Origin of the sequence: Acinetobacter legionensis (assembly GCF_048552295.1) — a bacterium.
GTDB lineage: Bacteria > Pseudomonadota > Gammaproteobacteria > Pseudomonadales > Moraxellaceae > Acinetobacter.
This window is the reverse complement of the sequence record NZ_JBIMCW010000021.1, coordinates 1-57,671: the sequence shown is the minus strand read 5'-3', so window position 1 is coordinate 57,671 and position 57,671 is coordinate 1. Positions and strand designations below refer to the sequence as shown.

Genomic DNA, 57,671 nt, shown 5'->3' with positions numbered 1-57,671 from the left:
TTGCGGATATATTGCAGAAAGTAGGTTAGATTTTTACCGTATGTGTTTGCCGATTTATCTGAAATTTTTTCATGCTTGGCGAAATAAGATAAATATTGAGAAATAAGAGGTAGAATTCTACCGTTATCATCAAAGACACCAACTCCGTTAACTCTTACTATTGTATTTAATTTTGAGTTTTGAAATTGCTCATTTAGATATGATTTAGATAAGTCTAAACTTATATTTGAACAAACTTTGATTTCCATACTATTCGCCAAATCAATTCAATGATTAAGTTTTATAGCATACTGTACATAATTTAAAATTTACGATAAACATAAGTGAAGTAGGTGGTTTTAAGCAGCCAACACTTCATACTGTGAATTATTCATATGGGGGAATAAAAAGAAAACATCTGCACTACGTTGATAAAGTTGGCAAGACAACTTTCCATCTTGAACAAAAAATTGGAATAAAGTGTGGCATGGCGGTAAAGCAACTTTACCTGCTTCATTTGGATTCCAGCCAGACACAATCAAACGACGTGAGTTTGGATTGGTCTTGATTTCATTGACCAACCAACTGATTTGGTCAAAACCATCATTTTCAAACAAACCATTATCTTTTTGCGTAGCGCCAAAGTTACGCCATTGATGACCATAGACTGGGCCCAACTCCCCTTCAGGGCGTCCAAAACGGGCAGTCTGCTCAGCGGTAGACCATTCATCCCAAATCGAAACTTTATTGTCTTTAAGATATTGAACGTTGGTGTCGCCTTTTAGGAACCACAGCAATTCAATCACAATTGAGCGGAAATGAACCTTTTTAGTGGTTAGTAGCGGAAACCCTTTTGACAAGTCAAAACGCATTTGATGACCAAATACAGAACGAGTACCAGTACCAGTACGATCACCTTTGTCACCGCCATCGTCTAGGATATGTTGTAGAAGGTCTAAATACGCTTTCATATAGTGTCCAATTTGGGGCGTCCATACGACATAAATGACAGATTATGTCGCATGATTACCCATTCGTAATGTTTCTGAATAGCTTCAGAGTTTATACTAATCTGAGTTTCTTTTTAAGCTAGATTATTTTCTGTTTTGCATCCATCTAACAGCTAAAACTAAGAGTATTTGAAAATGAGTATAAATTTGAATGAGCTCCCAGCATGTTTACAGCCATATAAAACGCAAATTATTGCGACAAAAAAAGACAGTATAGAAATATCATTAGTGCCGACTGAAGATTTACAGATTTGGCAAAGCAAAGTGGGTGGAAATCCCTATTTACCTGTAGAGACGCAATATCCGCAGAGCGCGGAGGGGGATGACCTACAATTATTGGCGCAGATCAATTTTGCAGAAGTGCCAGAAAATCAACATTATCCAAAGTCTGGAATTTTACAGTTTTTTATCAATCCGCATGATGATTTATATGGTCTCAATTTTGATGATCAAAAAAAGCAAGATGGCTTTCGGGTGGTTTTTTATGACAAGATTGAGCAAGATCTTGCACTTTTACAAAGCGATTTTCCAAGTTTTGTTGAGGACGATATTTATAGTCCTATCGCAGGACAGTCTGCGATTCAGTTTGAGAAGGCTGAAAGCTATATTGATATGAATAATTTTGATTTTGCTCAAAAAGTCACAGACCCTTATGAAAAAGATAATGAAGAAGAGTTTTGTGATGAGTACAGTGAAGTTTTTTCCGCAAGCGGTCATCGTTTAGGTGGATATCCATTTTTTACTCAATCTGATCCGCGTGAATACAATGAATCTATTCAAGATTATATTTTACTGTTGCAGATCGATACAGGTGAAGCTGAAGGTATTGAGATCATGTGGGGCGACTCAGGTGTAGGGAACTTCTTTATTCATCCGGATGATCTTGAAAAAAGAGATTTCTCTAAAGTGGTGTATAACTGGGATTGTTATTAAGCACCGACGGCATAATTTCTAAAAAGCTGATGTTGATAACATCAGCTTTTTATTGAAAAAATCTTTATTTGGCATACGATTTTGCTGAATTCATAAAACAAAAGTGTGACTGAATTGACAGTTTAATGTGTTGATTAGATTAAGAAAATATTTTAATGATACGGCCCAGTAAACCTCTATTGATTAATTTTTAAACAAACAAACCCAAGTGATGAATTGTGTAATGTCAGCAGTTTCAGTAGCTTGAGGCGTTACAAATGAGATTTATTAACACTTACATATTTTTTTACATGTTTTAAGTCTACATTTTAAGAATTGCTGATTACTATTCATGGCTTGTGAAAAGTTGTTATTGATTTAAACAAGGTAGTTTGAATCAATTCAAAAGGGCAGTTTGAGGACAATGCATGATTTACGACCACAATGTTAATATGAATGAATACGTGAATCCCACGGTTCATATTCAGATTCGATCGGAAAATCAAAATAATAATTTTCGACCAGATGAATACTTAAAAAATAAAGCATTTGAAACTTTTAAAAATCAAACTGAAGCATTTAAGAAAGAAAGCTTAATCGATATTAGTAAATTTACTGAAAAACTTGTCAGTATGTCACGTAGTACTACTGCACATCGTTGTGCAAGATATGTGCGTATAGCGCTTGAATCAGCTGGTGCACGTTTTTCTGATCATCCAGTTGCGGCTTCAGATTGGGGTTCGACTTTAACTGAGATTGGTTATAAGCAAATCCGTCCTGACTTTGATAATCCTCAAGAAGGTGATATTTATATCATCAACAGTACCAGTCGCCATCGTTATGGCCATATTGCTGGATTTACAGGTTCTCAATGGGTTTCTGACTTTAGACAGCGTAGTTACGATGTGTATAAAGACCCAAATGTAACCTATGAGTATTATCGTTTAGCTGCTTAGTTTCACAGTCAAAATCATTTAATCTATTACGGATTAAAAGATAAAAAAGGAAGCTTTTGGAATGAAAGGCTTCCTTTTTTATTGCAATGCTTTTTTTTACAACATCTTTAGTCAAAACGTTTTGCGCGATTTTGATAAATTGACATGATAAATAGACCTAAAGCAGCAAAGCCAAGGGCTTGAATTGATGTCAATATTTTATGTTGTGCAGGTAAAAAAGCCATTAAAAGCATAAGTGCAAGAAAAGGGTAGATGGAAAATAAAATTTTGAAACCTTGAGTATAGACATTATTTTTAGAGATTTTTAGCCCGAGCATTCTTAATAAATGTGTAGAGATTCCAATCGCTAAACACATCACGGTAAACGTTGGACTTAACTTCTCAATCGTGGTGCAATAATAAATTATTGCGCAGGTTAAGATTGAAATGACGACTTTAATTTCACGACTACAGCGCGCTGAATACCAAAAATCTAACATTATTTAGAGACTTGTTCAGACGAATTTTGATTGAGTAGGGATAGTGGTGAAAAAATACAAACTGCTAGAGCCATAAAACCAATACCTTGAGCGCCTGGGATCAAAATTTCACCATTGTTCATATTTTTAAAAACCAATGCCAAAACTAAAGCCAGTGGAATCCAGGTCAATAAACGATAAAGAAATCCTGTGGGGTTTTGGGCTGCAAAATGAACTTTACAGTAACGACAAATCAGAAAAATAATACCTGTACCTGCAAAAAGTAAAATATTATCAAGGGTTAAAGGCTGGTACCAATAGAGTCCAATAGTGACCAGTACCAATAAAATAAGAAAAATGAGCTTCTTTGCAACCGAGACTTTAGGATCAAACCAAAATTCAAGCATAGTGATTTCGTTTAAATTGGATAATGATAATTTAGCATAAAAAAGGTGAAGCTTAGCTTCACCTTTTTCAACTTAGCTCATAAGGCTTAATTATTTTTTTGTGGACCCCAGTCAAAAATTTTCTTTTGGTAAGCATACCAAATTAACCATAATCCAATCAGAATCATTGGGAATGAGAGGATTTGACCTTTGGTCATCCAACCAAACAAAATATAACCTTGATCCGCATCAGGTTCACGGAAGAATTCCATAAAGAATCGAGCACAGCCATAACCCATTAGAAAGATTGCAGATACGGCATAACGTGGGCGTGGTTTAGCACTATAGAACCATAGAATAAGGAACAGCAGCAGTCCTTCACACAGCGCTTGATAGAGCTGAGATGGATGACGAACCAAATGTAGTGGATCTGTCGGGAAGATCATACCTAGCGCAAAGTTAGGGTCAGAAACTTGACGACCATATAATTCACCACCTATGAAGTTACCAATTCGACCGAACATCAAGCCCGTCGGTACACAGGGTGCAATGAAATCTAGTGTTTCAAACCAAGTTTTCTTGTATTTATGGCACCACAAAAGCATGGCGATCATTACACCAAGGAAGCCTCCGTGGAAACTCATACCACCAGTCCAAACTTTAAATAGCCAGATAGGATCTGCTAAAAATTTGCTAAACTCGTAAAATAAAACATAGCCTACACGACCACCGAGCACAACTCCAAGTGCACCAAAGAACACCAGATCTGAAACCATTTCAGAGTTCCAGTCAGCACGTTGTTTAGCACGATAAGTAGCAAGTCCCCAAGCACATAAAAATGCCAAGAGATACATCAGCCCATACCAATGGACGTTGAGTGGACCCAGTGATATCGCAATTGGGTCAATATTCGGGTAGGTGAGCATTCCTAATCCTTGATTTTCTATTTTGCACAGATTTTAGCTGAAACATATTAAAAATGTTGTACATTCAATGTGTAAACTTCATGGAATGTATTTTATGTGTATTGTGGCATTGGCTTGGCAAGTTTTGGATGATTTACCTGTTTGTTTAATTTCAAATCGTGACGAATTCTACCATCGTCCAAGCACTCAATTACAGTCATGGGCGAACAGTCCGATTATTGCAGGGCAAGATTTGCAATCAGGCGGAACATGGATGGGGGTTACACCACAGGGACGTTGGGCAGTGATTACCAATTATCGTGATGGTGCTGATAAACAAACTTATCCCACTACGCGTGGCTATTTGATTCAAGCCTTTTTAGCGTCAGATCAAACACCAATTCGTTTTGCACAAGCATTGGAAAAGCAGCAAAGAGATTATGCGGGTTTTAACTTATTTGTGGGTGATCGACAGCAAGCTGTTTATATGAGTAATCGCGGTGAAGCCCCACAAGTGTTATCCCAAGGTGTATTTGTCGTTTCAAATGGCTTGATGTCAGATGATTGGGAAAAAACCAAGCATTTACGTAAACGCTTTACCCAAGAATTTTTACCCATGTTGCAAGTCCCTTCTATCTCTGAGCAAGATCTACAATTCGCTGTTTGGGATATTTTAGAAGATGAACGAAAAATTATTCCTGATTTACTGCCCAATACTGGAATTAATCCTGAAATGGAAGCGTTGTTGTCTTCAACATTTATTCAAAGTCCAATTTATGGCACACGCTGTTCCAACTTTTTAAGAATAAGCAGTACGCAGATTGATTGGATCGAAAAAACACAACAAGGTGAACATATGGGGGAGTTAGTCGAGATTAAGCGCACTATTGAAAAATAAAAAGCCATAGCAACTTTCGTCACTATGGCTTTAAAAAAATAAATTTAGTTGATTAGCCAGCAATTACACCGCCATCTTTACGAGTAATGACGACCGTTGCAGAACGTGGGCGAGCAGTCTTGTTGCTTGGATCTTTTTGTGATGCAGGCCAGTTACTTGAAGGCTTATCAAAGCTAGGTGAGCCTTCACCTGGATGTTGAACATTGATAAAAATGGCTTTGTAGTCGGGTGTCATGGTGACACCCGTGATTTCACATTGTTTTGGACCTGTTAGGAAGCGACGCAGGTTTTCATCAGTGACTTGTTTACCCACGATCGTTTCTTGCCCAGCAGATGTTATTGCTTTTGCGCCATCACCGACTTTACCAGGGAGTGCAGCAAGCATCATACAGTTGGTGGTATCTGTATAAGCACCATCATCCGTTTGAATCCAAAGTACACCACGTGGGTCGAACCACATACCATCTGGTGAAGATAAATCATTATTATCATTTAACCCAGACAAGTTGATGTTACTGGCCATTTTTGCTTCAGCACCAAAGAGGTAGATGTCCCAAGTAAAGCTTTCAGCTGTAGTTTTATTATCTTTTTCATGGAAACGGATAATGTGACCATTTACATTGCCTTTACCACCTTCTGGGTCGCTATAGTTTCGTGGATTTGCGGCATCTAATGCATGTGCTGTACCACGGTTCGAGTTATTGGTTAGTGTGACATAGACTTCACCATTCTCTGGGTTCACCGCAACCCATTCTGGACGATCCATTTTAGTGGCTTTGACTGAATCACCGGCTAAACGTGCAAAAGTAGTGACATCGGCTTGAGACTTGAAAGGATAGACGGTATTGCTATCATTTAAACCGTTTTTACCATACGCCAATTCAATCCATTTACCTGTACCATCATTATTGAACTGCGCAACATATAGCTTGCCACTGTTCATATATTTATCGCCAGCGCGATAGCCACCATTTACATCTTTTGCATCCCACTTCGCATCAGATACAAATTTGTAGATATATTCGCCACGTGAGTCATCGCCCATATAGAAGGCTAGATTTTCCCCTTCGATTAAACGGCTTGAGCGACAGTCTTCATGCGCAAAGCGACCTAAAGATGTTCGTTTAACGGGGTTTGAACGACTATCGAACGGATCGATTTCAACAATCCAACCAAAGGTATTTGCGCCGTTTCGATAATCTTTGTCTGCGGAGTCAGCAGTAATTGAAGAGTTCCAGCGGTCATATAAATCTTGGCTTTCGATTGCCCCAATCGCGGTTTCCCAGCCATAACGTGAGCTGGCACCATCTTTTAAACCATAGCGATTCAGTGCGATGATCTCAGCCGCACTACGTTTTGCATCATCACCTTTATTACGCACAAAGTATCCAATAAAGTTTTCTTCTGTGGTGAGGTAAGTTCCCCAAGGGGTATAACCATTACCACAGTTATTATGTGTGCCGCGTGTTTGCTTTGCTGAGCTTGAGTATTTGGTTTTCACCAAGTCTGAACCTGCAACTGTGCCTGCAAAGTCCATGACCGTTGACGCTGTAATACGGCGATTAAATGGAGAACTTTTAACAATCTCTACTTTTTGTGTAGTTGCATCTTTCTTTAATTCAATGACGGAAACACCATGCGCATTGACTTCACGAATCACTTCATCTTCTGGGCGACGACCATTTACTTTTGTTGCACCTTTAGGATGTAAGAAGGTTTGATTAATGTATTCATGATTCATGACCAGTAAGCCACGGTTTGACGCTTTAGCATCATATTTAGAGCTATTGGAATTTAAGCCAAAATAGCTCATACCATCATGACAGTCACCTGAACGTGCTGTAAAGCTGACCCCTGAAGGAACATTGTTATCATCCCAGTCAGGGATCGTCTGCATTAATGGATCACCTAAAGCATAAAGCACATTTGCTTCATAACCCGCAGGAACAGTGACGATGTCATTGAGGTTTTTTGCAACAGGGTTAAAGGTGAATTTTTCAGGTTTTTTAATTGTCGTGGTGGGTGTTGAATTATTGTCATCGTCATCATTACAACCAACTAGGCTCGATGCTAAAGCGAGAGCAGCTGCACCGCTTGCTGTTTTTGTAATTAAACTACGACGAGAAATCCGTTGTTCTAAAATGTCACGGAAATGCGTGTTATTCGAAGTATTGTTATCTAACTCTTGATTTTCATGATATGGCGTGAGGTCTGTCATACGATTCCCTTTGGCTTTAAGTCTTGATTAAATGTGATTTTGATTCAGCTTAAAAACATACAGAACAAATGTGTAAGATCTCTTACTCTTATATTTAATATTGGTTAAATTTAATCTTATTTTAAGAAAGTAATAGGATTGTCATATTTATATTTAGATAATTACTGTGCTGTTCAATTTCTATAAGAATGTAGGTTATGACTGATTAAGCATGATATCTGCTTAGTGAATTGAATAAACTGGATTAACTTTCAATTGTTTTAAAAAATAGAGATTTTTAACAAAGAGCTCTTAATAATAGGCTTCTTTTATAAACGCTTATCAAAAGCATAGATCAGCATAAAATCGCTCTCATCCTATCCGTCTCACGAGGGGAGAAGGAACTTTCGATCGCAATATAATTCACTCAACATGATCATTTTTCGACTTGTGAAATAGATCTAATGTATTTGAATAAAAGGGCAGAAGATTAAGCAATAGACTTGTTTTAATAATTGTTTCTAAAAAAGAATTTAACAATCTTAAAATAAAAATGACCTCAAAAGAAGTCATTTAAATATTAAAAAGTTTTTTATTTTGATAGTTAAGCATCTACAGTTTTACGTTTTTCAATCACTTTACCCAGCAATAAACCCAGCTCAAATAGCATCCACATTGGAATTGCGAGCATGATCATTGAAATTGCATCTGGTGGGGTAATAAACATAGACACGAAGAAACATCCCACCACGATAAAGCGACGCTTTTCAGCCAATGTTTTAGTGGTGACGAAGCCAACTAAAATTAAAACTAAAGTAATAATTGGGATTTCAAAGGTCACACCAAAGACCAAAAATAATTTTAGACAGAAGCTTAAATAACTATTGATGTCAGTCATTGGCGCGACGGTTTCTGGTGAAACACTGATAAAGAAATGCAGGATGGATGGCAATGCAATAAAGTAAGCAAAAGCGATCCCTGAATAAAACAGCACAATACTGCCAAACAACAATGGAAATGCTAGATTTTTTTCTTTTTCGTATAATGCAGGTTTAATAAACGCCCAAAGTTGATAGATGATAAAGGGCATCGCCAACATCAGCGCAATAAAGAAGTTTAACTTAAACGGCGCCATGAAGGTTGCTGTAACATCAGTTGCAATCATGGTTGAGGTTGCAGGTAATTGTTTTCTGAGTGGTTCTGATAACGCAATATAGGTCTTATTGGCAAATGGCAATAAACAAAAAAATATAGCGATGAGCGCGCCAACAATTTTAAATAAATGCTTACGTAACACCATCAGGTGTTGAGTAATCGGCATCGCATCTAAAGGCGGCGTCTCGGTAGATGAGGCATCATGTACTTGTGGTGCTAATGAGTCGCTCATACAGCCACCTTCAATTGCGGTACTTCTTTAACAAGAACAATTTGTGGTCGAGTTACAGTACAGTTTTGTTTATCTAACCAAGTCTTTGACATATAAATAGCGGGAACCGTAATATCAAGTTTATGATAAGTCGTGTGAATTTTATTATTGTCTGTTATTGCGAGATGACTTTCTTGTTCTACAGCAATTTTTTGTTGCTGTAACTCCTGCATCTGAGCCTGCATTTTTTGTTCAAGTTCTTGAATTTTTTGCATCTCTTGTTGCATTTGTTCTCTAAATTCAGAAAGACGTAATTCACGGTCGATGTCATTTTGGACACTACTAATTGCACGTTTAAATTTGCTATACCATTTGGCAGCAAAACGCGCAGCTTCAGGAAGTTTATCTGGTCCCAATACCAACAGAGCAATGATCCCAAACACTAACAGTTCTGAAAATCCAACATCTAACATGATCTACGCCTCACCGATTAGTGTTTTACTGTAGAGTTCACATCAGTATTGCTTGTTTGATGTTCTAGGGTACGCGTTTCAGTCAGTGAAGCAGTTGTTGCCTCTTCTTCTTTAATTGATTTCTTAAAATCTTTGACGGCACCACCAACATCTTTACCTAAGTTTTTCAGCTTTGATGTACCAAATAGTAGAATCACAACAATTGCAAAAATAAGTACATGCCAAATCGATAATCCAGCCATAGTTTTAACTCCTATTTAATAACAGCTATAACAACAGTTATCCATGACAAAAAAGTGACACTAATATTTCAATTTAAAGACAGACAATATTTATAAATTATTTTGATATGTTAAACATCATCTGTATTTGGAAAATGCTAGTATGTTCATGATTTGAGAATAAGGTGTTGTATTGTGGCTTTGTTATTTCCAGTTTTATCATTTATCTGTGGGCTGATACTGGCAAATAGCAAATTTTCAGTAAACTTAAAATCATTCATGTCTTTGCTACTGGCTCGCTTATTTATCCCGATTGTGATTATTTACAATATGGTATTTTATAAATCGGGTAGTATTGCTTTAATCTTATTTGCTTTTTTCTCATGTTTTACGCTTTTCTTTATTTATCTCACGCTGTCTAAAGATCGTTTAGCTTCATTGTGTTTTAGCTATACCAATATGGCATGGCTCGGCTTTCCGATTGCTTTGGCTATATTTGGCCCAGACAATAGTATGCTGATGATACCGCTCTATATCGGGGTTTCAATTTTTGGAAACTCTTGGGCGGTGACTTCGGTAAGTTCAGCCCCGCAATCCAAACAATTGCTTATCAAAAAAGTACTGCAATCGCCACCTGTGATTGCCTTGATCATTGCCGGGCTTTTACGTTGTTTTGATGTGCAACAGTTTCAGGCAAATGATTGGATTAATTGGATTTATACTCTGGCTAAATGGAGTATGAGTTTTACCGGGATGTGTGTATTGGGGATGTGGTTAAGAAAAACTAAAGTCCATATCGAGGATTTACTGTCCAGTACTAAGCTTGCAATATTAAAGTTAGTTTGTGGTGTTGTATTGTGCAGTCTGGCTTATTTCTTTTTACCAGTTCCACAGATCCATCAATATATTGGGGTGATGTTTTTACTGTTTTGTTTACCGCCAGCTGCCAATATTGTCGCATTGGAAACCCACTATCAAGGCACTGGGGTTTCAGCAAAATATATTGCTTCGGGAACGATAGTCAGTTGTGTGGTATGCATCCTATATGGTGTGTTGATTCATTTTTTATAGTTTTATCGGTTGATTGGTTTATTTTGCTTCGTTTTAGATAAGTTTTAGCGATATGCATCATATTCCTCCTTTGCTCAAAGGCGAGGAGGAATCTAACAAAATCGTATGATTTTAAACGGCTGGTTTTAACTGCTTATTTCAAGCTTGCTTTAAACAATTGCATCGCCTGACCACGATGGCTAATTTTGTTCTTTTCTGCTTTACTCATTTCTGCGCTTGAAATATTTAGCTCGGGTAACCAGAACAGTGGGTCATAACCGAAGCCATTTTCACCTCGAGCTTGCTCTAGTACTTCACCTTGCCAGATCCCTTGGAAAATTTGTGGTAAAGGGTCATCTGCATGTTCAACCAATGCCAATACACACACGAACATTGCTTCAATCGCTTGATCGTCTTGGCGTAAAGGCTTAAGGTTTTCCAGCAATTTTGTATTATTGGCTACATCATCGCCATGTTCACCTGCATAACGTGCAGAGTAAATTCCAGGTGCTCCACCTAATACGGGAACGCAAATCCCAGAATCATCAGCAATCGCAGGTTTACCTGAAATACGGCTCGCATGACGTGCTTTGATAATTGCATTTTCAATAAAGCTTAAGCCATCTTCAATCGCGTCTTCGATATTCAGTTGACCTTGAGGAATCACTTCAACGGGTAAAGCCAATTCAGCAAACAATTTTTCAAATTCAGCAATTTTGCCTTTGTTATTGCTTGCGAGTACCAGTGTTCCTTGTGATAACCAATCTTTTGATGACATGATGCAGACTCAAAATTTAAAATTGAGTTATTTTAACTTAATCTGTGTCATAAAATGCGGCTAAATTCTCTCGTCCTTTACGCTTTACTGGATATGTTTTGCTTTTGCGCTAATGCGTTTGTCTAACTGTTGTTTTAAATCGAGAACATCCTCATTTTTCATAAAACCTAGTCCAACATTGAGTTTCTGTTTGCTGTTATCTTTCATGATAAAAAGTAAATAGTATTGTCGATCAAGTAAGGTTTTTTTGAGCTCAACTTCATAGATCTCTGGTATTTTAATGTATTTTTTAATGATCACTCTACCTTTAAAATCAATGCTTCTAATCATGTCTTGGGAGAGGGTTAAAATAGGACGTTGATTGCTAAATATCTGAATAGCTTTATTACTGAAAAAATAAGCAATGAGACCCAATGGCGTAACAAGAAATAGCGAAAAGAGACTTTTTAAGCCATTCTTCCATTCAAATATTTCCAAGATTAAAAGCACGGTCGCAGCCCAAAAGGGGCAGGCCAAAATTCCAGCAAAAATCGCCAAAGGAATTATTTGTTTGCGTGAAGCATAATATTTTTTCTTTTGCATATTTTTCCATACATAGAAGAACTCGATTTACTTCTCAAATGCACAAGTGGTGCCTTGGTGGAAAATCATTTGCCATATACCGTGATCATTCATAACCCAAATTGAACTGCGTAAAGCCACATTGTATTGAGCTTGAGTTGCCACATTGATTTGATGGCTTTGATAGGTCAGTAAAACGCTATGATCAGATAACGACTGAACTTGAAAATCCTGTGCTTGAATGATGTCGGTATCTGTATCGTTTAAAAGTGCTTCAATCATTTGGGCTTTATGCACAACCCACCCTGATTTGGTAATTTCTTTAAAATCTGGATGTAACCGTTGATCAAGTATTTGAAAGTTTTGACGATCACGATGATGCAACCCGCATTCATATTGAATTAATTGTTTGAATAGGTCTTGCATTGTCAACAATCCCAGTTGAAATACTTAAATGGATAGCAGTAAAAAAAGCACCCGAAGGTGCTTTTATGATCGATGAAAATCAAATTATTGAGCTTGAATCCATTGATCTGCACGTTGTGTTGCAGTACGAATTTGGTCTTGAGTTAAGTTAGCAGCCAAAGCAGTTTTTTTGGTTTGCGACATGTTAATCACTTTATTGTCTAACATACCATCACGTGTAGAAAGCTCATACCACTGATAAGCGCCCATGTAGTTTTTCTTTTGCTCTTCCATCACCGCAAGATTAAAGCTTGCACGGTTATCGCCGTGGCTTGCTGCTTTTTCAAAGTATTGACGCGCAGATGTTTCGCTTTTAGAAACGCCTAAACCATCAGCATACATACGACCAACATTCAACTGAGCCGCAGAAATACCTTGGTCAGCCGCAGCTTTAAACCATGTAAATGCTTGTTTAAGGTCTTTAGATACACCGCCAGTACCAGTCTGGAAATGTGTTGCTAAATAAAATTGTGCAGCAGGTTGACCAGCTTTGGCTGCTTTTTGCAAATCTGTCACATTCATATGTGCATATTGTGCTGCCATTGCTGATACAGATTGTTGTTGCTGCGGTACATAGTCCGCATGGGCTTGAATACTCACTAGCCCAAAAAATAACGTACTGCCTAATAATAATTTCTTCATAGAGCGCTCACTCGATAAATAGCGACTTCGCCGAACAAATTCGGTATGGCTTTACTTAAAAAGCTACCTTGTTGGTTCCCATTTACAGCGAGTCGATCAATAATTTGAATCTGATTTTCAGCACATAATGCTTCAAAATCACGAAAGGTGCATAAGTGGATATTAGGTGTATTGTACCACATATACGGTAAGGCATCAGAAACAGGCATCTTGCCTTTCAGTGCAAGGAAAGACCGTGTTTTCCAATACGCAAAGTTAGGAAACGTAATAATTGCTTGTTTCCCCACACGCACCATATCGCGCAGAAGCACATCAGGTGCATCTACAGCTTGCAAAGCTTGTGCCATAACCACATAGTCAAAAGACTGGTCGGCAAAGCGTCCCAAACCGAGGTTTAAGTCTTGTTGTATAATATTTAACCCTTTGCTGACGGCAATTGCAATCTTTTCTTGATCGATTTCTAGCCCATAAGCGTGAATTTGCTGTTTTTTGCTCATTTGTGACAATAATTCGCCATCACCACAACCTAAATCGAGCACACTCGCACCAGCATTGATCCATTTTTCTGCAAGCTGTTGGTCAATACGCATTACAAAGCCTCCTTAGGTGTTGAATTAAGGTGTTCAATACCACCTAAAAATGCACGTAAGGATTTGACGTACAAGGGGATAGGGAATAGGAATGAGTCATGGCCCTGCTCAGCATCGATATCCAAATAACTCACAGGTTTTTGATTGGTAATCAAGGCGTTGACAATCTCTTGCGAGCGTTCTGGGCTAAAACGCCAGTCTGTTGTAAATGACACTACTAAAAAGCGACATTTGGTATTTGATAGGGCTTTAGTGAGTGACTGTTCATATTCACGTGATGGATCGAAATAATCCAAGGCTTTGGTCATGATCAGATAAGTATTGGCATCAAAGTTTCGACTGAATTGTTCGCCTTGATAACGCAGATAGCTTTCAACTTGGAACTCAACATCGAAACCATACATAAACTTGCCTGATTTTAAATCACGACCAAATTTTTGTTTCATGGCTTCTTCAGAAAGATAGGTAATATGACCCACCATACGTGCCAAAATTAAGCCACGTTTTGGATAACTATCGAGTTCTAAATAACGGCCATTGTGAAAATCTGGATCAGACAAAATAGACTGACGTGCCACTTCGTTAAATGCAATATTTTGTGCGGAAAGCTTTGGTGCGCTGGCAATGATGACACATTTTTGTAAACGATCTGGATAGTCCACAGACCATTGTAAAGCCTGCATGCCACCTAAAGAACCACCAATGATTGAATACCAAACATCTATCCCTAAGCGGTCAGAGAGGAGGGCTTGGGTTTTAACCCAATCACGTACAGTCACTAATGGAAAGTCGGGACCGTATGGGCGATTTTCATTTTCAGGGTTAGGTGAAGTGGGTCCCGTTGAGCCACTACAACCTCCAATATTGTTGAGTGCGACCACGAAAAACTTCGAAGTATCAATGGCTTTACCTGGCCCAATACATGCATCCCACCAGCCTGTTTTTTTATCGTCTTCGTGGTGATAGCCAGCCGCATGATGATGTCCTGAAAGTGCATGGCAAATCAAAATTCCATTTGATTTATCTGCATTGAGCTCACCATAGGTTTCCACCATGATTTCATAGCGTGGCAATACTCGACCACACTCAAGCTCTAACGGTTCTTCAAATTCAAACTTTTGTGGAGTAACGAGCCCCACTGAATCAGCTGGAAAAGACACTGGAAATGTTCACCTTAAAGTTTTAGAAGGTCGATAAATTACGAATATTAGAGATATCTAAGACATCTATATAGCTAATAAATTAATGATATTCCATGGTTTTCACAATAGTGTTTTATCATTAAAGTTCACTTTCAGAATGAGTGATGATGTCTAGAGCGATAGTGAGTCGAAATGGAATGTCTTCACTTCACTGGCTTTAACTTATTTTCCATTTTGGAAAATGAAATGCAAAGCTTTGCAACAGAACGATCTTATGAATCACTACGGAACTTACTCGCTACTCATTCACAGCTGTCTGATCTCAAACAATCATGGATGAAATTTCCACGTATTTTTTATCTTTGAGAGGCATAAAGCTATTCGAGAAAGTCACTTGCTAATATCCATGAATGAAAGAAAGGATACCACTAGGGGGCATCCTTTCTAAAGTCTTTTAATTGATATGGCTTATACAGCAGCTGCGATGACTTGTTCAGTACTTAAAACACCTTGGTCAATCAAACGATTGGTTGCGGCAATGATTGCTTCAATTGAAGAGGTGACGATATTATCATGTACACCAGCGCCGAATGCAGATTTACCTGTGCCTTGGACTTGAAGTTCGATCAATGCCAACGCTTTTGCATGTGCGCCTGAACTGATACTGCGTTCTTCGTAGTTTAAGACATCAATTGGTAATTGAAGCGCATTTAAAATCGCAGAAATTGGACCATTCCCTTCACCACGTAAGTGCTGAGTTTCACCATTGATGACCACATCAAGTTCAATCACTTGACTACCATTTTCATCTGACAATCTATAGTTTTTTGCTGAATAATGTGCATCTTTTGCAGCAACGTAGGTATCTTTAAACAAGGTCCAAATTTGTTGAGCTGAAACTTCAACGCCTTCTTCATCTGCAACTTGCTGAACAATTTGTGAGAATTCAATCTGTAAGCGACGAGGTAAAACCACGTTATAGTTAGATTCTAGCAAGTAAGCAATACCGCCTTTACCCGACTGTGAGTTGACACGAATCACCGCATCATAATCACGACCTAAATCTTTAGGGTCGATTGGTAAGTAAGGCATATCCCAAATTTCTTCATCTTTTTGGAACTCAAAGCCTTTTTTAATTGCATCTTGGTGAGAACCCGAGAATGCAGTAAAGACTAAATCACCTGCATATGGATGACGCGGATGTACAGGCAAACCAGTACATTCTTCTATTGTGGCAATAATCTCGTTAATGTTTGAGAAATCTAACTCACATGCCACACCTTGTGTGTACATGTTTAATGCAATTGCAGCCACGTCAACGTTGCCAGTACGTTCACCATTCCCAAATACACAACCTTCAACACGATCAGCACCAGCCATGATCGCTAACTCAGATGCTGCAATACCACAACCACGGTCATTGTGACAATGCACTGAAATAATCACACCATCACGACGTTTCAAATTACGATGCATCCATTCGATTTGGTCGGCATAGACATGCGGACCTGAAACCTCAACAGTTGCAGGTAAATTTAAAATAACTTTATTGTCAGGCGATGCTTCCCAAATTTCAGTCACAGCATCACAAATATCTTTAGCAACCTCTAATTCTGTTGCTGTAAAACATTCTGGGCTGTACTGGAAAATAAATTCAGTTTCAGGCTGTTTGGTTGCATATTCTTTTACTTTGCTTGCCGCATTCATTGCCAATTGCTTTGCACCATTGACATCAACATTCAATACTTTTTTACGGAAAGTGGGTGAGTTTGAGTTATAGATATGCACAATGGCGCGTTTCGCACCTTGTAAGGCTTCAAAGGTGCGTGCAATTAAATGATCACGGGCTTGCACCAAGACTTCGATATAAACGTCATCTGGAATATGACCTTCTTCAATCAACTTACGGGTGAAATCAAAATCAATTTGTGAAGCTGAAGGAAAGCCAATTTCAATATGTTTAAAGCCAATTTTGACCAACATTTCAAACATTTTGAATTTTTGTTCGATGTTCATTGGTTCGAAAATCGCTTGGTTACCATCACGAAGGTCGGTACTCATCCAAATTGGCGCTTTATTGATTTCGTTATTTGGCCATTGACGGTCAGGCAAGTCTACACGTTGGTACATGCGACGATATTTTTTACTTGGATCAGCCAACATCATGAGGGAACTCCTTGTGTAGTTGTTGTTGCTCGTCTCTTGGGTAAAGGCAACTTACTACAAATATAGATTGTGTCTATCTGTTCAATTTACAAGTGTTTTTATGATGAAAACACTTATAAATTTTCATAAACTTATACGTGGGTAGCACGAGATAAATCTAAACACTGATAACTTACAAATGGTTTAACTTGAGATTAATTCTAAAACAATTATCTTGGAAATAATTTCCTTAATTTGCATAAAAAATATCAGTTGAGAGAAAAATTTTCTTTGAATGTCTTAATCTTGAAAAATATATTCTTGATTGATTTCTTTTACGGTAGCTGTTCCCATTAATGCCATGGTAATTTCAAATTCTTCCTTTAAAAGTTTAATCACATGGGCGACACCTAAAGCACCAGCAACAGAGAGCCCGTAGATCGCAGGACGGCCAATCAGCACCGCAGATGCGCCTAATGCCAATGCTTTAAATATATCTGTACCACGACGGATTCCACCATCCAAAAGCAAAGGAAAATCATGAGGAACAACGGCCTTAATTTTTGCTAAGGCGATCAGTGGGGAAATACTCGTATTGAGTACCCGCCCACCATGATTGGAAACGATTAAGCCTTTTACTCCGATTTCGACTGCTTTTTTTGCATCGAGTGGATGTAGCACACCTTTTAAAATTACAGGCAAATGGCTATGGGCAATTATAAATTCGATATCTGCCCATTTGGGTGCAATTTGCATTAAGCCATTGAATACTGGATGTTGATGCTCAGAAATTTCGGGTAGAGGAATGTGGGTGGGGGTATGGGGGTGTTGCATGCCTTCTGGCAATTGGAAATTCACCCGACGTTCACGATCACGAATCCCTGTATGCGGTGAATCTACTGTAATCACAAGCGCTTTAAAATTTTGTTGTTCTGCGAGTCGAACTAAGGCCAATGATTTCTCACGATCACCTTGCCAATACAATTGAAACCATTTCAAAGGGTTTTCTTGTTTTAAACTTCGCATATCGGTATTGGTGAAAGTGCTCAGTACAATATTACTTCCTAAAACTTCGGCCGCTAGTGCAGCCGCAGCTTCGCCGTCAGGGTGGAACAATTGTTGATGTCCAATCGGTGCAAGAAAAATTGGATGAGAAAAATTTTGTCCTAAAATCTCACATTCGGTCGAGCCTTGAGTTAAGTCATTGAGCAGTCTTGGAATCAGTTGAATATTTTTAAATTGTTGTAAGTTTTCTTGAACACTTTGCTCATCCATCGCCCCACCTTGCAAATAGTGCCAAGTGTTTTCAGGCAGATGCTGTTCTGCTTGTTTCTCGTAATCCGCAATGGTCTGTAAATATGCTGGAATTTGAGTGAGTGGTGCTTGGATTTTTTTACTCATTTATTGATTGTCCAAATTTATACAAAACACTTTCATTACAATAATGACTTGCAAGCTAAAACTTATAAATCACTCCATTCACGTAGAAGGTTGTGATAGATCCCTGTAAGACTAATCACTTGCTCATGTGTAGCAGATAGCTCGATGGTCAGCTTTTGAATATTTTGATCTAAGTCAAAGAGAATTCGTCGTTGCGCATCGGATGATACAAAGCTTTGTACCCAAAAGAACGAGGCAATACGTGCACCTTCAGTGACTGGGTTGACCTGATGTAAACTGGTAGAAGGATAGACAATTGCATCGCCAGCTGGAAGTTTTACTTCTTGTGTACCAAAAGTATCTTCGATCACCAGTTCGCCGCCATCATATTCATCGGGATTGGTGAGAAAAACAGTGCAAGACACATCTGTCCTTAAGTACTGATTGAGTTGAGGATGGCGACGGATAGCATTATCAACATGCATCCCAAAATTTCCACCGTGTTGATAACAATTAAACAGCGGAGGTAAAAATGTTTTTGGAAGTGCGGCACTAAAGAACAAAGGATTTGCGTTGGCAGCATTTTGAATGATTTGTCCAAGTTCTAATGCTTGTTGAGAATCTTGAGCCAGTTGTAAATTATTTTTTAAATGTGCAGATTGATAGCCTGTTGTTACTTTTCCATCTGTCCACTCTGCTTGAGAAAGTGTCTGACGACAATGATTTAGTTCATCCAGACTAAGTAAATTTGGAATATGTAAAATCATGATTTTCTTCCCCAAAAAAGAAACAGCGCCTGATGAATCAGACGCTGAATTTTAACATAGATTGATTAAATCTTAGAACTTATAGTTGATGTTGAATACGCCTTTGCGACCCTCACCAGGCATTGCCCAACCATTGTTACGGATATGGGTGTAGTACTTCTCATCGCTTAAGTTTTGCCCCAATAATTGGAAACTTAAATCTTTGTTGTAGCTGTACGTTACAGAAGCATTGTGAATCACATAATCTTCAGACTTGACCTGTGGCACAAGATTATTCGTCGCTGAACGTGTACTTAAATACATTTCACCTTGATAGGTTAAGCCATAGCCAGCTTGCCACTGATCATTGAATTGATACGTTGTCCATAAGCTGCCTGAAACTTTAGGAACATTGACCAATTTGTCACCTTTTTGGAAGTCAATATTCGGTGAACCATTGACTTTAGTTTGGTCGTATTCTCCTTCCATATAAGCAGCACTAGCTGTGATGTTCCATTTTGGCGTAATTTCACCGGCTAAACCAAGTTCAACACCTTGTACATAGTTTTTACCATCTAATTTGGCATCTGGTTGTCCAGGTATATCATTGGTTACACGGACTTTATCTTGTTCATTACGAAATACTGCGGCAGACACTAAGAAGTTAGGATTTACTTGCCACTTTGCCCCCACTTCATAGGCAACTGCATTTTCTGGGTCTGTACTGCAAGAATTTGCTGTGATTGCATTGTTGGTAATAGTTTGAGAACAGCCACCACTTGCAGTATTTTGTACCGGCTTTTGAGCATTAGCATAAGACAAATAAAGACTAGTTGCTGGTGTTGGTTTAAATGTCAAACCTACATTATAGGAAATTAAATTATCAGACTGTTTATAGTTTTGACCACGAGTTACCGCTGCATTAGTTGTTGAAATAGTATCTGAACGATATTGACCGTCAGTATAATCATTACGCACACCAAGGTTAAGTAACCATTGTTCACCAAACTTTAAAGTATCAAACAAATACGCTGAATAAACATTTAAGTAGCCTTCAGCAACAGCTGTTTTACGGAAATTTGTTGGACCATGCCAAAAGTTATCTGGATTGTACACATCCATGTAAAGCGGGTTAGTAATAGAACTGCCTGCTGATGAACCATTTGAATTATATAAAAAGCCAGCTGTGGTAATCTCATAGTCTTCACGGCTAAAGCCAACCCCAGCAACAAGAGCATGATCGATAACCCCAGTTTTGAATTGCACATTGATGTTGGTGTCATTGGCAAATTGCTTATTATGGGTATCACGATAATAACCACGTGGACCAGAAATATAATATGAACCCTTTGGAACAGTAATCGTGGTTGTACCAGAAGTTACATTACAATTTTTATATCCAGTTTGGTTGGTATTGGTCAGTGCTGTTGGTGATGTGCCATCTGCTAAACAAAATGTTCCTTGTGGTGCAGAAACAGTTGCTTTTTGTTGAATATCACTATAACGAGTAATGGAGTTCAGTTTTGCGTTGGGACTGATCTCGCTTTCTACTTTAAATGTGACAACCTGATTTTCAATATCTTGTTGATCTAAGTTGCTATAGCCATAGTTATTTTTATCTGAAATCCCTTTGACAGGTTTGCCATTATAATAAGGAACGCCGTACTGTGGATCATTTTCATCTTTTTGATATAAGTAAGATAAAGTTGCCTTGGTCGTATCGCTGATTCCAAAAGTAACCGATGGCGCAATTCCCCAACGTTTCATTTCTTCATCACGACCCGCATAGGTGTTTTGATGCCCCATTATATTTAAACGAAATGCTAAATCTTCATCTACAACTTTATTAAAATCACCGGTAAAGCGTTTATAGCTATCTGAACCAAAACCTAAAGTAACTTCATTGCTGTCACGATTCTTAGGTGTTTTAGAGACTAAATTGACACCCCCACTGATTTGTCCTACACCATTTTCAACAGAATTCGCACCTTTGATGATTTCAACAGCTTCATAGTTGAATAAATCAGAACGGTTGGTTAATGCTGCATCACGTAAGCCATCTACAGTTGTGTTATAGGTTGCATCATAACCCCGTAGGTTGATTTTATCGCCATAACCACCACCACCTTCGCCAGCACCAAAACTAATGCCTGGAGTTGTTGCAAGGGCTTGTTGTAGTGAAAGTAAGCCTTGATCTTTGAGTGCTTTTTCCGTGATGACCTGAACAGTTTTAGCGGTATCTAAAATGTTTTCTGTACGTTTAGTTGAAGATGTTTTTGCTGCTAAATATGCAGTATTTTGTTCTGCACGAGCTTGAATAGTAGGAAGTTGTACTGTTGTGTCTTCAGTTGCTGCAAAAGCTAGATTGGGTAAAGCAATTGCAAGTGCAACTGTTTTAACTTTTTTGTTTTTTACAGAGTATTTTTGAGCCATTTTTTGCGTCCATCGCAGGTTGTATCAAACTTACCCAATACTGCTCAGGAAACATCATGTCGCAATAATGGAGAAATTGTTAGGGTGTGTAACCAGTGTTGCGAATTCTAATGATAATTATTTTCATTAACAATAAATATAAATGATTATTCATACGGAAAAACTGTTTAATCTATTAAATATAATTAAAGAAAACTATAGGGGATATGATTGATGGGGTTTGATCATATTGCTGAAATTTAAAGTATTTTTACTTTTTGGTAAAAAGTAACTATTGGAAGTTATAGAATTATTTTTTAGTGAGGATTAACAACAATGAGATTTATCTTTAATAAAAGACACAACGAGCTAAATTATCGGTAAAAAATGGCCCCTATGAAAAGGAGCCATTTCACTTTAATTTTTAAAGTATTAACTATTAATATTTAAAGTTAATTGATAAAACAGCATTACGGCCTTCAGCTTCAGTTGCATAGTGAGATGCATAGGCTTTAGTAAAATAACGCTTGTCTGAAAGGTTGTTTACATTAAGCTGTAAATCAACATTTTTGTTAATGTTGTAACGAGCCATTGCATCATAACGTACATAGCCAGATACATACTTAGTATTTGCAGCATCACCATAGACTTTGTCCATACCTAATGCACCAGCACCAACAGTTAACTGTGGAAGCACTTGATACGTTGTCCAAAGTGTTGCAGAGTTTTTAGGTACGTTAGGAAGTTGTTTGCCTTTCGCAGGGTTAGGGTATGTACATGTCCCAGCACGATTACATGACGGGCCAGGGTTGGTCATTTCACTGTCTAGATAAGAGTATCCAGCCGTAATATCCCATTTGTCTGTAATTTTACCTGTAGCACTAAGCTCAATACCATCAACTTTACTTTCACCGCCGTTGGTGTAGGTACCAGCATCTAATTGGATACGAGTATTTTGTTTTTCTGTACGGAATACAGCAGCTGTTAAGTTTATGCGATCATTGAAAAGATCCCATTTAGTTCCAACTTCATACGTACGCGCTTCTTCTGGCTTTAAGTCCATATAAGCTTGTCCGATCGCTTCTGAACCATCACCACCATCAACACCCACTGGGTTAGCTGATGTTGCATAGCTTGCATAGATTGAACCATTTTTCATAGGTTTATATGTCAAACCAGCTTGGTAAGTAAAAAAGTCTTTATTATTTTCTAGTTTTGCGCCTGTTGCATTCGTCACTTGCTCAGTGTCAAATTTGTCCCAACGAACACCTAGATCAAGTAGCCATTGTGGATTAAATTCAATATTGTCAAGCAAATAAACTGATGTAACTTTTGTTGTAGTCGTGGTGGTATTACGATTGGCAACTGCAGAACCTAACCATTCTTCTTTCGAATTTGGATTTGTTAAAGACGTACACCACGCATCATTGATTTTACAATCGCTGTTGAAACCACCAGTTGTAGTACCTGTATAACCTGGATAAGTAGTTGTATAGCTGCCTTTATCTGATTTTTGATCACTATATTCTGCACCAACATTAAACTTATGCTTAATTGCACCAGTGTTAAATTTACCAGTCAATGCAAGTTGATCTGTGAAAATATCTGTGTCAGTAATACGTGAGTTAATACGACGCCAAACTTTATCATTTAGGACATTACCTTTTGAGTCATCTGGTTGAGTCCAAAGATAATCATTCGTTGACTTGTTATACACTGCAGTATTGGTAATGGTTAAATTGTCAGTTAAATCATGTTCTAATTTAATTGTACCAATTTGGTTTTCTTGTTTTTGAAAATCACGATCATGTAAACCATAGTAAATGCCTTGTTTAACATCTACAGGCTTACCAAAAGTTGCTTTTTTCGAAGCATCATAATTATATGGCACACCCGAATCAGGTGTATCGTCTGACTTTAAATAGTAATAACTTAACGTTGCACGAGTCGCTGTATCTAAGCCAAAAGTAATACTTGGTGCAATACCAGCACGTTTATATTCTGCGCCGTCATGTTGACCCGCTTTCTCATTTTGGTGTCCCATTACTGCAATACGAGCAGCAATCCCATTACCAAAATCTTTATTGCCATCTAGGGTAATACGTTGGTAGTTATCTGTACCACCCGCAACAGAACCCTCTAAAGCATCGCCTTTTTTAGCGACTTTAGAAATCATGTTTACACTACCACCAACCGAACCAACACCACCAAGTGAAGATGCTGACCCTTTAATAACTTCTACTTGTTCTACTGCAAACATTTCACGGTTTTGCGAAGTGGAATTACGCACACCATCCACAAACATAGAACTTTCAGAGTTATAACCACGAATAAATGGACGGTCACCATTTGGGTTGCCACCTTCACCAGCGCCAAGAGTAATTCCTGGAACTGTACGAAGTGCATCTGCCAGTGTTGTTACTTGAGTATCTTGAATCAGTTGTTTTGAAATAACAGATACAGATTTAGGTGTATCCAAAAGTGGCGCAACAAATTTTGTATTGGCAGACTGATCTACTTTTAAACCTTGTTCAGTCGTTGCTTGTGCTTTAATTGTTGGTAGTTTTGCGATTTCGTCTTGAGCGATGGCTGACGTTGCAATAACTGAAAGAGATGAAGCGATTGCTGTAGTAACAATCTTTTTGCGTGATTTGATAAAAGACATACTTAAACTCACTAAGAGTAGTGCAAATTTGTATGCGAATAATAATGATTCTTATTGTTTATTTCATCTGTTTGAAATTGAATTTGTCGATAGTTTTAAAAGTTTATGATGAGAAAATGAATTGAAAATGTATTGAATTTTCACTTAACTTTTTGAATTTTATCTATTTAGCTTTATTTTTGGATATTTCAAAATGTAAATAAATTTATTCTATTGTCACTAAAGTATTTGAATTTGGTAAATTTCTCAAAATATGCGGATTTCTGCCTTTTGACTACAAAGAAGGGGATTTGTTTAAAAAAGCGACATAATGGGGAAATCCGTGACCGAAATAAAATGATTTACACAGGTGTTTTGTATATATTCAAATGTTGTCATATAATGTGGCACTTTTTGAAAAACTGTAATTATTAAATTCTATCGAGGAAGCCATGCAAGTAACTTCTGAAGCGGTTTCGGGCGTTGCCCGTCGTTTAAATGTATCTGTACCGACGAGCCGTATTAACGAGCAGTTTGAAGCTCGCTTGAAACGCACTGCCAAAACTGTGAAGATCAACGGCTTCCGTCAAGGTAAAGTGCCAGTAAACGTTGTACGTCGTGAATACGGCGCTGGTATTTACCAAGAAGTTGTAAACGACATCATTCGTGACACAGTATTTGAAGCAATTCAACAAGAAAAAATCAACGCTGTTGGTATGCCAAACATCGACAAAGTTGAAAACAAAGATGATGCTTTAGTTTATCAAGCTACAGTTGAAGTTTATCCTGAAGTTGAAGCTAAATTTGAAGGTCTTGAAGTATCACGTAAATCATCTGAAGTAACAGATAAAGACGTTGATGCAATGCTTGAAAACCTTCAAAAGCAACGCGCTGAATGGACTGAAACTAAAGGCATGGCTAAAAAAGACATGCAAGTAACTTTCGATTTTGAAGGTACTGTTGATGGTGAGAAGTTTGAAGGCGGTGCTGCTGAAGACTTTAAACTTGTTTTAGGTTCTGGTCGTATGATCCCTGGCTTCGAAGACGGTATCGTTGGTATGAAGAAAGGCGAAGAGAAAGTGATTGATGTAACTTTCCCTGAAGATTACCAAGCTGAAAACTTAGCAGGTAAAGCGGCTCAATTCAAAATCACAGTTAAACTTGTTGAAAAACAAAAACTTCCTGAAATTGATGCTGAATTCCTTAAAATCTTCGGTTTAACTGAAGAAGAAGGCGTAGAGAAATTAAAAGCTGACGTTCGCAAAAACATGGAACGTGAAGTAAAAAATGGCCTACGTAACCAAGTAAAAGGTGCAACTTTTGATGCACTTGTTGCTGCAAATGACGTAGAAGTTCCTGAATCTATGTTGGCTCAAGAAATTGATCGTCAACGTCAACAAATGATTCAACAATTTACTCAGCAGTTTGGTGCTCAAGGTGCTAAAGCATTTGACAGCAGCATGCTTCCTGATGAATTGTTCAAAGAACAAGCTGAAAAAGCAGTTAAACTTGGTGTATTGGTAAGCAAAGTATTGGCTGATGCTAAACTTGAAGTAGACCAATCACGTGTTGATGCTTATATCGAAGATATGGCTTCTTCTTATGAAGATCCGACTGAAGTGATCGAATATTTCAAAACTGATAAGCAACAACGTGCTCAAATCGAAGGCGTAGTGTTAGAAGATCAAGTTGTTGATCATATCTTAGCTGCTGCTAAAGTAACTGATGAAGTTGTTAGCTATCAAGATTTGTTAAAAGAGCAACAAGCGCGCCAACAAGGCTAAGTTGTTTGATCTAAAAAAGGCGCTTTGGCGCCTTTTTTTATGAGCTTAAACATGGGTTTAATCATTCCATTCACAATACTTATGCAAAAAATATCTGATATTAAGTTGGGAATATTTTGCATTTTCAGCAATTATCCCTCATATTGTGAACATGAGTGAAGTAACAAGAATTCAGGAATAAATAACGTATGTATGTTCCATCAATTGAAAGCGCTTTGGTGCCAGTAGTCGTAGAACAATCTTCACGTGGTGAGCGTTCTTTCGATATTTTTTCACGTCTTTTACGTGAACGTGTGATTTTTTTAACTGGTGAAGTTGAAGACAACATGGCGAATCTTATTGTCGCGCAAATGCTGTTTTTAGAAGCTGAAAATCCAGATAAAGATATCCATTTATATATCAATTCACCTGGTGGTTCAGTGACTGCGGGTATGGCAATTTACGATACGATGCAATTTATTAAGCCTGATGTAGTGACCTATTGTATGGGGCAAGCTGCATCTATGGGGGCTTTCTTATTAAATGCTGGTGCAAAAGGTAAGCGTTATTGCTTGGAAAATGCGCGTGTGATGATTCACCAACCATTGGGTGGTTTCCGTGGTCAAGCATCGGATATTGAAATTCATGCACGTGAAATTTTATTCATCAAAGAACGTTTAAATCGTTTAATGGCTGAACATAGTGGTCAAGATTACGAAACTGTCGCTAAAGATACAGATCGTGATAATTTTATGACTGCACAGCAAGCAAAAGAATATGGTTTAGTGGATCAGGTATTAAGTAAACGACCTCAAGACTAAACATTTATAGATAAGATTTAAGAATTTGGAGTGAAAATGTCCGATCTTCCTCAAGGACAAAAGCATTGTTCATTTTGCGGTAAAACGCAGTCTGAAGTCGGTAAGCTGATTGCAGGCGAGGACGCATATATTTGTAATGAATGCGTGGATGTGTGCTTAGACTTAGTGCAAACGAGTCAACAGGTGGAAACAGGCGATTGGGCAACACGTCCATTGCCAAAACCACATGAAATTCGTGCGGCTTTGGACCAGTATGTAATTGGTCAAGACACAGCAAAGAAAACACTTTCAGTTGCAGTGTATAACCATTACAAACGTTTAAAAGTATCTCAGACAGGGCATAAGCCTAAAGATGCAGTTGAAATTGCTAAAAGTAATATTTTGCTGATTGGACCGACAGGTTCAGGTAAAACATTGCTAGCACAAACACTTGCACGTTTGCTTGATGTACCTTTTGCAATGGCTGATGCAACAACTTTGACCGAAGCTGGTTATGTTGGTGAAGATGTTGAAAACATTATTCAGAAACTTTTGCAAAAAGCGGATTACGATGTAGAAAAAGCACAAAAGGGTATTATCTACATTGATGAAATTGACAAGATTACCCGTAAATCTGAAAACCCTTCGATTACACGTGATGTGTCTGGCGAGGGCGTGCAACAAGCATTGTTGAAAATGATTGAAGGTACGGTTGCGTCAATTCCGCCTCAAGGTGGACGTAAACATCCACAGCAAGAGTTTATTCAAGTCGATACTGCAAATATCTTGTTTATCTGCGGTGGTGCATTCTCTGGTCTTGAAAAAGTTGTGCAACAACGTCAAGAAAAAGGTGGCATTGGTTTCACAGCAGATGTAAAGAATAAAGACGATAGTAAGAAAGTATCTGAATTATTCCGTCAAGTTGAAGCAGCAGATTTGGTGAAATTTGGTTTAATTCCTGAGTTTATTGGTCGTTTACCTGTGATTGCGACACTTGAAGAACTTGATCAAGACGCCTTGATGCAGATTTTAACTGAACCAAAAAATGCATTAACGCGTCAGTATCAATATCTCTTTGAGATGGAAAATGTAGACCTTCTTTTTGAAGATTCTGCTTTACGTGCGATCGCGAAAAAGGCGTTAGAACGTAATACAGGTGCGCGTGGTCTGCGTTCTATTTTGGAAAATGTATTGCTTGAAACGATGTATGACTTACCACGCCGTTCAGACGTTGGTACTGTGATTATCAATGAAGCTGTTATCAACGATAAAGCTGAGCCAGAGTTTAAGCCTGAACGTCAACCCAAGCATGAAAATACTGAAGTTGAAAAAGTAGACTTGAAGGTGCTTGATACAAAGTCAGCTTAAAAGCTGGGTTCCGATTCATCCTCAGTGCAATTCATCTGAAACGTGCAACTAGCTTGACTATTTGCACGTTTTTTATTTTTAAATGGTCATTGAAATGTTAAGCTGGCTGTAGACAATAGGGTTTATTAAAAACGAAAATAAAAAATACGCGGTGAGGGAAAATCATGCGTTACATCGGTCTAGTCGTTTTGATCAGTTGTGGGTTGGCAGCTTGTCAAAGTCATCAATCTGTTGAACAGCAACCAGCAAAAGTTGTCTCAACTTTAGAGCCAATCGATTTCAAAAAAGAAGATTCGTTGGTTCATGAAAAGCTGGAACAATATAAAGTTGCATCATTTTCTACAGGGTCTTGGGTCAATCAAAAACCGGGGCAATATTTTAAGCTGGTTAAACCTCAGAATCCTCAAGCTGCAATTGTGTATTTTTATCGACCTGATAGTCGTTGGAATAGACAAGAAATTATTCCAAACAATTTTTTTCTGAATGGTAAGAAAATTCCAAGCTTGATCAGTAATCATTACTACTGGATTGAACTGGCTGAGGGGGATTATAAGTTAAGTCTCAGTCGTCCATTAACTGTTTTTCATTTCCAGAAACCCAAAGTTGCTTACTTCTCAGTGGAAGCTGGCGGGCAGTATTTTGTCAAATATGAAGAAGAAAAGTTTCGCGGTGGGCCAAATGGTGAAGCTGGGTTATTGCGTGTAGGGCCTTTAATGCAAATGCCTACCCGACAAGGACTAAAAGAAATTTCAATGACTCAATTGAAGACACCTGGTCTTAATTTTGTCGCAGAAATGACTGCGGATGGACGATTGATCAAACCTAAAGAAAAAATCAAAGGTGAGCCATACAAAGTGAGTGATGACGTACATTTGGGGCAGCAGTTTAAACTTTGGAATCCAATGACTTGGTAATCTATCGCTAGATGCTGCTTGATATAGAAAAGAGAGCGAAGCTCTCTTTTCTTATTTGTTTTATTGAGTATTTGCAGACTTTTTTAAAGCATCTAATTTTTTAGTTACTTCTTTAAAATCTTCAGATGCATTTTGTACACTTTTAATCAGTTGGCTGTTCATGACTTTCATGGTTTCTTGAGCAACTTGAGGTGTTTTTTTCAAAATTGACTGTCCAATAGCACTTGAATAAAAATCAATTTGAGCTTGAACTTCTTCAGCACTGTATATGTCTTTATAAATCTTAAGATAAACGGGTTTGATTTGATCCCAAGCAACAGTTTTTTTACTTTGCTCATACATTTTGTCAGCAAGTTCATTGGCGACAATTTGTTCTTGTGGATTGAGCTGATCTTTTTTGACCGTCATTTGAATGATTTGATAAGCCTGTTGATCTAGCTGAGGACGGATCTGTTGTAATGTTTCTTGCAGCAGTTCATCAATATTCATGACTTTCAATAATTGTTGAACTTGTTGATCTGAAGCGGGCGCTGCAAAAGCAAAATTTGTGGTGATACATGCGCTTGCAAGTAGTAAGTGTTGGAATAATTTCATAAAATACCTATAGGATCCTGCTGTAATTAACATCATAAAATGATTGAGTGAAAGCTTAATCAACCTGAAGAATTGGCTTTAAAATCGTTTCCATTTTTTCCTTCAATGCTTTTTGATTTTCTACTTTCATCATTTTTTCTTGAGAAAACGTTGTGGTTTCTTGCATGACTTCTGTCATCAGGGTGTTCATCTTTTTATTGATAGATTGTCCAATCGGTGTACTTAAAAAAGCGATATTGGCTTGAACTTCTTCTTCTGTAAAGGTCTTTTTAAATAATGATTTAAACATGTTGAGATATTCGGGGTCAGTTACCAGCTGTTGTTGAAGATCACTATACAGCGCACTAATTTGTAGTGCTGCATTTTGTTGATCGATATTCAATGTTTGAGCACCCGTCACTTGGCGGACAAGTGCTTCTGCTTGATCGTCAAAGTAAGGTTGCATATCGCGGGTACTTTGTTTGAAAATCTCTGAGATATTGGAAAGTTGCATCAACTTGTCGACACTTTTATCTGTTGCTGGAGATGCAAAACTTGACACTGTGATGCAGCATAAACTTAAAGTTAAAACGAACTGCTTAATTTTCATAGGTTTTCCTTTATTTATTTTCATCTAAATGATGCAGTTGCTGAATAATTTCTCCAATTTTATTGCGATATTGTTGGATAAATTGAGGGTCATTGACTGCCTTATGAATAGCAGCATTGCTTTCTATGAATATTTCTGTGTCAATATTGGCAAGTTTTGTGTACAGCTCTTGGCTCAACCTTTTATCACGCTGATAGAGCATTTCAATTTCTTGAGAACTTAACGATTCTAAAAGAATTTGTTTGGTTTGAGCGATAAATTGTGGATCTCGGAGAATATTTTCTGGTATTGCCTGATAAATTTCTACAATTTGAGGGATGATTTGTTTTTCTTCATCAGTGAGTTCTATTGTACTTAATCCGTTTTTGATTAAATCTTCTGCTTGATTTTGATAAATCCTTTTTGCACTTTCATTGTATTGTAGGCGCCATATCTGATTGATAATAATACCTTGCGCTAGTCGGTCAACGACGTCACTATCTGTGTTTGAAGCAAAACTTTGAATAGAGATCAAGCATACAAATAACCCAGGAAAAAAAATATATTTTATAAAGTTCATGATCTGACTCAAAATAAAAAGCACTCTAATCATAGAGTGCTTTTTAAGTGATGCTCAAGCTTAATCTAAGCTTTAGATCAGATTATTGTGCAACAGCATCAACCACTGGGATTTTACCAATTTTGGCTTGCCAGATTTTAGGTGCAGTCGCATGAATAGAAGTACCATTGACATCAACTGCAACAGATACAGGCATGTCTTGTACTTTAAATTTGTAAATAGCTTCCATACCTAAGTCAGCAAATGCAACAACTTCTGCTTCACGAATGGCTTTAGATACTAAATAAGCAGCACCACCAACAGCCATCAAATAAGTCGCCTTATTATCTTTGATCGCTTCAACAGCAGCAGGACCACGATCCGCTTTACCAATCATACCGAACAAGCCAGTCGCTTCAAGCACTTGACGTGTGAACTTATCCATACGAGTTGCTGTTGTTGGGCCAGCAGGGCCTACCACTTCATCGCCTACAGGGTCTACAGGTCCTACGTAGTAAATGAATTTACCTTTAAGATCTACAGGTAACTGTTCGCCTTTATTCAACATATCAACCATGCGTTTATGCGCGGCATCACGACCTGTATAGATAGTACCGTTTAATAATAAAGTATCGCCCGGTTGCCATGAGTTCATTTCATCCTGTGTGATATTGTCTAAGTCAACACGTTTAGATGTTGAGGTATCCCAAGTCACTTCAGGGTAATCAGAAAGTAAAGGCGCTTGAATATGTGCAATACCTGAACCGTCTAACTGGAAATGAGCGTGACGTGTTGCAGCACAGTTTGGAATCATACCCACTGGTTTACCAGCAGCATGACAAGGGTAGTCTTTGATCTTGATATCAAGCACTGTGGTTAAACCACCAAGGCCTTGTGCACCGATACCCAATGCATTTACTTTTTCAAAGATTTCAATACGCAGTTCTTCGATTTGGTTCTGAGGACCACGACGAAGTAACTCGTCCATATTGATTTCTTCCATGAGCGATTCTTTTGCAAGCATCATGGCTTTTTCAGCAGTACCACCAATACCAATACCGAGCATACCAGGAGGGCACCAACCCGCACCCATCGTTGGTACAGTTTTAAGTACCCAATCTACGATCGAATCAGAAGGGTTAAGCATTGCCAGTTTAGATTTATTCTCTGAACCACCACCTTTCGCTGCAACAGTAATATCGACTTTATTGCCTGGAACGAGTTTGTAGTGAATTACAGCAGGTGTATTGTCTTTAGTATTTTTACGACCAAAAGCAGGATCTGCTAAAACTGAAGCGCGGAGTACGTTGGAGTTTTCTAAGTAACCTTGGCGGACACCTTCGTTGATTGCATCATCTAAGCTCATGGTTAAATCAAATTTAACATCTAAGCCCACGTCAACAAATACGTTAACAATACCAGTATCTTGACAGATTGGACGATGACCTTCTGCACACATACGTGAATTAATTAAGATTTGTGCAATAGCATCCTTTGCAGCTTGGTTCTCTTCACGATCATAAGCACGGCTCATCGCTTGGATAAAGTCTTGTGGATGATAGTACGAAATGAACTGAAGCGCGTCCTTGACCGATGTGATCAAGTCATCTTGTTTGATAATAGTTGTCATATCAAAAATCTCTTGAGCGGGCTGTTAGCTAGCGGGCTAAATTATACGTGATATTGCTTGTTTTGTGGTGGCTTAGATCTAATTTCAGCCTAAAGTTTTATGATTTTATTTGAGAAACTCAGCTTATATTTTGGTTGATCAAGTCAACTTTTCTACTTTATATATATTCAACCTGTCAAAAAACTTAGATACATAAATATATTTCTCTTAATTAGTATTGTTAATTACATCAATTGAATGGAAAAATAAATTGTTTGATTATAAAAAAGCTTGCAATGCCACACCTTACATTCAACGTTTAAATGCCTTTGCGTAGGTGATGCCTCACTTGTCGTAGGGGATGTCAAACCTTGCGCTGCAAACAAAGCCGTGCTTTGTTTTTGCTCATGGGTGAGGGGTACGTCCTGTATCCCCGCCCACGGCGACATCCATGTCGTCCCACGCTAGGATAACTATCTAGAATTCAAAAATACAAAAACTTATTCATTGCCAAAACTTCTAAAGTTCATACAAAAACAGGGTAATTCTCCCTTAAAATAATTGAACTTAAAAGGAGACAATCGAATAATCTTATTGAAATAAATTTCAGATTTTACAGGGTAAAAAGCTCAATACTCTTTGAAGTCGGAAGCTTGGGCTGAATAACAACAATATGGAAAACTATACACATCTTGCGGAAAATATTATTGAAATTTTAAAAAAATGCCCGTGCATGGACTGATTTACGTGGGGAATTTCTTTATGAAAAAGCGTGGTTGGATCGCTTTTTAACTTTAATTCCAGCTCACTCTCATATTCTGGATTTGGGCTGTGGTTCAGCAAAGCCCATTACTGCTTATTTGATTGAGCAAGCGAATACAGTGACAGGTGTTGATAGTTCTGATGTGATGATTGAAATGGCGAAACAGAATTTTCCTGAGCACACTTGGATTTTAGCTGATATGCGAACAGTAAATTTAGATCGCAAGTTTGATGCAATACTTGCTTGGGATAGTTTTTTCATCTTACACCACAAGATCAGAGAAATATGTTTGAAATTTTTAATCAATATACAAAAGCTGGTGCTACTTTAATGTTTAGCAGTGGACCATCCCAAGGGGAGGCGATTGGAGAGATGTTTGGTGATGCTCTGTATCATGCGAGCTTATCATCGGCTGAGTACCACGAACTATTTAAAAAGTATAATTTTGCAGTGATAGCGATGATTGCAGAAGACCGTAATTGTACAGGACATACTGTTTGGTTAGCCAAGCGAATATAAAATACCTAGATGAAAATAAATTAAGCAATAAATTAAAAATATCTAAAAATTTTAAGATTCTCAAATTAAGAGACTCATCTATTTTAATTGTGAGTATTAAAGTTATTTTTTAGTTAAATTTCTAAATAAGAAAAAAAAGCCTATCTCCTTTAATATACTTTTCACGTTTATTTTATTTACCTATGATTATTTTGTAGTTAAATTAGCATGTTATTGTAAATTTTGGTGAGAAATTGTATTATAATGATAACTATTCTCATTATGTTTTCGGTGTAATCATGCCTTTTGTTAAAAAAAGCTTAACTTTAATGATGCTGTCGACGGGAGGACTTTTCGTTTCCTCTCTAACATTTGCAAATACAGATAGCAGTGAAGAACAGAAAAAAAGTACAGCAACGCTTCCCACGATTGTAATTGAAGCAATGAATGATGGTGACCCAATAAAAACATATGTGGACTATAAACAAGCCAATGTTACGAGAAATGGTTTAGATAAAAAAGATATACCGCAAACGATTGATACAATTGATGTTTCTAAATATAAGCTATATGGTGCAAATGATTTGAGTGTCATGCTACAAGGCACACCAGGCGTTTCAACCAGTTACGATATGCGTGGTGATGGTATTATGCTGCGTGGGTTTAGTGCGGATTCTGGGGATATCTATCGTGATGGTGTGCGTGAAAGTGGACAAATACGTCGCAGTACCGCCAATGTTGAACGAATTGAAATTTTAAAAGGTCCTGCATCTGTATTATATGGCCGTAGTGGCGGCGGTGGTGTGATCAATATGGTCACCAAATATGCAAATTTTGACTCGGGAAGCTCAGTTGGGGCATACGTGGGTTCTTATGACAATGTTGGCGGAACGCTTGATATTAATAAAGTACTTAATGATAACTGGGCTGTACGTTTGGTTGGTGAAAAGTCAGATACCAATAGTTTCCGTTCAGAAATTGGCGCCAATGAGGAAATGATTTCTCCAAGTGTGACTTATCGTAGTGATGATGAAAAGCTACTTTGGACAACGGAATTTACTTACGACAATATAAATCGAGTTCCTGATCGTGGGCCTGCTTATGATAATTTGCCTGCAGGAACTTCAATTAAGATGGGGTTTGCTCAACCTGGTGATTATGTAGAAGATATTCTTCAAACAATGCGTACAGATGTTAAATATGAATTTGCACCAAATTGGAAATTTCATTGGGGCTTAAGCCATCGTGAATCGGAACAAAATTTTGATCATTTTTATTTAGGCTCTATGTGTACTGCTGACGTGAAGCCAACGAATACAAATAAAGGGTGTTATAAAGGTTATATCAATCAAATTTATTATTGGCAACAGACAACCAATAAAACCACAACCAATACTTGGGATATAACTGGTGAGTTTAATACTGGGACAATTAAACATAATATTCTAGTCGGTACAGACTGGTCTTATGAGCAGAGAGAACCCTTACTATCAAGTAAAAACAAGGATGGCTCATTGATTTATGGGTTTGTTAATCCATTAACAGGTGATCGTTTTAGTAACCGTGGTACAGGGCATATTACTACCTCGCATAATTATAATGAAGGAACAAATTATGCGCTTTTCCTTCAAGATCTTATTAGCTTCAATGATCAGTTTAAAATGATGTTAGGCGGGCGATATGATTACTATGAATCAAAAACCACAAATAAATTAGAGAGTTCAACCTCATATCGACAATCACGCGAAGTTAAAGACGAGACATTTAGTCCAAATGTAGGTTTTGTATGGCAACCCGTCCCTGAGCAAAGTCTATATGCATCTTATAGTCGAAGTTTTTCACCCTTTGGTGGTAATATGGGCGTCAATGTTATAAATGCAACTGATGACCTAAGCGCATTTAATTATGAGCCACAATATCTTGATCAATATGAAGTGGGTATCAAAAGTGATTGGCTAGATTCTAAGCTAAACACCCAACTATCTGTATTCAATATTAAAAAACATAATATTCGAGCGCGTAAAGATCCAGATGATAATAACTCGCCTTATGTTGTTATTGGTGAAAATGAATCTAAAGGATTAGAGTTTAGTTTTATTGGTCAGGCACTGAATAATATTTATGTTCGAGGTGGCTATGGTTATACAGATGCCAAAATTACTAAACATGATGTAAGACCTGAATTAGTTGATAATAATTTACGCAATGTGTCCAAGCATACAGGCAATTTATTTGTACGTTATCTTCCTACCGAAAAAATTTATGGCGAGGTTGGTGCAACCTATATGGGGGATTATTATACTTCTGATGAAAATACCATCAAAATGCCAGATTGGACTCGTGTAGATGCTGCAATTGGTTATAAAGACGATAAATGGGGCGCGACGATTGCTGTAAATAATTTAACGGATAAAGAATATTGGCGTTCAAATGCAATGCCAGGGACTCCTCGAAATTATTTATTCCGTTTAAACTATTTCTTCTAAACTTTAATCTCATCGGAAAAGAGGTTGCCTGATTACCATGATAGCAATCTAATCGTTTGGTCAGATGAAAGCATGATGCATGCGTTTATAGTAAGTCGATAATAAAAACCACCCAATTGATTTGGGTGGTTTTTATTATTAGTAGAGAATTAATGTGTAGTTTGTTGTTCTGACTGAATCGCTGTCAATGCAATGGTAAACACAATATCATCCACCAATGCTCCACGAGACAAATCATTTACAGGTTTATTTAAACCTTGCAGCATTGGACCAACACTGACGACATTGGCAGAGCGTTGAACCGCTTTATAAGTCGTATTGCCCGTATTGAGATCAGGGAAGATAAAGACATTGGCACGACCTGCAACTTGAGAGTCAGGGGCTTTAGAACGGCCAACACTTTCAACGGATGCAGCATCGTATTGCAAAGGGCCATCAATCAATAAATCTGGACGACGTTGTTTGGCAATTTCAGTGGCTTTAGCTACTTTTTCGACTTCTGCACCTGCACCTGAGGTTCCTGTTGAATAAGAAATCATGGCAATACGTGGGTCAATACCAAATGCTTTTGCTGAGTCTGCGGATTGAATTGCAATCTCTGCCAATTGCTCAGCATCTGGATCGGGGTTGATTGCACAATCACCGTATACATAAACCTCATCTGGCAACAGCATAAAGAAGATTGAAGAAACCAATGAGTACTCTGGTGCGGTTTTGATCAGCTGGAATGCAGGGCGCACCGTATTGGCGGTAGTATGTACAGCACCAGAAACCAGTCCATCGACTTGATCAAGTGCCAGCATCATCGTACCAAGGACCACAGTATCTTGCAGTTGCTCACGTGCTTGTAATTCGTTGAGTTTGCCTTTACGTAATTCAACCATTTGCGTCACGTAGTTTTCACGGATCAGATCTGGATCAATAATCTCTAAATCCACAGGAAGTTCGATATTACGTGCTTTGGCGACTTCAAGTACCGCTTCAGGTTTTGCTAACAATACACATTGCGCAATACCGCGTGATTGACAGATCGCTGCGGCTTGAATAGTACGAGGTTCATCGCCTTCGGGCAGTACAATACGTTTTTTTGCAGCAATTGATTTTTGTACCAATTCATGACGGAATGCGGAAGGGGATAAACGAGGTTTATAGTCACCGTTCAACATCTGGGTCAGCCATGCTGGATCAATATGGCTTGAAACGAAACGGGTCACTTGATCTGCGCGTTCGGTATCATCCACAGGAATTTCATTGCTTAAATTGGCAAGCTGCTGTGCTGTTTCAAAGGTACTGAGTGGTGTATGTAAAATAGGTAGACCATTTTTAATTGCAGACTGGCAGAATTCTAAAACCAATGGATTTGGCTCATGATGTTCAGTTAAAACTAAACCTGCGAGTGGAATGCCATTACTGGTGGCTAAACTGCTCGCCAATAGCACATCAATACGATCAGAAGCACTGATAATCAGTTCGCCTGCAACGAATTTTTGTAGCTCATGTTCAATATTTGAAGCAATTAAGCTACTGTGCAACACACGACGTGTGTTAGCTTTGCCCTGATTAATCCATGTGGCTTGAATTTGTTTAGCTAGGTCTGAGATACGTGGCACACTTAAGGTATCACTGAATGGAACTAAGCCAATAATTGGGAATGCTGCTGAACCAATGTGTGCATAAGTTTTTTGAATTTCAGTTTTAAATTTTTCAGTATCTGCAACTAAACGTAAACTTGGATCAATGGTTACTGGAATTTGTGCAGATTCAGCAGGTAGACCACGAGTACGCATAAACAATACGCCCGCATTACGCGATGATGATGCTCCACCAAAATTACGTACTTGTGCTTCAACTTTTTCAGCAGTTTGTTCTGGTTTTTCGATATTGGCATTGCTGACGAAGATGACTTTGGCATCTAAAGCTTGCGCTAAAGAGGCATTTAAATCACTGGCAAAAGCATCACGAGCAGTTGGTACTAAGCCCTCTACAATCACAATGTCATGGGACTTTGCAATTTGGCGTTGTAAGCTGACCGCTTCTTCAAGGAGTTCATCTGTTTCACCATCATTGAGCTGTTGTGTGATTTTTACATAAGCTATTGGTTCAACTGTATCTAATTTTGAAATATGACGGTAAAGCGCAGTTGTGCGATCTGGTTCAGTGATTAATTCTTGTGAAAATGGTTTTAAAAAACCGGCTTTAACACCGTGGCATTCCAATGCATAGACCAAACCTAAACACGCCGACGTTAAGCCAACGCCTTCCCCAGTCGGAACCAATAAAATTGTTTTCATAGACGATTCTTTAATCAGTAAATAGTGTGAATTCATGGATAAATTGAAGATGAATATCTCCAATCATCTACAAGACTGGTTTATATATTTATGCCAGCTTAAACGATTACAAAATAGCTTTATATCAAAAATCTGATTAAGATCATTATAAATAATGATCTTGAGTATGCTGCTATTTCAACATGTACACGCAAAGCTCGTACAAGACTTACGACAGCTTAAGCTGTCGCAATATCAGATTCAGGCTTTTTTGCAGCCTGTTGTACCTCGTGTTCTACAACATGAACCGTTTCTTTAGCGATTCGACCTTCTTCATCGGTTGGAATTACCCAAATTTGAGGGCCTGTTCCTGCATCAATTCGACCTTCTGTTCCACGTTTTAAACCATCATTCTGTTCTTTGCTAAGGTTGAAACCGAAGTGAGGTAAGTAAGCAACAGTTTTTTCACGAATGTAGGCAGAGTTTTCGCCAATACCACCAGTAAAGAACAAACCATCGATACGTGGTAAGCCACAGCTTAATGCAGCCAGAGATTTGGCTAAACGATAACAGAATACTTCAATCGCTAAAGTTGCATCTTCATTGCCTTGTTCTGAGGCATCAATCAAGGTACGCATATCATTTGAAAGATCAGATAGGCCTAGTAAACCTGATTCGCTGTTTAGCATTTTATCAATTTTATAGATATCCCAACCTAAGTTTGAAGCAAGGAAGCTATGAATGCTAGGATCAACATCACCACTACGTGTGCCCATCACCACGCCTTCGAGCGGGGTAAGTCCCATGGATGTATCGACACTTTGACCGTTCCAGATTGCGCAAGTTGAGCTACCGTTGCCTAAGTGTGCTGTTAACCAACCGCCATGTTTGTAGCTACCCGCAAGTTCAGAACCACGTTCAGAAACATACGCATGACTGGTACCATGGAAACCATAACGACGAACATTGTGTTGTGTATAAAGAAACTTTGGTAAAGCATAACGATATACATGTGCAGGCATGGTTTGATGGAATGCTGTATCAAATACTGCAACCTGTGGTAATTCAGGGAATAGGCGCATTGTCGCATCAATACCGACTAAATGAGCAGGATTATGCAGCGGTGCAAGCGGTGTTGCTTCACGAATTTTTTCTACAATTTCAGGTGTCAATAATTCCGCTTTGGTTAAGGTACCCCCGTGAACGACACGGTGTCCAATGGCTTGAGGCTTATATTGTGATAAGCGACCTAAGATAGTTTCTAAAGCTTTTTCATGGTCTGCATAAGGAATTGACAGTTCAAGAGGCTGATTACCCGCCGTGATTCCTTTAATACGTGCATCAGCAGAACCTAGGTTTTCTGCTAAACCAAAGATTCGATCTTCACGACGTTCAGAAACAAGCGCATATTTGATTGATGAAGATCCGCAGTTAATTACTAATACTGATGTAGACACGTTTGAATACCCGAAATTATAATTTAAAAAAGTCATCCTGATTGATCTGATTATGCTTGTTTATATAGGGCAAATTAGATCGGCAGTCATGTTGTACCATGTGTAGTTTTTTTGTCCTAGATAGACTTTAGGTGATTAGACTTTTGGACTATCGACCTGATATTGATTAATAATTAATATTTATCAATTGATTGTTAAAAATTATCACTCATTGCCGTTTTTATCTATCTGCATTATATAGTTTCTTGTAAATAATCTTGTCCTATAAAAATGATGTTGTTTTGGTGTTTTAAAATTTAATTAATTGTTTTTTATAAAAAATTTTAATTTAGTTATATTTTAACGATGTATTAAAAGTAAAAAACTCAGCATTTATTGTTAAGATAAATGCTGAGTCGAGTTATTCATGCTTGGAATTAATGACGAATCTGACCATCTCCCAAAACAATCCATTTTTGAGAGGTTAATCCTTCAAGACCAACTGGACCACGGGCATGAATTTTATCTGTAGAAATCCCAATTTCAGCACCTAAGCCATATTCAAAACCATCAGCAAAACGAGTCGAAGCATTGACCATGACCGAACTTGAATCTACGCGTGTCAAGAATTGACGCGCTAAGCTAAAGTTCTCGGTGATGATTGCATCAGTATGATGTGAACCATACTTGTTAATATGTTGAATGGCTTCCTCAATCCCTGTCACAATTTTCACTGCTAAGATTGGGCCTAGATATTCTTCATACCAATCCTCTTCACTTGCTGGTTTTACAGCGTTGCCTAAGATTTTTTGAACATTTCTACAACCACGTAATTCAACGTTTTTTTCTGCATAAAGCTCGGCGATACGTGGTAAAAACTCCTCAGCGATTTTTTCATCAACCAAGAGAGTTTCCATTGCATTACATACACCATAACGATGTGTTTTGGAGTTTAATGCGATAGGAAGTGCTTTATGTAGATCAGCTTGAGCTTCAACAAAAACATGGCAATTTCCATCGAGGTGTTTAATCACTGGGATGGTTGCCTCATTGGTGATGCGTTCAATCAAGCTTTTACCACCACGAGGTACAATCACATCAACATATTCAGACATGGTAATTAATTGGCCCACGGCTGCACGGTCAGTGGTGTTTATCACTTGTACACAAGTTTCAGGTAAGCCTGCTGCTTTTAAACCATGTTGGATGGCTTCAGCAATTGCTTGATTTGAATTCAATGCTTCAGAGCCACCACGTAAAATGATGGCATTGCCAGATTTTAACGCAAGTGAGGCAGCTTCAAGGGTAACGTTTGGGCGTGATTCATAAATCATGCCGACCACACCTAAAGGCACGCGCATTTTACCAATCTGAATACCTGTTGGGCGGAAAGCAAGATCCGTGATTTCACCAATCGGATCGACAAGACCAATGACATCTTTTAAGCCTTGTAACATTTCTTTAAAGCGTGTGGGGTTGAGTTCTAAACGATCAAGTAAAGCACTATCCAATTGATTGTCACGACCTTTGCTCATGTCAATTTGGTTGGCGGCCAAGATTTGCGGTTGACTATTTTCCAAAGCAGTATAAATCGCAGATAAGGCATTATTTTTTGCAAGTGTAGTTGCGCCTGCCAAAACACTAGCGGCTTGGCGTGCTTGCTTCCCTACAGTTTGCATATACTGTTCAATTGAGTCTTGCATAGCAGTTTATTTGATCATTAAAAATTTCCCTTTGATAGTAGCAGTCTAAGTAAAGCCAAGGAAGTATTTCACTGAAATAAACTTATTTTGTGTTGCCAGAACTCAGAATATTTTGCAAAGTCTTTTGCCATTTAAACTGGATAAACGGTCAATTTAGCGATTGCGTATAAATCACACATCTGTAAGAATGAAACAATAAGGACATTGAAGTGATACAGAATTTATACGTATCACGAATTTGAAAGAATAATGCGGGTCAAAATCTTGCATATTAAAAGAATAAAGCAAGGATGGAGGAAGGATATGAATTCCATTATCCAAATGGACACAGAATCACACCAATCTTTATCAAGCTTTGGTTTTTTCGACATATACCACAAAAATAGTTTTAAGCAGGAACCAAGAACAACTTGGATTGATGGCTGGAAAATTGAGTATATGGCGATCGCAGATCCACGAACAATTCACAATACCCCTATTGTGATTGTGGGTGGAGCATTCCAAAACTTTAACTCATATAAATATTGTGTCGAGCAGTTTTTTGAAAGTGGCCCAGTCATTCTGATTGATTTGCCCTCAATGGGCGCCAATCAACAAATCACCAATATCGATTCTGGCTTATCAGCAGGTACATTAGAGTTACCAGATCTTTCTCGTATGTTGGGACAGTGGCTTGATATTGTCGCGATTGAAAAGGTTGCCGTGGTGGGGATATCTTTAGGTTCTGTGATTGCTTCATTTTTTGTTGATCAACGTCCAGAATTGGTCGAGAAAATGATCCTGATGGGCGTCATGCAAGAAACGCGTAAAAGCTGGCGGATGCTGTTAGAAGAATCATTGATGCTGATGAAAGAACAACGTATGGGGGAGTTTGGTCAAGCGGTCATTTTGTATTTAGTCAATCATGCTAAATTAGACAAAACCCGAATGTCGCCTACAGCAAAAAGATTGTTCTTTAAGCAAATGGCTGAGTTTTCTCATACAGAACAAGAACGTTATGAAATCAATTGTAATCGCTTATTGCGGTTAAACCATGTGCCGGTCCCTCAAGTCAATACGCTGGTGGCATGTGGTCAATACGACAGTTTTACCTTACCCCATGAAAATGCAAACTTTGCTTTGCAATGTCCAGACATGCAGTTTGCAATGATTGCCAATGCAGATCATGTTCCACAATTACAGCGTCGTAAAGAAACCATGACCTTATTCACTACTTATTTAAAAGGTGATTCTATTCAAGGGCTAGATGGGATTGTTAATTTCACACGGGAACAAATGCAACATATCGAGCGCCGTGGAGAACAACGTATTCAAGTGCTTGATCCGCATCGCCAGTTGAGCCACCGCCATTCAAATAGAGTGATACAGGTAGATGTGATTGATTTAAATTATTTTGGTCTATTGATAAGCCTTGATCATCAACAGGATTTAGCTTTTGTCAATGAACATACCCGTGATTTGGCTTTAAACTTAAGTGATGATGAAGGTGAGTTTGCGATTGAATGTTTGATTTTTGAAACATCTGAATTTGGTGTTCGCGCTCTATTTAAGCATGGTAGCTTTGAAAATGCAGATCGCTTATTACGCTTTATCGCGCGCCAAACTCAAACAGTACCGGTGTGTATTGAACAAGAAAATGCTGTAGCTTTAAGGTAGTCAGGGTTTGTTCTGTTAAAAAACCAGTCTTTTTCACTGGTTTTTTATAGTTAGGAGTTCAAGTCTCGATCATAGCAACAAATGATTGCTTTATCGTTGTGCATCAATCATCCACACCAAATCACCTAGATGTTCTTCAGCATCGTGTTCAATTGAATTTTTATTAAAATAGGAACTAGGCTGGATTACTTCAACTTTTTGAAAACCAGCTTGATAGATAAAATTTTTCACTTGTTCTGGATTGATAAAGTGAAAGGTAAAAGCACTTCGAGACATGATTTTTAATAGCTTGCTACTATTCCAAATCACTTTAGCCAGTTTGTTTTTTACAGGTTCAGGATAGAGGTCTGTGAGATAATGTAAGCTCTTGAAGTCTTGTCCGTACTGGGAAATCGATTGAATCAATTGTTGTAAAAGTGCTTTGGTAAAGTAGTTAATTAAACCTTCACTGATCACAACGAGCGGTCGTTGGGGATCAAATACGTCAAAGGCTTTTTTAAAATCGTCTGTAAATAAATCTACAGACAATACATCTGGGCTCGCGTTATCAATTTGCTTAAGCGCTGCTTGCTTAGTTTTTGCCATATCGGGCAAATCTAATTCACGATAATCAATCGTGGGATAATGTTGCCTAAACCACCAACCTCTTGGTGATAGTCCTGCGGCTATTTCTAATACTTGTAAGTCAGGAGACTGTTCGATCAGTTTAGCTAAGCGCTCATCTAACATAGTATGACGTTGTTTGAGTGTGGTACGCATACTGCCGCCTACATATTTTTCTCCCCAACTTTCTATTGGATGGGCAATCATCGCTAAAGTTTTACCCTTTGATGTAGCAAATAATGGATGAGAAATTCCCATTTTATACCAAATATAGCCTGTGTAATGGGCTGTAAATGAGATATGGCGGTGCTTTGAAAGTTGTTGGTCTGACATAGTTATCCTTAACTTATATTTTTTCTAATTCGATGATTATGAAAACAATTAAAAAGAAGACTAAAATTTAATTTTACTCAGTTCTTCTTTTTTATCCTTCCCAATGCACTATTTAGAGATATGCATTTTAAGCTTTTTTAAACTGTTAAAAAGCTTAAAATTTTCTCTTTCTTTTTATAAAAAGAAAGAGATGTTAATTTTTCTAGATCAACATCATATAGATGTGTTTCTATTCTTTTTAAAGTGAATTTTTAAATTCTTCAATGACTCTTTTGACAGTTTGCCATTCATTTCCAAGCTCAAATTTTTCACCAATGGTGATATCTGGAATTTTGCCACGCATACGTTCTAAACGTGCTTGATTTGGTAATGGTAGATTGTTAATTCCAGCCAATGCAATACATGCTGATTCACGATTATTACACACCAAGCCCATATCGCAACCAGCTTCGAGAGCAGCTCGGATACGTGCGTCTGCTCCGCCTGCGACACAAGCAGCTTGCATACTTAAATCATCTGAGAATAACACGCCATCAAATTGAAGTTCTTGACGTAAAATCGTTTCAATCCAATAGGGTGAAAAGCCCGCAGGATTTGGATCTACATTTTCATAAATAACATGTGCAGGCATAAGTGCATCCAGCTGGGTTTGTAGCTGAATAAAACTTTGCATATCATTATTATAAATATCTTGGTATTCACGTGGATCAATTGCTGCAGCAACATGAGAATCTGCTTTAACTGAACCATGTCCAGGGAAGTGTTTGCCTGTAGTTGCCATACCAGCACGTTGCATCCCTTTCATAAATGCACTAGCTAGGGGCACAATATCTTGTACATTTTTTGCAAAGGCGCGATCGCCAATCACATCACTTATATCATTGAGATCTAAAACAGGGGCAAAACTAAAATCAATCCCGACAGCAAGCACTTCAATTGCCATGAGCCAACCACATTGTTCAACCAGTGTTAATGCTTTTTCAGGTTGAGTTAAGTAAAGCTCACCAAAATGCCCCATAGCTGGTAGTAGAGTAAACCCTTGTTTTAAGCGTTGTACTCGCCCCCCTTCTTGATCAACTGCAATAAGAATGTCTGGGCGAATTTGGCGCATATGATCGGTTAATGCGCGAACTTGTGCAGGTGATTCTATATTTCTTGAAAATAAAATCATGCCACCGACTTGCGGAGTTTGTAATAGTTCAATATCTTCTTGAGTAAGTTCTGTGCCTGCAATATCAAGCATCAATGCGCCGATCATAGGAATCCACGGTTGTATTTATTTAAACTGGGAAACAATACCCGATTTCTGCAATGATTTGCTACACTTAGTCAGTACAGATTATGCTAAAACTACACAACATAAACAGATAAAGTCGTTTAAGATATTGAAACTGTTGAGTTCAGATTGAAAAACGATATAGAAATTGGAAAACCCAAGGAAGTATTAAGAATTTATGAAAATTCAAACTCTCGCTTGCGCTATAGCACTTGCAACAGGTGGTTTATTCTTTACCCATACCATCAATCAGGCAATGGCGGAAACCAATGCTACAAACGTGTCTCAATCGATTCATCCTTCACAAGATCAAGCTTTAGTGACACGTCAACTTGCAACATTGATTGACCGTCAGCATTATTTGAATATGCGTTTAGATGCAACCACATCAAATCGTATTTTAGACATGTATATTGATAGCCTCGATCCAGAGCACACATTATTTTTAGCTTCAGAAATTGAACAATATAAAAAACAGTATGGTGCAACACTTGGCGCAAAACTAAAAGCAGGTGATTTGTCTGGACCATTTGCGATTCATGCGCATTATCGTGCGCGTTTAAAAGAATTTTATGAATTTGAATTGGCTGAACTCAAAAAGACACAGAACTTAAATCAACCGAATGAGTTTATTGATGCCGATCGTGAAAAAGCTGCGTTTTTTGCAAGCAAAGCTGAGTTGCAAAACTATTGGCGTAAGATGTTGGTGTCACAGTTAATCAATCTCACCATTGCGAAGCAAGAAGATCAAGCCAAACAAAAAGCATTAAAAGATGATCCAACATTGGCCAATGGTCAGGATTTGGCCGCATCAGAAGATCTTACACCGGTTCAAACGCTTACCAAGCGGTATACCCGCCAACTAGAGCGTATTGGACGAACCAAGAGTGATGATGTACTGGAACGTATCCTCAATGCAATGACCTTGACCTACGATCCGCACAGCAATTATTTTCCACCTGTTGATGCCATGGAGTTGAATCGTCAAACCACCTTACAACTTGAAGGTATTGGTGTTTCGATTCGTCCTGAGCGTGGTAATGAAGACTACACCAAGATTGAAACTATTGTAGATGGTGGGCCGGCAAGTAAGACTGGACAGGTTAAATCGGGTGATCGCATTATTGGTGTTGCACAAGATGGCAATAAGATGGTCGATGTGATTGGCTGGCCAAGTTCCGAAATTGTTGGATTGATACGTGGGAAACGTGGAACCAAAGTTTCAGTGAAATTGTTAGCTGCTGGTGCCTCTATGAGCCAAGCGCGAGTTGTCACAATTACTCGTGATGTGATTCAAGAAGAAGATGCTGGTGTCCGTTCACGGACTGTGGAACTTACACGTGATGGTAAAAAGCATAAGTTTGGTGTTTTAGAAATACCATCTTTCTATTTGAACTATCGTGCACGTCGTGCAGGGACTGAATATCGCTCTGTTTCAGAAGATACCAATAAAGCATTGAAGTCACTTGCAGCACAAAATGTTGAAGGCATTATTATTGATTTGCGTAATAATCCAGGTGGTTCTTTAGAAGAAGTTGCCAAAATGATTGGGCAGGTAATTAAAGAGGGCCCAGTGGTTCAAATCCGTGACGGTAACGGGAATGTGAGTGTGTTTGAAGACACCGACGGTGGTGCTCAAACTTATTCAGGACCTTTGGCTGTTTTGGTTAACTTAGCATCAGCTTCTGCCAGTGAGATTTACTCTGCTGCACTCCAAGATTACGATCGTGCAGTTATTTTAGGGAGCACAACAACAGGTAAGGGAACTGCACAAGTTCAATTAGATAGTCTTGCTTATGGTCAAGCGACCTTAACTCAGCGTAAATTTTATCGTGTTACAGGTGGAAGCACACAAAACAAAGGTGTGATACCAGATATCAAATTGGTTGATATTTACGATGAAGAGTTTGGTGAGCGTAAAGCGAAAAATGCCCTGAAATGGGATACGATTCCGACTGCGCCATTTAAACGTGAAGGTTCAATTCAACCTTATGTGGCACAGCTTGGTGAAAAATCAAAAGTTCGTACGGCAGGCGATTCTCAGTTCCAATATTTAGAGACGCGTAAAGCGATTGCTCAAGAAGCTAAAGATCAGAAACGAATCTCTCTAGATATTGATAAACGTAAAGCGGAGTTAATAGCGCTTGAAGCAAGAACATTGGCTGCAGAGAACAAACGCCGTACTGAAACAGGACTAAAACCATATTCAAATTGGGAAAGCTACCAAGCAAGTTTGGATGCTTTGGCTGAGTCGAGAGCAAAAATGAAAGTAAACCAGCGCCCAGCTTTGCCAGAAGAAGAGACTTTTGTGAATGAAGCTGCCAACGTTCTGTTAGATTTGGCACATCTAACAAGTAAATAACTAAAAATTCTATTTAGGTAAAATAAAAAAGCATATCTCGGGTATGCTTTTTTATTTCGATTTAAAAAATAACTTGACGTTCAATAGGATAGTGATATTTTAAGTAAAACGAACGCTCTTTAAAAAAGGTGAACCTTCTCGCAATTTTAGGTTGTATATATAAAGGTTGCTTATAACAAAAATAGGTTCATTACTGGAAGTAAATTTTTATGAGTTATATGAGTTATGATAGTAATCTCGTAATAGGCTCTGCATGTATTGCAGTTATCATCTGTTACGTAGCTATTTCATTAGAACAACTCATATTTACGCAACATTCGCCTCGCCAACAAAAAATTATATTATGCTTGAGTGGCATGGTTTTTGGGTTTGCAATTTGGGCAATGCATTTTATCGGAATGTTGGCTTGTGATCTACCACAAGGTTATTCCTTTGATCTAACATTCACAGTGATTTCATATATTATTGCTGCATTGGCGTCGACTTTTGCGATTTGGCTGACAACTCAAGAAACTTTGCCTATTGTACGGCTGATTTTGGGTGGATTGTTGATGGGGTTGGGAATTTCTGGGATGCACTATATCGGCATGCTGGGTTTAAATATTCCAAATCAACAAGTTGATTATGATGTTATTTTAGTGATGCTCTCAGTCATCATGGCTATAAGTGGTTCAGGATTGTCTTTCTGGCTCGCCTTTAAATATAAGAATTCTTTTAATCATAAGATGCTCTATAAAATTGCTGTATCGATCATGATCGCGCTCAGCATTGTGGGAATGCATTATATTGGTATGGCTGCGGCGACGATCTCATCGGTGCATGAAAAACATTTTGGAAGTCAACTACACGAAGGACAAGGTATTTTATTGTTTACCATTATTTTTGTAGCGAGTTTGATCCTTGTTTCTGCTTTTTGTGTAGCGATTTTAGAACGAAGATTAGAAGAACGTAGTTTACAGTTATTACAAGCCAATAAAGAGCTTGAAGACTTAGCACTTCAAGACAATCTGACTAAACTTCCAAATCGATTATTTCTAGTTGAATACACAGATGCTTTATTTTTAGGTTATAAAGAAATACAGACTAAAATTGCGTTTATTTATATTGACTTAGATCGCTTTAAATCAGTCAATGATGCGTTTGGTCATCATATAGGTGACGAACTTCTGGTTAAACTCGCACAGCGTTTATATCCTTTGCTCAAGGACGGACAAAGACTTATTCGTATTGGTGGAGATGAGTTCATTCTGATTCTTGAAGATTCTAATCGTAATGAAGCTGAAGAAATTGCTGAATTATTCTTACAAAAAATACAAGATGGGTTTCAAATTTCAGGTAAAGAAATCAATATTTCTGCCAGCATTGGAATTGTATTTTTTCCAGATCATGGGCAGAACTTACAAGATTTATTGATTAATGCTGATTCAGCCATGATGCAATCGAAAGAGCAGGGTCGTAATACTTTTAGTGTTTATAGCAGTTCTTTAGACCAACAACACCAAAGCCGAAGTCAATCTAAACTCATCAATGATTTATATAAAGCAGTAGAAGAACAACAATTTATTCTATTTTATCAACCTAAATTCACAGCCGACTACCAAATTTGTGGCGTAGAAGCTTTAATCCGTTGGAAGCATCCAACCCTAGGCTTACTTGCACCGAGCATGTTTATTGATGGTGCTGAGCAAACGGGTCTGATTATTCGTATGGGTTATTGGGCTTTAGAAAAAGCATGTAAGCAAATTCAAGAGTGGGAAGATAAAAAATATGCTTTTGGTCCCATCGCCGTAAATCTTTCAGCTGTGCAATTTGAACATAAGCATTTGATTGAAACTTTAGAAAAATTGATTCAAAAATACCATGTCAAGAATGGTAATTTAATTATTGAGATTACTGAATCTACAGCGATGCATCATATTGATGACAGTATTCAAACCTTTGAGAAATTAAGAAATTTAGGTATCCGACTGGCAATTGATGATTTTGGAACGGGCCATTCGAGTTTCTTGTATTTAAAAGATTTACCAGTAGATGAATTAAAAATAGATCGAGAATTTATCCGTAATTTGTGTGAAGGTTCAAAAGAACAAATCATTTTAGAAAGTATTATTCATTTGGCGATTCGTTTGGGTTTGGTGGTGACGGCAGAAGGTGTTGAAACTGAACAACAGGCGCAGATTCTTAAACGCTTAGGTTGTCAGCAATTACAAGGTTATTTGTTAGGCATACCGCTACCGGTAGATCGTTTAGAAACTAATTATAGTATGGTTAAAGCTGTACCTTAAATATAAAAATATTGAATCATGTGACGAATTTAAACTGTCATTAAAACTAAATTTAAGATGATTATAATCTGATTTTACTTGAAATTTAAAATAATATAGTAGTTTTTTTCTCAGCAATATTAGTCGATTTATCGATTTTCTAAGTCCTAAGTCAGCTTTTCATTAAATATAATAAAATTTTTTAAATATTTTTATAGTAGTGTTTATTAGTTTCTTCGCTTTAAAAAGATACTAGTTTTATCTTGTTAGTTTAGGATTTTTTTAAACCGTACTTACTGTTTTTGCTAATATTGAATAAAAATCAAATAGATGTTGATTTTGAATTAAGTTTTATAAGGAGCCGGATGATAATAGTTAATCTTTTTTTAATAATCTGAAGTAATAAAAATTAATTTATATATTGAGCCTCTTGTAAAAATTTTTTTAGCTATATTAATTTAGAGTTAGAAGTTATTTTTTATCTTTAATATTAATTGGTTTATATGTTTTATTCTGAATGTGAAATATTTTAAGTCTTAAGTAGATGCTTTTTATTTAAATTAAATGACAGCTTTTTAGTATTAATATGTATTATCTTATCATGATAATTCTATTTAGTTTGTTTTTTAGGCATCATTCACAAGCGATTGTTAAAATTATAAATCAACGTGAAATCCTTTCTCATTCTAGCTTTATCTCAAAGGGAGAAGAAACTTTCAATAAAAATATTATTCACTCAATATGATCATTTTTTGATTTATGAAATATATCTGTTTTAAATGTGCATTAAAGCTCCTGGTGTATTAAACACCTTTTAATCAACTAAATTTTATATAAAATAACAAGTTGTGTTGGTGTTAGTTACTTTTTTTTGAAGCATATGTTTTTTTGTTCTTAGTTTAAATTATTCTCTAAAAAATTTCATAAAAGAAGTAAGGTTTTAAAATTCATGGATATAAGCTGGCTATTTTCTTGTTTTTTAATATTTTAAAAGATGAGAAGTTCAATGAGGAATACGTTTTTTCACCAAAATCAGTTTCTATTTATAATTAGCTTAACGAGTAATTTTTTTATAATTTTCTATATTATTTTTATTGCATCGACTGTGAAGGCTGAAATGATATTAGCCAAACCAGAGAAAAATTTAAAGAATAAAATTTCTCAACTTTTTGCTCCTGAAACTGATCAAAGTTATAAATTTGTTGAGTTGCAAAAACTAAGCAATTTGCAAGTAGATCAAAGTCAATTTCAAAAAATTGGAAATGAAGGTTTTTTTCCTACTGTACCTAATATTTTAACACATGATTCTATTAATTTAATTGATGCTATCCATTATTCAATTCAACAGAATCCTGATATTTCACAGGCGATTGCTAATTTAGCAGCAGAAAATGCAGGCGTTGATTTTGCAAAAGCTGGTTATTATCCGCAATTATCAGGAGGAGTCAGTACTGGAGATTTAACAACAGGAGAGCGTGGCCGCCAGTTACTCAGTTTAAATGCAACCCAGATGGTTTATGATTTCGGGAAAATAAAGTCTGGAGTTTCAGTAGCGCAAGCTAAGGTACAACTTGAACAAGCAAATGTCTTAGTCAGTATTGATGATATCGCTTTAGATGCATCCCAAACTATTATTAATATTCAGCGCTATTTACGATTAAATAAAATTGCTGAGCAACAAATAACGGGTATTCAACGAATTAAGGATATCGCAAATTTACGCGCAAATGCTGGAATCAGTAGTCAAGCTGACCCAATTCAAGCTCAATCTTATCTAGAGTCAGCGCAATCAAGTTTAATTGCTCAACAATCTTTGTTACGCCAATATCAGCAACATTTACGCATTCTTCTTGGTGTAGATATTTTTAATAAGGTTTGGCTGATTCCTGACGATCTTGTTATGCAATCTGATTTATATGGTGAACCTCGATTTAATATCATTCCTAAAATGATTGTAGCTCTAGCTAAGGTAGAAGTTGCAAAAGCCCAAAAAGAACAAACCCGATTAACTCGTTATCCAACGCTTGCGGTTAAAGGTTCGCTAAATCAGGCCTTAAATGGTCGTAATCCGAATAATGGTAGAGATGATGGGTTTTATAGTTCCATTATGCTTGAAGCGACCAGTCAGTTTTACCAAGGGGGGGCTAATTCTTCGCAAGTTAAAATGGCGAGTTATGCGGAAGAAGCTGCCAAATCAGAAGTGAACTCAGTATACCGAGATGTTCTAAATCAGATTAGAACGAGTCGTGAACAAATTGAAAACAAACAGCGCCAAATACAAGTTTTAGCAAATAGACAAGAAACAACCGTTCGGACCCGAGAGCTATATCAGGAACAATATAAGCTGGGAACACGTTCATTGGTTGATTTACTTAATGCTGAACAAGCAATCCATAGTGCAAATACAGAGCTCGAGACAGCACGTTATGACATCTATAACAGTATTGTTCAGTATATTGCCGCAACAGGTCGTTCGCGACAAGTTTATGGCTTAAACAATATTTCAATTCAGGGGTTCGAAGTTCAGCCATGACGACAAAAAAAAATTATCAACCCTGGTTACAAGCAATACTCACGGTTGCAAAGTATTATCGGATTGAGCCATCAGAAGAAAGAATTCGCTTACAATTGGAATGGAATCAAAACCAAAAGCTGGATGACATTTTACTATTGATCGCCCGTCAGGTTGGATTAAATCTACGTAAATCTAATTTTTCTGTAGAGCTTTTAAACCCATGGCTTTTACCTGTCATTTTTGAACTAAATGATGGACAAGTTGGGGTCGTTGATAAAGCAGATAAGCAAGGAAATGTTAATATTCAATTTAGTGGTGATCAAGGTTTATCACAAAGTATTCATATAGATTTATTAAAAGATAAAATCAAGTATGTATACACTTTACGGCCAGAGACTTCAATTCCTGATGCTCGCATTGATGAATATATTAAGCCATATCAAGAAAATTGGTTCTGGTCGATTGCCTTACGCGATTGGAAGCGATATATAGATATAATGTTTGCCTCTTTGATTGCAAACATATTGGCATTGGCAACCATTATATTTTCTATGCAGGTTTATGACCGTGTCGTACCTTCACAATCTATTTCAACATTATGGGTATTAGCTGGTGGGGTATTAATTGCGGCGATCTTTGAATTCGTATTACGTGTATCTCGTGTCTATCTGTCTGATATTATTGGTAAAAGAGCTGATTTACGTATTTCAGATCGCGTTTTGGGACATGCACTAAGAATTAAAAATAAAGATCGCTCAAAATCGACGGGTAGTTTTATTTCTCAAATCCGTGAACTGGAAGGTGTTAGAGAACTTATTACTTCAACTACAATTGGTGCAATTGCTGACTTACCCTTCTTTTTTCTTTTTCTGTTCATTTTTGCTTTCATTGGTGGAAATCTATTTTGGGTGATGTTGTTGGTTATCCCGCTTATGATTTTACCCGCAATTTTGGTACAGAAAAAATTGGCGCAGTTAGCACAAGAGGGGATGCGTGAGTCGGCTATTCGAAATGCAATATTAGTAGAGGTGGTTCAGGGTATAGAAGATATCAAGTTATTGCGGGCAGAATCTCGTTTCCAAAATCAATGGAACCATATGAATGAGATTTCCGCTGATATCGGGATGAAACAACGTAAAATTGTCGGCACTTTGATGGCCTGGACGCAAAAACTTCAGGGTTTAACATACGCTATGGTTGTTTTAGTGGGTTGTTTTGCTGTCATTGATGGTGAAATGACAACGGGTGCTTTGGTTGCATGCTCAATTTTGTCATCACGAATGCTCGCTCCAATTGCCCAGATTACAGGAATCTTGGGACGTTTACAGCAGACTAAAATAGCGAAACAAAGTTTAGATGAGCTGATGAAGCGACCTATTGATCAAGCTGAGCGTTCTCATTTAGTTCACAAGCCTGTTTTGAATGGGGACTATGAGTTAAAGAATGTTTTGTTTCATTATGGAGATGAGGATCCTAAACCGAGTCTTATGATTCGTCATTTAAAAATTCGATCAGGTGAAAAAGTCGCCATATTAGGTCGTAATGGCGCAGGTAAGTCTACTTTGTTGCAATTGCTATCAGGTATGCAGGAACCCAATCAAGGTGCAGTTCATCTCGATGGTCTAGATTTATCTTTTATAGATCCATCTGATGTACGACGTGATATGGGCTTACTCAATCAGAATGCATATTTGTTCTACGGCACGATTCGAGAAAATTTGACCCTAGGTGCGCCTTTAGCAACAGACGATGACATATTAAATGCTTTGACTGTTACAGGAGCTCTTGCTTTTATTCAAGAAAAGAAGGAAGGACTTGACCATCTGATTTTGGAAGGAGGTATTGGTTTTTCTGGAGGGCAAAAACAAGCATTTCTTTTGGCTCGGTTACTCATTCGTCAACCAAATATCCTCTTGCTGGATGAACCTACAGCTTCCATTGATGATGTCTCAGAAAAACAACTAATTGATCACTTAAAAGATTGGTTAGCTCATCGAACGCTTATTGTTGCAACTCACCGCCGGGCTGTCTTAGAACTAGTTGATCGCATTGTTGTCGTTAATGATGGAAAAATTGTCATGGATGGGCCAAGAGACGAGATATTAAGTCAATCAACTATTCAACACAATAATGTTAAACAAGGAGATAATTCATGAGCGAGCAACAAGAAAAAGATCGTTCAATGAATGTTTCCTATACTGAACCATCTTTACCCCGTGTGAGCTTAATCATTTGGATTGTAGGTATTGGCTTTCTGATTTTTTGTATTTGGGCTTGGATATTTAAACTTGAGGAAGTATCTACAGGAGTAGGAAAGGTTATCCCTTCTTCTAAAGAGCAGGTAATACAATCTTTGGAAGGGGGAATTCTCACCAAATTAAATGTACAAGAAGGTGATATTGTTGAAAAAGGTGAAATACTGGCACAGTTAGATCCTACTCGTTTTGCATCAAATGTTGGTGAATCCCAATCTTTACTGGTGGCAGCTCAGGCAACAGCAGCTCGTTTACGTGCAGAAGTGAATGGAACACCATTAGTTTTCCCTAAGATTGTTACAACAGATTCAATGTTGGTAAGTGAAGAAACGGCGCTGTATCAGTCTAGACGAGAGGATGTGGAGCAAACCCTGAAAGGGTACAAAGAGGCTTTACAGTTGGTACAGCAAGAGTTAACTATGACTGAGCCATTGGTTGCTAAAGGAGCTGCGAGTGAAGTTGAAGTTTTACGCTTGCGTCGTTCGGCAAATGATTTACAAAATAAAATGAATGATGTTCGAAATCAATATTATGTGAAAGCACGGGAAGAATTAGCTAAAGCCAATATGGATATCCAAACTCAACAACAAGTGGTTGTGGGGAGGACCGATAGTTTGGATCGGGCTATTTTTAGAGCCCCCGTGCGCGGTGTTGTGAAAGAAATTTCGGTGACAACACATGGCGGTGTTATACCGCAAAATGGGAAGTTTATGACGATAGTTCCAATTGATGAAAAGCTTTTGATTGAGGCTCGAATTTTGCCACGTGATATCGCTTTTATTCATCCCGGACAAGAAGCACTAGTAAAAATTACAGCATATGACTATTCAATTTATGGAGGATTGAAAGGTAAAGTGACAGTGATATCTCCTGATACTATTCGAGATGAAGTAAAGCAAGATCAGTTTTACTATAGAGTATATATTCGTACGGATTCTGACAAACTTTATAATAAAGAAAAAAAATCATTTGCAATTACACCAGGTATGGTGGCGACTGTAGATATTCGTACAGGTGAGAAAACAATATTGGATTATTTATTAAAACCATTTAATAAAGTAAAAGAAGCATTGCGCGAAAGATAAATTTTAAAATATAAGTATGAATTTTTAATATAAAAATTCATACTTATTTCAAAATGTTTTTATTATTTTAAAATATGAATTTTATTATTTGGATTTTAAAACATAATAGTCTAATAAATGTATTTTATACATTAAAACAAAATAAACTATTGAAAATTAATAAATATCTCTAATTTAATAATTGAGATTAAAAAATATACTGCATTTTTATTTTTTTTGTGTGATGAAATTCATGTATATAATTTATTTCTGTGTTGAGGTTTGCCTTTATTTTATCTAATTTATTCCATAGTTTGGGCTCTTTTTATTTAAGAGCTTTAAATTGGATTCATTTAAATAAAATCCTTTAAGGGGCAGAAAATATGTCAGAAATACAAGTTGTTTCTAAGGAAAGCCATAAGGTCTTAGAAACCACAACAAAAGATAATGTTTCACTTTCAGAAGCATCCGTAGTTTTAATAAAGGTCAATAAAGATGATGTTTCTGAAATAAAACAAGATGGTAGGAATGCAATTATCACTTTAAAAAATGGTGATAAAATTGTAATAGTTGATTTTTTTAATGGCGGTAATTATTCAACTGATAATAGTTTAGTTTTTGAAGATGGCAACCATAAATTAGTTTGGGTGCAATTTACAGATAGTAATGGCGCATTATTAGAAAATATCACATATAGTTATATAGATGATATAGAACCACTACTTTATCATGATGGTGCAGGCTCGCCATGGGCATGGTTATCAGTACCATTAACTGCTGCAGGAATTTTGTGGTGGGCGAATGATAATGATAGTAATAATGGTAAATCTTCAGTAAAACCTGACACTACTCCACCAACAGCTCCTGTAGTAGATCCAATTAATGGAAAAGATCCTATTACAGGTACAGCTGAGCCAGGCTCAACAGTCACAGTCACTTACCCAGATGGTACCAAAACCACAGTTGTTGCTGGTCCAGATGGAACTTGGACAGTGCCAAATCCTGGTTTAAAAGATGGTGATGAAGTTAAGGTAATCGCGACAGACCCAGCAGGGAATAATTCATTACCAACGGTCGTCGTTGTAGATGCTATTCCACCAACAGCTCCTGTAGTAGATCCAATTAATGGAAAAGATCCTATTACAGGTACAGCTGAGCCAGGCTCAACAGTCACAGTCACTTACCCAGATGGTACCAAAACCACAGTTGTTACGAGTCCAGATGGAACTTGGACAGTGCCAAATCCTGGTTTAAAAGATGGTGATGAAGTTAAGGTAATCGCGACAGACCCAGCAGGGAATAATTCATTACCAACGGTCGTCGTTGTAGATGCTATTCCACCAACAGCTCCTGTAGTAGATCCAATTAATGGAAAAGATCCTATTACAGGTACAGCTGAGCCAGGCTCAACAGTCACAGTCACTTACCCAGATGGCAGCAAAACCACAGTTGTTACGAGTCCAGATGGAACTTGGACAGTGCCAAATCCTGGTTTAAAAGATGGCGACGAAGTTAAGACAATCGCGACAGACCCAGCAGGGAATAATTCATTACCAACGGTCGTCGTTGTAGATGCTATTCCACCAACAGCTCCTGTAATAGATCCAATTAATGGAAAAGATCCTATTACAGGTACAGCTGAGCCAGGCTCAACAGTCACAGTCACTTACCCAGATGGCAGCAAAACCACAGTTGT

The 57,671-nt window shown here is 37.7% G+C and carries 43 protein-coding genes and 4 pseudogenes (1 of these 47 running past the window's edge); 18 read left to right on the top strand and 29 right to left on the bottom strand.

All coding sequences use genetic code 11. The annotated features are described in order from the left end of the window. Both ACG916_RS15740 and thyA read right to left on the bottom strand, forming a co-directional pair. On the bottom strand, window positions 1-248 hold the 5' portion of the coding sequence (locus tag ACG916_RS15740; RefSeq protein WP_419330599.1) for a tyrosine-type recombinase/integrase. The gene continues 988 nt to the left of window position 1, outside the view; 248 of the gene's 1,236 nt are visible here — the first part of the coding sequence; it begins with the start codon at window positions 246-248; its stop codon lies beyond the left edge, outside the window. A 99-nt stretch (window positions 249-347) separates the two neighbouring features. Further along, window positions 348-950 (bottom strand): annotated as a pseudogene (gene thyA / locus ACG916_RS15735) (thymidylate synthase); the annotation flags it as partial. A gap of 174 nt (window positions 951-1,124) precedes the next feature. Here thyA and ACG916_RS15730 point away from each other — a divergent pair. Beyond that, window positions 1,125-1,922, top strand: a complete 798-nt coding sequence (locus tag ACG916_RS15730; protein WP_336954543.1) for a YwqG family protein — start codon at window positions 1,125-1,127, stop codon at window positions 1,920-1,922. Between the two features lie 407 nt (window positions 1,923-2,329). Continuing rightward, complete coding sequence (locus ACG916_RS15725; RefSeq protein ID WP_004726489.1) at window positions 2,330-2,857, top strand: hypothetical protein; 528 nt, start codon at window positions 2,330-2,332, stop codon at window positions 2,855-2,857. Between the two features lie 107 nt (window positions 2,858-2,964). Here the strand turns inward: ACG916_RS15725 and ACG916_RS15720 are convergent, their stop codons facing one another. From ACG916_RS15720 to lgt, 3 genes are all read right to left on the bottom strand, one after another. Continuing rightward, window positions 2,965-3,336 carry a hypothetical protein gene (locus ACG916_RS15720; RefSeq protein ID WP_419328715.1) on the bottom strand — a complete coding sequence of 124 codons (372 nt, stop codon included), beginning with the start codon at window positions 3,334-3,336 and terminating at the stop codon, window positions 2,965-2,967. Next, entirely contained in the window at window positions 3,336-3,722 is a 387-nt protein-coding gene (locus ACG916_RS15715) for a hypothetical protein (protein WP_336954546.1), read from the bottom strand. The genes ACG916_RS15720 and ACG916_RS15715 overlap by 1 nt, the downstream gene beginning before the upstream one ends. Window positions 3,723-3,808: 86 nt before the next feature. Continuing rightward, window positions 3,809-4,627, bottom strand: a complete 819-nt coding sequence (gene lgt / locus ACG916_RS15710) for a prolipoprotein diacylglyceryl transferase (RefSeq protein ID WP_336954547.1) — start codon at window positions 4,625-4,627, stop codon at window positions 3,809-3,811. Between the two features lie 94 nt (window positions 4,628-4,721). Between lgt and ACG916_RS15705 the strand changes: the two genes are divergently transcribed. Next, entirely contained in the window at window positions 4,722-5,504 is a 783-nt protein-coding gene (locus ACG916_RS15705) for an NRDE family protein (RefSeq protein WP_419328748.1), read from the top strand. Window positions 5,505-5,556: 52 nt separating this feature from the next. Here ACG916_RS15705 and ACG916_RS15700 read toward each other — a convergent pair whose 3' ends face one another. The 4 genes from ACG916_RS15700 to tatA form a co-directional block, all read right to left on the bottom strand. Next, complete coding sequence (locus ACG916_RS15700) at window positions 5,557-7,722, bottom strand: PhoX family protein (protein WP_419328717.1); 2,166 nt, start codon at window positions 7,720-7,722, stop codon at window positions 5,557-5,559. 583 nt (window positions 7,723-8,305) lie between these two features. After that, a complete protein-coding gene (gene tatC, locus ACG916_RS15695; protein WP_056514073.1) occupies window positions 8,306-9,088 on the bottom strand; it encodes a twin-arginine translocase subunit TatC in 783 nt (260 codons plus the stop codon). Further along, a complete protein-coding gene (gene tatB, locus ACG916_RS15690; RefSeq protein WP_336954551.1) occupies window positions 9,085-9,540 on the bottom strand; it encodes a Sec-independent protein translocase protein TatB in 456 nt (151 codons plus the stop codon). The genes tatC and tatB overlap by 4 nt, the downstream gene beginning before the upstream one ends. Before the next feature lie 17 nt (window positions 9,541-9,557). Further along, window positions 9,558-9,782 carry a Sec-independent protein translocase subunit TatA gene (tatA, locus tag ACG916_RS15685; RefSeq protein WP_004726505.1) on the bottom strand — a complete coding sequence of 75 codons (225 nt, stop codon included), beginning with the start codon at window positions 9,780-9,782 and terminating at the stop codon, window positions 9,558-9,560. Between the two features lie 174 nt (window positions 9,783-9,956). Between tatA and ACG916_RS15680 the strand changes: the two genes are divergently transcribed. Next, entirely contained in the window at window positions 9,957-10,832 is an 876-nt protein-coding gene (locus ACG916_RS15680) for an AEC family transporter (RefSeq protein ID WP_419328719.1), read from the top strand. Between the two features lie 133 nt (window positions 10,833-10,965). Here ACG916_RS15680 and rdgB read toward each other — a convergent pair whose 3' ends face one another. The 11 genes from rdgB to ACG916_RS15625 all read right to left on the bottom strand — a co-directional run bounded on the left by rdgB (window position 10,966) and on the right by ACG916_RS15625 (window position 24,337). Then, on the bottom strand, window positions 10,966-11,589 hold the full coding sequence (rdgB, locus tag ACG916_RS15675; RefSeq protein ID WP_419328721.1) for an RdgB/HAM1 family non-canonical purine NTP pyrophosphatase: 624 nt from the start codon (window positions 11,587-11,589) through the stop codon (window positions 10,966-10,968). Window positions 11,590-11,673: 84 nt separating this feature from the next. Next, complete coding sequence (locus tag ACG916_RS15670) at window positions 11,674-12,171, bottom strand: hypothetical protein (RefSeq protein ID WP_419328723.1); 498 nt, start codon at window positions 12,169-12,171, stop codon at window positions 11,674-11,676. 27 nt (window positions 12,172-12,198) lie between these two features. Continuing rightward, window positions 12,199-12,576, bottom strand: a complete 378-nt coding sequence (locus ACG916_RS15665) for a nuclear transport factor 2 family protein (RefSeq protein ID WP_105713372.1) — start codon at window positions 12,574-12,576, stop codon at window positions 12,199-12,201. Between the two features lie 84 nt (window positions 12,577-12,660). Next, window positions 12,661-13,257 (bottom strand): tetratricopeptide repeat protein, encoded by a 597-nt coding sequence (locus tag ACG916_RS15660; protein ID WP_419328725.1) that lies wholly within the window; start codon window positions 13,255-13,257, stop codon window positions 12,661-12,663. Further along, window positions 13,254-13,847, bottom strand: a complete 594-nt coding sequence (metW, locus tag ACG916_RS15655; RefSeq protein WP_004726517.1) for a methionine biosynthesis protein MetW — start codon at window positions 13,845-13,847, stop codon at window positions 13,254-13,256. The genes ACG916_RS15660 and metW overlap by 4 nt, the downstream gene beginning before the upstream one ends. Then, window positions 13,847-15,007, bottom strand: a complete 1,161-nt coding sequence (metX, locus tag ACG916_RS15650) for a homoserine O-succinyltransferase MetX (protein WP_004726519.1) — start codon at window positions 15,005-15,007, stop codon at window positions 13,847-13,849. Before metX ends, metW begins: the two co-directional genes overlap by 1 nt. A gap of 450 nt (window positions 15,008-15,457) precedes the next feature. Beyond that, a complete protein-coding gene (leuA, locus tag ACG916_RS15645) occupies window positions 15,458-17,155 on the bottom strand; it encodes a 2-isopropylmalate synthase (protein ID WP_336954557.1) in 1,698 nt (565 codons plus the stop codon). 279 nt (window positions 17,156-17,434) lie between these two features. Beyond that, the gene (locus tag ACG916_RS15640; protein WP_419328729.1) at window positions 17,435-18,535 is read right to left on the bottom strand and encodes an alpha-hydroxy acid oxidase; all 1,101 of its coding nucleotides are present in this window, start codon (window positions 18,533-18,535) and stop codon (window positions 17,435-17,437) included. Window positions 18,536-18,597: 62 nt separating this feature from the next. Then, entirely contained in the window at window positions 18,598-19,281 is a 684-nt protein-coding gene (locus ACG916_RS15635; RefSeq protein WP_004726525.1) for a Fe2+-dependent dioxygenase, read from the bottom strand. A 72-nt stretch (window positions 19,282-19,353) separates the two neighbouring features. Then, window positions 19,354-21,693: a TonB-dependent receptor gene (locus ACG916_RS15630; protein ID WP_419328731.1), complete on the bottom strand. Its 2,340-nt coding sequence runs from the start codon at window positions 21,691-21,693 to the stop codon at window positions 19,354-19,356. Window positions 21,694-22,111: 418 nt separating this feature from the next. Continuing rightward, window positions 22,112-24,337 (bottom strand): TonB-dependent receptor, encoded by a 2,226-nt coding sequence (locus ACG916_RS15625; protein WP_419328733.1) that lies wholly within the window; start codon window positions 24,335-24,337, stop codon window positions 22,112-22,114. A gap of 431 nt (window positions 24,338-24,768) precedes the next feature. On the opposite strand from ACG916_RS15625, the gene tig reads away from it, so the two are divergent. The 4 genes from tig to ACG916_RS15605 all read left to right on the top strand — a co-directional run bounded on the left by tig (window position 24,769) and on the right by ACG916_RS15605 (window position 29,161). After that, window positions 24,769-26,100, top strand: coding sequence for a trigger factor (gene tig, locus ACG916_RS15620; RefSeq protein WP_004726530.1), 1,332 nt, complete (start codon window positions 24,769-24,771; stop codon window positions 26,098-26,100). A 188-nt stretch (window positions 26,101-26,288) separates the two neighbouring features. Beyond that, the gene (clpP, locus tag ACG916_RS15615) at window positions 26,289-26,900 is read left to right on the top strand and encodes an ATP-dependent Clp endopeptidase proteolytic subunit ClpP (RefSeq protein WP_004726532.1); all 612 of its coding nucleotides are present in this window, start codon (window positions 26,289-26,291) and stop codon (window positions 26,898-26,900) included. A gap of 36 nt (window positions 26,901-26,936) precedes the next feature. Next, window positions 26,937-28,247 carry an ATP-dependent Clp protease ATP-binding subunit ClpX gene (gene clpX, locus ACG916_RS15610; RefSeq protein ID WP_419328735.1) on the top strand — a complete coding sequence of 437 codons (1,311 nt, stop codon included), beginning with the start codon at window positions 26,937-26,939 and terminating at the stop codon, window positions 28,245-28,247. 164 nt (window positions 28,248-28,411) lie between these two features. Next, window positions 28,412-29,161, top strand: coding sequence for a DUF2846 domain-containing protein (locus tag ACG916_RS15605; protein ID WP_336954563.1), 750 nt, complete (start codon window positions 28,412-28,414; stop codon window positions 29,159-29,161). 60 nt (window positions 29,162-29,221) lie between these two features. Here the strand turns inward: ACG916_RS15605 and ACG916_RS15600 are convergent, their stop codons facing one another. The 4 genes from ACG916_RS15600 to ACG916_RS15585 all read right to left on the bottom strand — a co-directional run bounded on the left by ACG916_RS15600 (window position 29,222) and on the right by ACG916_RS15585 (window position 32,512). Next, window positions 29,222-29,755 (bottom strand): DUF2059 domain-containing protein, encoded by a 534-nt coding sequence (locus ACG916_RS15600; RefSeq protein WP_419328736.1) that lies wholly within the window; start codon window positions 29,753-29,755, stop codon window positions 29,222-29,224. 55 nt (window positions 29,756-29,810) lie between these two features. Next, window positions 29,811-30,344 carry a DUF2059 domain-containing protein gene (locus ACG916_RS15595; RefSeq protein WP_336954565.1) on the bottom strand — a complete coding sequence of 178 codons (534 nt, stop codon included), beginning with the start codon at window positions 30,342-30,344 and terminating at the stop codon, window positions 29,811-29,813. Window positions 30,345-30,354: 10 nt separating this feature from the next. Further along, window positions 30,355-30,903, bottom strand: coding sequence for a hypothetical protein (locus ACG916_RS15590; RefSeq protein WP_336954566.1), 549 nt, complete (start codon window positions 30,901-30,903; stop codon window positions 30,355-30,357). An 82-nt stretch (window positions 30,904-30,985) separates the two neighbouring features. Further along, window positions 30,986-32,512, bottom strand: coding sequence for a fumarate hydratase (locus ACG916_RS15585; RefSeq protein WP_336954567.1), 1,527 nt, complete (start codon window positions 32,510-32,512; stop codon window positions 30,986-30,988). 652 nt (window positions 32,513-33,164) lie between these two features. Between ACG916_RS15585 and ACG916_RS15580 the strand changes: the two are divergent. Then, a pseudogene (locus ACG916_RS15580) lies at window positions 33,165-33,773 on the top strand (class I SAM-dependent methyltransferase). 278 nt (window positions 33,774-34,051) lie between these two features. Beyond that, window positions 34,052-36,238 (top strand): TonB-dependent receptor, encoded by a 2,187-nt coding sequence (locus tag ACG916_RS15575; RefSeq protein WP_419328738.1) that lies wholly within the window; start codon window positions 34,052-34,054, stop codon window positions 36,236-36,238. A gap of 149 nt (window positions 36,239-36,387) precedes the next feature. Here ACG916_RS15575 and pta read toward each other — a convergent pair whose 3' ends face one another. The 3 genes from pta to ACG916_RS15560 all read right to left on the bottom strand — a co-directional run bounded on the left by pta (window position 36,388) and on the right by ACG916_RS15560 (window position 41,647). Next, window positions 36,388-38,529 (bottom strand): phosphate acetyltransferase, encoded by a 2,142-nt coding sequence (gene pta, locus ACG916_RS15570; protein WP_336954569.1) that lies wholly within the window; start codon window positions 38,527-38,529, stop codon window positions 36,388-36,390. 218 nt (window positions 38,530-38,747) lie between these two features. Continuing rightward, entirely contained in the window at window positions 38,748-39,965 is a 1,218-nt protein-coding gene (locus ACG916_RS15565; RefSeq protein WP_419328740.1) for an acetate/propionate family kinase, read from the bottom strand. Window positions 39,966-40,381: 416 nt separating this feature from the next. Further along, window positions 40,382-41,647 (bottom strand): glutamate-5-semialdehyde dehydrogenase, encoded by a 1,266-nt coding sequence (locus tag ACG916_RS15560; RefSeq protein ID WP_419328742.1) that lies wholly within the window; start codon window positions 41,645-41,647, stop codon window positions 40,382-40,384. A gap of 303 nt (window positions 41,648-41,950) precedes the next feature. Here ACG916_RS15560 and ACG916_RS15555 point away from each other — a divergent pair. Together ACG916_RS15555 and ACG916_RS15550 are read left to right on the top strand one after the other, a co-directional pair. Then, window positions 41,951-42,998 (top strand): annotated as a pseudogene (locus tag ACG916_RS15555) (alpha/beta fold hydrolase); the annotation flags it as partial. Window positions 42,999-43,075: 77 nt separating this feature from the next. Next, window positions 43,076-43,303: pseudogene (locus ACG916_RS15550) on the top strand (alpha/beta fold hydrolase); the annotation flags it as partial. 90 nt (window positions 43,304-43,393) lie between these two features. Here ACG916_RS15550 and ACG916_RS15545 read toward each other — a convergent pair. Together ACG916_RS15545 and nagZ are read right to left on the bottom strand one after the other, a co-directional pair. Then, complete coding sequence (locus tag ACG916_RS15545) at window positions 43,394-44,239, bottom strand: class I SAM-dependent methyltransferase (RefSeq protein WP_336954574.1); 846 nt, start codon at window positions 44,237-44,239, stop codon at window positions 43,394-43,396. A gap of 238 nt (window positions 44,240-44,477) precedes the next feature. After that, window positions 44,478-45,497, bottom strand: coding sequence for a beta-N-acetylhexosaminidase (gene nagZ / locus ACG916_RS15540; protein ID WP_336954575.1), 1,020 nt, complete (start codon window positions 45,495-45,497; stop codon window positions 44,478-44,480). 196 nt (window positions 45,498-45,693) lie between these two features. Here nagZ and ACG916_RS15535 point away from each other — a divergent pair, with 196 nt between their 5' ends. The 6 genes from ACG916_RS15535 to ACG916_RS15510 all read left to right on the top strand — a co-directional run. Further along, a complete protein-coding gene (locus tag ACG916_RS15535; protein ID WP_336954577.1) occupies window positions 45,694-47,877 on the top strand; it encodes a carboxy terminal-processing peptidase in 2,184 nt (727 codons plus the stop codon). A 209-nt stretch (window positions 47,878-48,086) separates the two neighbouring features. Beyond that, on the top strand, window positions 48,087-50,162 hold the full coding sequence (locus tag ACG916_RS15530; RefSeq protein WP_419330603.1) for a bifunctional diguanylate cyclase/phosphodiesterase: 2,076 nt from the start codon (window positions 48,087-48,089) through the stop codon (window positions 50,160-50,162). 1,096 nt (window positions 50,163-51,258) lie between these two features. After that, window positions 51,259-52,674 carry a TolC family protein gene (locus tag ACG916_RS15525; protein WP_419328743.1) on the top strand — a complete coding sequence of 472 codons (1,416 nt, stop codon included), beginning with the start codon at window positions 51,259-51,261 and terminating at the stop codon, window positions 52,672-52,674. After that, window positions 52,671-54,812, top strand: coding sequence for a type I secretion system permease/ATPase (locus ACG916_RS15520; protein WP_419328745.1), 2,142 nt, complete (start codon window positions 52,671-52,673; stop codon window positions 54,810-54,812). Before ACG916_RS15525 ends, ACG916_RS15520 begins: the two co-directional genes overlap by 4 nt. Beyond that, window positions 54,809-55,996, top strand: coding sequence for an HlyD family type I secretion periplasmic adaptor subunit (locus ACG916_RS15515; protein WP_419328746.1), 1,188 nt, complete (start codon window positions 54,809-54,811; stop codon window positions 55,994-55,996). The genes ACG916_RS15520 and ACG916_RS15515 overlap by 4 nt, the downstream gene beginning before the upstream one ends. Before the next feature lie 362 nt (window positions 55,997-56,358). Continuing rightward, window positions 56,359-57,671 (top strand): BapA/Bap/LapF family prefix-like domain-containing protein (locus tag ACG916_RS15510; protein ID WP_419378806.1); only part of this gene is annotated, 1,313 nt, incomplete at its 3' end.

Coding starts and splice junctions, on each gene's coding strand:
- ACG916_RS15730 (WP_336954543.1), top strand. CDS start 1,125: ATGAGTATAAATTTGAATGAGCTCCCAGCATGTTTACAGCCATATAAA.
- ACG916_RS15725 (WP_004726489.1), top strand. CDS start 2,330: ATGATTTACGACCACAATGTTAATATGAATGAATACGTGAATCCCACG.
- ACG916_RS15720 (WP_419328715.1), bottom strand. CDS start 3,336: ATGTTAGATTTTTGGTATTCAGCGCGCTGTAGTCGTGAAATTAAAGTC.
- ACG916_RS15715 (WP_336954546.1), bottom strand. CDS start 3,722: ATGCTTGAATTTTGGTTTGATCCTAAAGTCTCGGTTGCAAAGAAGCTC.
- lgt (WP_336954547.1), bottom strand. CDS start 4,627: ATGCTCACCTACCCGAATATTGACCCAATTGCGATATCACTGGGTCCA.
- ACG916_RS15705 (WP_419328748.1), top strand. CDS start 4,722: ATGTGTATTGTGGCATTGGCTTGGCAAGTTTTGGATGATTTACCTGTT.
- ACG916_RS15700 (WP_419328717.1), bottom strand. CDS start 7,722: ATGACAGACCTCACGCCATATCATGAAAATCAAGAGTTAGATAACAAT.
- tatC (WP_056514073.1), bottom strand. CDS start 9,088: ATGAGCGACTCATTAGCACCACAAGTACATGATGCCTCATCTACCGAG.
- tatB (WP_336954551.1), bottom strand. CDS start 9,540: ATGTTAGATGTTGGATTTTCAGAACTGTTAGTGTTTGGGATCATTGCT.
- tatA (WP_004726505.1), bottom strand. CDS start 9,782: ATGGCTGGATTATCGATTTGGCATGTACTTATTTTTGCAATTGTTGTG.
- rdgB (WP_419328721.1), bottom strand. CDS start 11,589: ATGTCATCAAAAGATTGGTTATCACAAGGAACACTGGTACTCGCAAGC.
- ACG916_RS15670 (WP_419328723.1), bottom strand. CDS start 12,171: ATGCAAAAGAAAAAATATTATGCTTCACGCAAACAAATAATTCCTTTG.
- ACG916_RS15665 (WP_105713372.1), bottom strand. CDS start 12,576: ATGCAAGACCTATTCAAACAATTAATTCAATATGAATGCGGGTTGCAT.
- ACG916_RS15660 (WP_419328725.1), bottom strand. CDS start 13,257: ATGAAGAAATTATTATTAGGCAGTACGTTATTTTTTGGGCTAGTGAGT.
- metW (WP_004726517.1), bottom strand. CDS start 13,847: ATGCGTATTGACCAACAGCTTGCAGAAAAATGGATCAATGCTGGTGCG.
- leuA (WP_336954557.1), bottom strand. CDS start 17,155: ATGATGTTGGCTGATCCAAGTAAAAAATATCGTCGCATGTACCAACGT.
- ACG916_RS15640 (WP_419328729.1), bottom strand. CDS start 18,535: ATGAGTAAAAAAATCCAAGCACCACTCACTCAAATTCCAGCATATTTA.
- ACG916_RS15635 (WP_004726525.1), bottom strand. CDS start 19,281: ATGATTTTACATATTCCAAATTTACTTAGTCTGGATGAACTAAATCAT.
- ACG916_RS15630 (WP_419328731.1), bottom strand. CDS start 21,693: ATGGCTCAAAAATACTCTGTAAAAAACAAAAAAGTTAAAACAGTTGCA.
- ACG916_RS15625 (WP_419328733.1), bottom strand. CDS start 24,337: ATGTCTTTTATCAAATCACGCAAAAAGATTGTTACTACAGCAATCGCT.
- tig (WP_004726530.1), top strand. CDS start 24,769: ATGCAAGTAACTTCTGAAGCGGTTTCGGGCGTTGCCCGTCGTTTAAAT.
- clpP (WP_004726532.1), top strand. CDS start 26,289: ATGTATGTTCCATCAATTGAAAGCGCTTTGGTGCCAGTAGTCGTAGAA.
- clpX (WP_419328735.1), top strand. CDS start 26,937: ATGTCCGATCTTCCTCAAGGACAAAAGCATTGTTCATTTTGCGGTAAA.
- ACG916_RS15605 (WP_336954563.1), top strand. CDS start 28,412: ATGCGTTACATCGGTCTAGTCGTTTTGATCAGTTGTGGGTTGGCAGCT.
- ACG916_RS15600 (WP_419328736.1), bottom strand. CDS start 29,755: ATGAAATTATTCCAACACTTACTACTTGCAAGCGCATGTATCACCACA.
- ACG916_RS15595 (WP_336954565.1), bottom strand. CDS start 30,344: ATGAAAATTAAGCAGTTCGTTTTAACTTTAAGTTTATGCTGCATCACA.
- ACG916_RS15590 (WP_336954566.1), bottom strand. CDS start 30,903: ATGAACTTTATAAAATATATTTTTTTTCCTGGGTTATTTGTATGCTTG.
- ACG916_RS15585 (WP_336954567.1), bottom strand. CDS start 32,512: ATGACAACTATTATCAAACAAGATGACTTGATCACATCGGTCAAGGAC.
- ACG916_RS15575 (WP_419328738.1), top strand. CDS start 34,052: ATGCCTTTTGTTAAAAAAAGCTTAACTTTAATGATGCTGTCGACGGGA.
- pta (WP_336954569.1), bottom strand. CDS start 38,529: ATGAAAACAATTTTATTGGTTCCGACTGGGGAAGGCGTTGGCTTAACG.
- ACG916_RS15560 (WP_419328742.1), bottom strand. CDS start 41,647: ATGCAAGACTCAATTGAACAGTATATGCAAACTGTAGGGAAGCAAGCA.
- ACG916_RS15545 (WP_336954574.1), bottom strand. CDS start 44,239: ATGTCAGACCAACAACTTTCAAAGCACCGCCATATCTCATTTACAGCC.
- nagZ (WP_336954575.1), bottom strand. CDS start 45,497: ATGATCGGCGCATTGATGCTTGATATTGCAGGCACAGAACTTACTCAA.
- ACG916_RS15535 (WP_336954577.1), top strand. CDS start 45,694: ATGAAAATTCAAACTCTCGCTTGCGCTATAGCACTTGCAACAGGTGGT.
- ACG916_RS15530 (WP_419330603.1), top strand. CDS start 48,087: ATGAGTTATATGAGTTATGATAGTAATCTCGTAATAGGCTCTGCATGT.
- ACG916_RS15525 (WP_419328743.1), top strand. CDS start 51,259: ATGATATTAGCCAAACCAGAGAAAAATTTAAAGAATAAAATTTCTCAA.
- ACG916_RS15520 (WP_419328745.1), top strand. CDS start 52,671: ATGACGACAAAAAAAAATTATCAACCCTGGTTACAAGCAATACTCACG.
- ACG916_RS15515 (WP_419328746.1), top strand. CDS start 54,809: ATGAGCGAGCAACAAGAAAAAGATCGTTCAATGAATGTTTCCTATACT.